The sequence below is a fragment of the Pseudomonas sp. B329 genome (assembly GCF_023127835.1).
GTDB classification, from domain to species: domain Bacteria; phylum Pseudomonadota; class Gammaproteobacteria; order Pseudomonadales; family Pseudomonadaceae; genus Aquipseudomonas; species Aquipseudomonas synxantha_A.
Genome location: NZ_SPKP01000042.1, coordinates 236,702 through 294,372 on the forward strand (window position 1 = coordinate 236,702; position 57,671 = coordinate 294,372).

42 protein-coding genes and 3 pseudogenes (2 of these 45 running past the window's edge) are annotated in these 57,671 nt (G+C 59.5%); 32 read left to right on the forward strand and 13 right to left on the reverse strand.

Annotated features, from left to right (window positions below; genetic code table 11):
• From E4P00_RS20115 to E4P00_RS20145, 7 genes are all read left to right on the forward strand, one after another.
• Positions 1–2,367, forward strand: partial view of a phage tail tape measure protein gene (locus E4P00_RS20115; RefSeq protein WP_248132661.1) — the 3' portion only. The gene continues 744 nt to the left of window position 1, outside the view; only the last 2,367 of its 3,111 coding nucleotides appear in the window; its start codon lies off the left edge, out of view; its stop codon occupies positions 2,365–2,367.
• A 9-nt stretch (positions 2,368–2,376) separates the two neighbouring features.
• On the forward strand, positions 2,377–3,222 hold the full coding sequence (locus E4P00_RS20120; protein ID WP_248132663.1) for a phage tail protein: 846 nt from the start codon (positions 2,377–2,379) through the stop codon (positions 3,220–3,222).
• Positions 3,197–3,403, forward strand: coding sequence for a tail protein X (locus E4P00_RS20125; RefSeq protein ID WP_056783389.1), 207 nt, complete (start codon positions 3,197–3,199; stop codon positions 3,401–3,403). Before E4P00_RS20120 ends, E4P00_RS20125 begins: the two co-directional genes overlap by 26 nt.
• A gap of 93 nt (positions 3,404–3,496) precedes the next feature.
• Positions 3,497–4,543 (forward strand): contractile injection system protein, VgrG/Pvc8 family, encoded by a 1,047-nt coding sequence (locus E4P00_RS20130; protein ID WP_059397058.1) that lies wholly within the window; start codon positions 3,497–3,499, stop codon positions 4,541–4,543.
• A gap of 47 nt (positions 4,544–4,590) precedes the next feature.
• Positions 4,591–5,154 carry a glycoside hydrolase family 19 protein gene (locus tag E4P00_RS20135; protein ID WP_122736804.1) on the forward strand — a complete coding sequence of 188 codons (564 nt, stop codon included), beginning with the start codon at positions 4,591–4,593 and terminating at the stop codon, positions 5,152–5,154.
• Positions 5,136–5,678, forward strand: coding sequence for a lysis system i-spanin subunit Rz (locus E4P00_RS20140; RefSeq protein WP_248132665.1), 543 nt, complete (start codon positions 5,136–5,138; stop codon positions 5,676–5,678). Before E4P00_RS20135 ends, E4P00_RS20140 begins: the two co-directional genes overlap by 19 nt.
• Before the next feature lie 149 nt (positions 5,679–5,827).
• Positions 5,828–6,622, forward strand: a complete 795-nt coding sequence (locus E4P00_RS20145; RefSeq protein ID WP_069557829.1) for a DNA adenine methylase — start codon at positions 5,828–5,830, stop codon at positions 6,620–6,622.
• Positions 6,623–7,509: 887 nt separating this feature from the next.
• Here the strand turns inward: E4P00_RS20145 and E4P00_RS20150 are convergent.
• Positions 7,510–8,205 (reverse strand): SOS response-associated peptidase family protein, encoded by a 696-nt coding sequence (locus tag E4P00_RS20150; protein WP_248132667.1) that lies wholly within the window; start codon positions 8,203–8,205, stop codon positions 7,510–7,512.
• 101 nt (positions 8,206–8,306) lie between these two features.
• Here E4P00_RS20150 and E4P00_RS20155 point away from each other — a divergent pair, with 101 nt between their 5' ends.
• Positions 8,307–8,732 carry a S24 family peptidase gene (locus E4P00_RS20155; RefSeq protein WP_248132670.1) on the forward strand — a complete coding sequence of 142 codons (426 nt, stop codon included), beginning with the start codon at positions 8,307–8,309 and terminating at the stop codon, positions 8,730–8,732.
• Complete coding sequence (umuC, locus tag E4P00_RS20160; RefSeq protein ID WP_248132672.1) at positions 8,725–10,002, forward strand: translesion error-prone DNA polymerase V subunit UmuC; 1,278 nt, start codon at positions 8,725–8,727, stop codon at positions 10,000–10,002. Before E4P00_RS20155 ends, umuC begins: the two co-directional genes overlap by 8 nt.
• Positions 10,003–10,096: 94 nt before the next feature.
• On the opposite strand, the gene E4P00_RS20165 is transcribed toward umuC, so the two are convergent.
• Positions 10,097–11,500, reverse strand: coding sequence for an RES domain-containing protein (locus E4P00_RS20165; protein WP_248132674.1), 1,404 nt, complete (start codon positions 11,498–11,500; stop codon positions 10,097–10,099).
• A gap of 404 nt (positions 11,501–11,904) precedes the next feature.
• The gene (locus E4P00_RS20170; protein WP_248132738.1) at positions 11,905–12,090 is read right to left on the reverse strand and encodes a hypothetical protein; all 186 of its coding nucleotides are present in this window, start codon (positions 12,088–12,090) and stop codon (positions 11,905–11,907) included.
• On the opposite strand from E4P00_RS20170, the gene E4P00_RS20175 reads away from it, so the two are divergent.
• Positions 12,004–12,210, forward strand: a complete 207-nt coding sequence (locus E4P00_RS20175; RefSeq protein ID WP_248132676.1) for a hypothetical protein — start codon at positions 12,004–12,006, stop codon at positions 12,208–12,210. The genes E4P00_RS20170 and E4P00_RS20175 overlap by 87 nt on opposite strands.
• A 598-nt stretch (positions 12,211–12,808) precedes the next feature.
• Here E4P00_RS20175 and E4P00_RS20180 read toward each other — a convergent pair.
• Positions 12,809–13,753 (reverse strand): DUF4435 domain-containing protein, encoded by a 945-nt coding sequence (locus tag E4P00_RS20180; RefSeq protein WP_248132678.1) that lies wholly within the window; start codon positions 13,751–13,753, stop codon positions 12,809–12,811.
• Positions 13,750–15,162, reverse strand: a complete 1,413-nt coding sequence (locus E4P00_RS20185) for an AAA family ATPase (RefSeq protein ID WP_248132680.1) — start codon at positions 15,160–15,162, stop codon at positions 13,750–13,752. Before E4P00_RS20185 ends, E4P00_RS20180 begins: the two co-directional genes overlap by 4 nt.
• Before the next feature lie 753 nt (positions 15,163–15,915).
• On the opposite strand from E4P00_RS20185, the pseudogene E4P00_RS20190 reads away from it, so the two are divergent.
• From E4P00_RS20190 to E4P00_RS20215, 6 genes and pseudogenes are all read left to right on the forward strand, one after another.
• Positions 15,916–16,023: pseudogene (locus E4P00_RS20190) on the forward strand (VOC family protein); the annotation flags it as partial.
• 181 nt (positions 16,024–16,204) lie between these two features.
• A complete protein-coding gene (locus tag E4P00_RS20195) occupies positions 16,205–16,459 on the forward strand; it encodes a hypothetical protein (protein WP_248132682.1) in 255 nt (84 codons plus the stop codon).
• A 731-nt stretch (positions 16,460–17,190) separates the two neighbouring features.
• Positions 17,191–17,508: a hypothetical protein gene (locus E4P00_RS20200; protein WP_248132734.1), complete on the forward strand. Its 318-nt coding sequence runs from the start codon at positions 17,191–17,193 to the stop codon at positions 17,506–17,508.
• 152 nt (positions 17,509–17,660) lie between these two features.
• Positions 17,661–18,401, forward strand: a complete 741-nt coding sequence (locus E4P00_RS20205) for a hypothetical protein (RefSeq protein WP_005789034.1) — start codon at positions 17,661–17,663, stop codon at positions 18,399–18,401.
• 132 nt (positions 18,402–18,533) lie between these two features.
• Positions 18,534–18,803: a hypothetical protein gene (locus E4P00_RS20210; RefSeq protein WP_050549417.1), complete on the forward strand. Its 270-nt coding sequence runs from the start codon at positions 18,534–18,536 to the stop codon at positions 18,801–18,803.
• Between the two features lie 135 nt (positions 18,804–18,938).
• The gene (locus E4P00_RS20215) at positions 18,939–21,056 is read left to right on the forward strand and encodes a TonB-dependent receptor (protein WP_248132684.1); all 2,118 of its coding nucleotides are present in this window, start codon (positions 18,939–18,941) and stop codon (positions 21,054–21,056) included.
• A 1-nt stretch (position 21,057) separates the two neighbouring features.
• Here the strand turns inward: E4P00_RS20215 and E4P00_RS20220 are convergent, their stop codons facing one another.
• Positions 21,058–22,875: a sigma-54-dependent Fis family transcriptional regulator gene (locus E4P00_RS20220; RefSeq protein ID WP_248132686.1), complete on the reverse strand. Its 1,818-nt coding sequence runs from the start codon at positions 22,873–22,875 to the stop codon at positions 21,058–21,060.
• Positions 22,876–23,241: 366 nt separating this feature from the next.
• Between E4P00_RS20220 and E4P00_RS20225 the strand changes: the two genes are divergently transcribed.
• From E4P00_RS20225 to E4P00_RS20275, 11 genes and pseudogenes are all read left to right on the forward strand, one after another.
• Complete coding sequence (locus E4P00_RS20225; protein ID WP_057703149.1) at positions 23,242–24,336, forward strand: ABC transporter ATP-binding protein; 1,095 nt, start codon at positions 23,242–23,244, stop codon at positions 24,334–24,336.
• Positions 24,336–25,433, forward strand: a complete 1,098-nt coding sequence (locus tag E4P00_RS20230) for an ABC transporter ATP-binding protein (protein ID WP_248132687.1) — start codon at positions 24,336–24,338, stop codon at positions 25,431–25,433. Before E4P00_RS20225 ends, E4P00_RS20230 begins: the two co-directional genes overlap by 1 nt.
• Complete coding sequence (locus tag E4P00_RS20235) at positions 25,430–26,296, forward strand: sugar ABC transporter permease (protein WP_005789024.1); 867 nt, start codon at positions 25,430–25,432, stop codon at positions 26,294–26,296. The genes E4P00_RS20230 and E4P00_RS20235 overlap by 4 nt, the downstream gene beginning before the upstream one ends.
• Before the next feature lie 10 nt (positions 26,297–26,306).
• Entirely contained in the window at positions 26,307–27,107 is an 801-nt protein-coding gene (locus E4P00_RS20240) for a carbohydrate ABC transporter permease (protein ID WP_003232361.1), read from the forward strand.
• 11 nt (positions 27,108–27,118) lie between these two features.
• Positions 27,119–27,391 (forward strand): DUF2160 domain-containing protein, encoded by a 273-nt coding sequence (locus tag E4P00_RS20245; protein ID WP_003192011.1) that lies wholly within the window; start codon positions 27,119–27,121, stop codon positions 27,389–27,391.
• A 32-nt stretch (positions 27,392–27,423) separates the two neighbouring features.
• Complete coding sequence (locus E4P00_RS20250) at positions 27,424–29,166, forward strand: ABC transporter substrate-binding protein (protein ID WP_216091611.1); 1,743 nt, start codon at positions 27,424–27,426, stop codon at positions 29,164–29,166.
• 148 nt (positions 29,167–29,314) lie between these two features.
• Positions 29,315–29,509, forward strand: a complete 195-nt coding sequence (locus E4P00_RS20255) for a stability determinant (protein ID WP_248132689.1) — start codon at positions 29,315–29,317, stop codon at positions 29,507–29,509.
• Positions 29,509–29,784 (forward strand): annotated as a pseudogene (locus E4P00_RS20260) (type II toxin-antitoxin system RelE/ParE family toxin). The gene E4P00_RS20255 and the pseudogene E4P00_RS20260 overlap by 1 nt, the downstream one beginning before the upstream one ends.
• A 186-nt stretch (positions 29,785–29,970) precedes the next feature.
• Positions 29,971–31,350, forward strand: coding sequence for an iron-containing redox enzyme family protein (locus E4P00_RS20265; RefSeq protein WP_248132691.1), 1,380 nt, complete (start codon positions 29,971–29,973; stop codon positions 31,348–31,350).
• Positions 31,351–31,361: 11 nt separating this feature from the next.
• On the forward strand, positions 31,362–32,306 hold the full coding sequence (locus tag E4P00_RS20270; protein ID WP_223019094.1) for a class I SAM-dependent methyltransferase: 945 nt from the start codon (positions 31,362–31,364) through the stop codon (positions 32,304–32,306).
• A gap of 6 nt (positions 32,307–32,312) precedes the next feature.
• Positions 32,313–33,431, forward strand: a complete 1,119-nt coding sequence (locus E4P00_RS20275; protein WP_248132693.1) for a carboxylate-amine ligase — start codon at positions 32,313–32,315, stop codon at positions 33,429–33,431.
• 29 nt (positions 33,432–33,460) lie between these two features.
• Here the strand turns inward: E4P00_RS20275 and E4P00_RS20280 are convergent, their stop codons facing one another.
• Positions 33,461–33,892: a hypothetical protein gene (locus E4P00_RS20280; RefSeq protein WP_248132695.1), complete on the reverse strand. Its 432-nt coding sequence runs from the start codon at positions 33,890–33,892 to the stop codon at positions 33,461–33,463.
• Positions 33,893–33,984: 92 nt separating this feature from the next.
• Entirely contained in the window at positions 33,985–34,773 is a 789-nt protein-coding gene (locus tag E4P00_RS20285; RefSeq protein WP_248132697.1) for a helix-turn-helix transcriptional regulator, read from the reverse strand.
• 85 nt (positions 34,774–34,858) lie between these two features.
• Here E4P00_RS20285 and E4P00_RS20290 point away from each other — a divergent pair, with 85 nt between their 5' ends.
• The 3 genes from E4P00_RS20290 to E4P00_RS20300 all read left to right on the forward strand — a co-directional run bounded on the left by E4P00_RS20290 (position 34,859) and on the right by E4P00_RS20300 (position 37,600).
• Complete coding sequence (locus E4P00_RS20290; protein WP_032880734.1) at positions 34,859–35,857, forward strand: bile acid:sodium symporter family protein; 999 nt, start codon at positions 34,859–34,861, stop codon at positions 35,855–35,857.
• Between the two features lie 86 nt (positions 35,858–35,943).
• Positions 35,944–36,306, forward strand: coding sequence for a type 1 fimbrial protein (locus tag E4P00_RS20295; RefSeq protein WP_216091604.1), 363 nt, complete (start codon positions 35,944–35,946; stop codon positions 36,304–36,306).
• Between the two features lie 112 nt (positions 36,307–36,418).
• On the forward strand, positions 36,419–37,600 hold the full coding sequence (locus E4P00_RS20300; protein ID WP_078821570.1) for a sugar transporter: 1,182 nt from the start codon (positions 36,419–36,421) through the stop codon (positions 37,598–37,600).
• A 124-nt stretch (positions 37,601–37,724) separates the two neighbouring features.
• Here E4P00_RS20300 and E4P00_RS20305 read toward each other — a convergent pair whose 3' ends face one another.
• The 5 genes and pseudogenes from E4P00_RS20305 to E4P00_RS20325 form a co-directional block, all read right to left on the reverse strand.
• Positions 37,725–38,924, reverse strand: coding sequence for an NAD(P)/FAD-dependent oxidoreductase (locus E4P00_RS20305; protein ID WP_248132699.1), 1,200 nt, complete (start codon positions 38,922–38,924; stop codon positions 37,725–37,727).
• A gap of 112 nt (positions 38,925–39,036) precedes the next feature.
• A complete protein-coding gene (locus E4P00_RS20310) occupies positions 39,037–40,032 on the reverse strand; it encodes a helix-turn-helix domain-containing protein (protein ID WP_078821568.1) in 996 nt (331 codons plus the stop codon).
• Between the two features lie 44 nt (positions 40,033–40,076).
• Positions 40,077–40,160: pseudogene (locus tag E4P00_RS20315) on the reverse strand (hypothetical protein); the annotation flags it as partial.
• A gap of 65 nt (positions 40,161–40,225) precedes the next feature.
• A complete protein-coding gene (locus tag E4P00_RS20320; RefSeq protein WP_248132701.1) occupies positions 40,226–41,170 on the reverse strand; it encodes an aliphatic sulfonate ABC transporter substrate-binding protein in 945 nt (314 codons plus the stop codon).
• Between the two features lie 214 nt (positions 41,171–41,384).
• The gene (locus E4P00_RS20325) at positions 41,385–41,648 is read right to left on the reverse strand and encodes a DUF3077 domain-containing protein (protein WP_248132703.1); all 264 of its coding nucleotides are present in this window, start codon (positions 41,646–41,648) and stop codon (positions 41,385–41,387) included.
• 628 nt (positions 41,649–42,276) lie between these two features.
• Between E4P00_RS20325 and E4P00_RS20330 the strand changes: the two genes are divergently transcribed.
• Together E4P00_RS20330 and E4P00_RS20335 are read left to right on the forward strand one after the other, a co-directional pair.
• On the forward strand, positions 42,277–55,194 hold the full coding sequence (locus E4P00_RS20330) for a non-ribosomal peptide synthetase (RefSeq protein ID WP_248132705.1): 12,918 nt from the start codon (positions 42,277–42,279) through the stop codon (positions 55,192–55,194).
• Positions 55,191–57,671: the 5' portion of a non-ribosomal peptide synthetase gene (locus tag E4P00_RS20335; protein WP_248132707.1), read on the forward strand. The gene runs 8,847 nt beyond the window's last position; 2,481 of the gene's 11,328 nt are visible here — the first part of the coding sequence; its start codon is at positions 55,191–55,193; its stop codon lies off the right edge, out of view. Before E4P00_RS20330 ends, E4P00_RS20335 begins: the two co-directional genes overlap by 4 nt.

Sequence of the window (57,671 nt, forward strand, 5' to 3'; positions counted from 1 at the left end):
GAAGCAATTGCCTACCAAGGGCAGGCCGGTAGCTTTGAAGCGGCCGACATGGCCAAGTGGTTTCCTGAGCTGTTGGCGAACATGGGTAGCCTCGGCATTACCGGCATGGATGCGGTTACACAGTTGGGTGCCATGCTGCAAGTGCAGATGAAATCTGCCGGCGGCGCCGATGAGGCGGCAAACAATCTCAAGAACTGGATGGGCAAAATCGGTTCTGGCGACACCGTCAAGGCGTATGCAAAGGCGGGCATTGACTACAAAGGGTCGATGCAGACCGGTTTGCAAAACGGTATGTCCACCCTTGAAACCAGTATGTCGCTGGCGCAGAAGTACATTCAGGCCACGGATCCAAAGCGCGCGGCGGCGATGGCTGAGGCGACGGCGAAGATCAGCAAGGAGTCGGACCCGGAGAAAGCCAAGGCCATGATGGCCTCGCTGGAGGAGTCACTGCGCACCGGTGACCTGTTCGCTGACATGCAGGTAAAGGCTGCGCTTTCTGCCTATATGCAGAACAAGGCGCTGTACAGCCAGCTTAAAAACGATTCGCGCGATGCAACGGGCATTCTCGACAAGAACCTCAGCGAACGACGTGAGGCGTCGTCGCAGAAGTGGGCCGAAATGGCCCAGTCAATGGATGACGCCATGCGCAGCGTCGGGGACGCCCTGCGCCCGGTCACAGATACCGTGGCGCAAGGACTGACCAAAGTCACCAGGGGCATTACCTCGCTGTCTGACAGCGCGCCAGGTGTGGTGACGGCTATCGCGGCGGTCGGGGGAGGGTTTGTCGCGCTCAAGGGGCTGCTCAGTTCGTTCAAAATCGCTAGAGGTTTGCTCAACGTCGCGCGGGGATCGTTGGGTGGCAAATCCGGCGAAGTGCAAAAGGTCTTTGTGACCAACTCCAAGGATGGCGCTGGGGGAGTCGGAAAGGGCGGCGAGGCGAAAGGTAAGGCCGGCAAGGCCCTGTCGTTAGTTGAGACTGGGCTCAAGGCAGTAGCCGCTCTCAAGGGTGAATCGGTTGATGGTGAGGGAAAGGATGAGAGTAAGACCGGTAAGTTAGACATCGTCGCTACTGGCCTCAAAGTGGTTTCGCTGGCTAAAGAAGCGGTATCTGGCGATGACAGCGCGGGAGGTGACGATGCTGCGTCGAATGGCGACGGCGTCCAAAAGGTCTTCGTCGTTAACTTGAATGCCATGGGGACCCCTGGGGGGCCAGGTGAAGCCCGCCGACGTGGGCGCGGTTCAAGACGTAATATGCCGCGACGTCGGCCGACCTCGCTGCGTGCTCGGATGCCGGCTCCGCGTCCACCGGCACCACGGCCTGCAGCACCGACTCCGCGTACTCCGGTGCCACGGCCTGCAGCACTGGCTCCGCGTCCGGTGCTGCCACTGCCTGCAGCACCGGCTCCGCGTCCGCCGCTGCCACGGCCAGCAGCACTGGTCCCGCGCCCGGCGGTGCCACTGCCTGCAGCGCCGGCTCCGCGTCCGCCGCTGCCTCGGCCGGCAGTACTGGTCCCGCGTCCGCCGGTGCCACTGCCTGCCGCACCGGTTCCGCGTCCACCGCTGCCACGGCCTGCGGTACCGGTACCACGTCCGCCTATTCCACCAGTCTCTATTTCAAGCGGGGCGATAGCGAAACTGGGCGGGGTTGTGCAAGCGGTCGGTAAGATCGGTAAAGCCGCCAAGGCAATACCTGGTGGCTCGCTCATCGAGGCCGGCGCCATGGCCTTTGACACCTATGAGAATGCTAAGACCAAGGACGAAAAGGCCGAGGGTTATGGCGCTGCCGCTGGCAATCTCGCCGGCACCATGGCCGGTGCTGCTGCAGGAGCGGCTATTGGCTCGGTGGTGCCTATCATCGGCACCGCTATTGGTGGGCTGGTAGGCGCTTACTTAGGCAGCATGGGTGGTTCGGCGCTGGGCGGTGCTGCAGGTAAGTCGTGGTTCGGAGGGGAGGACGAAAAGCCCGCGCCGCCGGTAACGCCTTTGTTGATGGCGCCTCGACCGGGCCCAGCCATTCCAAGCTTGGCCGCCATGGGCAAGTCATTCAACCGGGCAGACGGTTCGGGTGCATTGCTGATGGCGCCTGCACCGCAAGCGCCAATCCTGGGTGATGTAGCACGGTCTCTAGCGGTGTCGGGTCCGACCAAGCCGGCGGCTGTAGCGATCCAGCCCAAAGAGCCGGAAAAGCCTGTCCCGACCAAAGTGGAACAGCAGTTTCAGTATTCGCTGAACATGCCGGTTAACGTGCAGGGGGATGTGAAAGACCCGCAACGCCTGGCGCAAGACCTCATGCCGCACATGCGGCTAATGATGGCTGATGCGGCGAAACAAAACGCCGCAAAGCTGTACGACGAACCGCACCTGTAAGGAGGGCCTATGGCTTATATGGAACAGATGCAGTCGGGCTTCAAGTACCTGGTTGACGCCGGGGAGGCTGGTAGACGTAGTGCTGAGGGCATGCTTGGGCCCGTCAACGGTGCAATAAGGGAGATAGCGGGTGCAGCGGCCGAGCTGGATAATATCCCGTTCGTGGGACCTGCTGTCGGTGCCAAGCTCCAGCGGGTGATGCGCGGCGTGGATGCGGCACAGGCCAAGGCCGGCCAGGTGCTGGCTGTGTACAGCCGTGCGACACGGGGCGCCGCCGAAGTGCAGGAGCGAATGGGGGCGTTGAAGGAGCAGGCGGGAAAAGCTGCGACGGCGATCAACAAGGTCGCCGGAAAGGTTAATCCCTCGTTGGCAAACATCGTGCCCACCAGCGCATTTGCCGTGGATGCCACGCCGGCACCCGAAGCGGTGAAGCCATTTCCGCACCTGCTGATCATCCAGCCCAGGGATCCTAAAATTCAGCCGTACTACTTCAACTTGGATACAGCGGCCTTCGACGAATTGAGTCGCTCGACCGAATTCCGCTGGGCTTCACAGGAGCGGCTATCGCGGCGCCCGGCGCAGCAGGCCGTGGGCATGGGCGAAGAAAAGCTCACACTCAAAGGTACGATTTATCCCGGCTTCAAGGGGGGCCTCAAGCAGCTTGACACGTTACGCACCATCGGTGGGCGGCTGCAACCGCTCACTCTGACCACGGGTTATGGCGAGGTGATTGGCACCTGGTGTCTGAAGTCGATCAACGAGGAGCAGGGCGCGCTGCTGCACGGCGGTATTCCGCGTAAACAAGTATTCACTCTGGAGTTCACGCGCTATGGCGACGACATGCAGAACGTCTGACGGGGACATGCTCGATGCCATATGCAATAACGTTTATGGGCACTTGAACGGCAGCGTTGAGGCCGTGCTGGATGCCAATCAGGGCTTGGCAGACGAGCCCCAGCCTTTCCGCGCTGGTGTGGTGATTCTGCTGCCGGATCTGCCAGCCCCGACCGAGGAAGGGATTAGCTTGTGGGACTGACTCCGAACGGCACAGCCTGCAGCCCGTTGCGTTAAGCGAAAAGAAACTTTGTATTCAGCCCGCCCTGTGCGGGTTTTTCTTTGGAAAAAAACCATGACCCCCACTTTTCGTATCGTTGCCGACGGTGCCGATATTACGTCCAAGATCAATGATCGACTGTTGTTGCTTAGGACTTCTGACAAGCCGGGTATGGAGTCCGACGAGTTTGAATTGCGTATCGATGACCGGGACGGCCAGGTGCAGTTGCCCCGACGCGGTAGCTCAATCGAAATTTATCTGGGTTATGCCGAAACGTCATTGATGCGCCTAGGACTTTACGCGGTCGACACGGTAGAAGTTTCCGGCCCGCCGGACACGATTGTGATCAAGGGTAAAGCCAGCGATATGCGCGGCAGTGGTAAGACCATCCGCAGCGGAAGCTGGGAGGACGCGCCGTTGTCGAAAATCGTGGCCGACATCGCGGCTCGAAATGGCTGGCAGGCAGGCTGTCCGGTGGCGACGAAGGTCGCTCGGGTGGATCAGCTCAACGAGTCCGACTTTAATTTCATCACGCGGCTGGCTAAGCAATACGACTGCACGGCCAAGGTCGCAGATGGCAAGTTGTTGGTGATGCCGCGCCAGGGAGGGCAGACAGCCAGTGGCAAAACGGTCGGGGCGATCACGTTGACCCGCAGCGATCTCAGTCGCTGGCAGTTCAGCTTGGGGGATCGCAATTCGCACAAAGCCGTGGCGACTAAGCATCAGAACAAAAAGGACGGCAAGTTGGCGGTGGTCACCATCGACAACGATGACGCCCCAGACGGCTTGCCGGCGGTGCACACGGATCGGCATATCTATCCGAACAAGACTGCTGCTGAATCAGCAGCCAAGGCAAGGTTGGCGGCATTCAATCGATCGACCGCCGACGTGCGTTTCGAGATGCCTGGCAGGACTGACATTTTTGCCGAGCGACTGATCAACGCCCAGGGCTTCAAGGTCGGGCTGGATGGCGAATACCTGGCGGATTCAGTGGAGCAGGTGTTTACCCAATCTGGCTGGTCGACCACGGTCGAGTGCAATGCCGGCAAGAAAGGCAAATCCAAGGGTAAGAAAAAGAAGGAAACGAAGCCGCTCAAGGTCGTGAGCGTCGAGAAGCTGTAATGCAATCCACCGCCGCCTGAGTGCGGTATTTTTTGTCCGGAGTTTTTATGTCCATCACTGAACAACAGCTACAACGCATCATGCCAAACGCCCGCCGCCAAGCGGGCGTTTTTGTATCTGCCCTGAACGCCGCAATGGCGCATCGGCAGATCAATACACCGAAACGCCAGGCCGCTTTCCTGGCGCAGCTTGGTCACGAGTCTGGTCAACTGCAGTACGTCCGCGAGCTGGGCGGGGATCAATACCTGAGTAAATACGATACCGGCACTCTGGCTGCCAAGCTTGGTAATACGCCAGCTGCAGATGGTGATGGTCAGCGCTATCGCGGCCGAGGGTTGATCCAGGTGACCGGGCACGATAACTACCTGCGCTGCAGCCTGGCACTGTTCGGCGATGAGCGATTGTTGCGCACCCCCGAGCTGCTCGAGCAGCCGCAATGGGCGGCAGAGTCGGCGGCGTGGTTCTGGTCTGTAAACGGGCTGAATGCGCTCGCGGATCAGGACCAGTTCAACACCATCACTCGCCGGATCAACGGCGGCCTTAATGGTCTGGAGGATCGGCTGCAGTTGTGGGCTAGGGCGAGGGCCGTGTTATGCGTCTCTTCGATCTAATCCCCGCGCAGTTCCGTATCGCCGCTATCAGCTTGCTGTTAGTGGTGGTGGTCGCAGGATCTGCAGCATTGGCCTGGACTGCTCAGGACTGGCGTTATGGCCGCGTGCTGGAGCGGCAAGCCCGGCTGCAGGCGGACACCCTCAACGAAATATCCCAGGCTTCTGCTGCTCTGCAGCGTACCGAGCAGGACAAGCGCCTTGCCCTGGAGCTCCGCCTGCAGAACATAGACAAAACCCACTACAAGGAATTGACCGATGAGCAAATCAAGCAGGTTCGTCTGCGTGACCGCCTGGCTACTGCTGATCTGCGGCTGTCAGTCGTACTCGCCGCCACCGAAAGCACCGGCAGCTGTTCAGTGCCAACCACCACCGCCACCGGCCGCGTGGTTCATGGCCCCACAAGAGCCCAACTTGACCCAGCGCATGCTCAACGAATTATCGGAATCACCGATGCCGGCGACCGAGCATTGATCGCCCTGCGGGCCTGTCAGGCTTACGCAAAAGAAGTTTCTACACCGAAATAAAAGGAGCAGCCGGGCAGGATGCGTCAACATCCAACCCGGCCACCTTCCCCGCAGATCGTCCCTGCAAGTCCAGCCAAGGCTCCTGCTTCGTGCACAAAGCGGAGCGAGCCTAGCACTGTTTATTCATACAGCAAAGGTCTTGCTTTTTTATGTCTACACCCATCATCCCTTGGATGGGCGGCAAGCGCCGCCTGGCCGACCGCCTCATCCCGCTTTTTCCGCCACACGAATGCTACGTTGAAGTCTTTGCCGGCGGCGCCGCGCTCTACTTCATGCGTCCCCAGGCAGCGCCTGTTGAAGTGCTTAACGACATCAACGGCGACCTGGTGACGCTGTACCGCGTCGTGCAGAACCACCTGGAAGAATTCGTCCGCCAGTTCAAATGGGCGCTCAGTTCTCGCCAAGTATTCGAGTGGCAGAAGATGACCCGCCCGGAAACCCTCACCGACATCCAGCGCGCCGCCCGATTCTTTTACCTGCAGCACCATGCCTTTGCCGGCAAAGTGACGGGACAGACGTTCGGCACTGCAACGACCGGCCCGGCCATCAACCTGCTGCGGATCGAGGAAAACCTGTCCGCCGCATGGCAGCGTCTTTCCGGCACGTATGTCGAAAACCTTGGATGGCTGGAATGCGCCGAACGCTACGACCGACCGCATACCTTCCATTACATGGACCCGCCTTACTGGCAGACCGCCGGCTATGGTGTCGACTTCCCTTTCGAAAATTACGAGCGGATGGCCGAGTTCATGCGGCGTTGCAAAGGCAAGGTGATGGTTAGCATCAACGATCACCCTGATATCCGGCGAGTGTTTGAAGGTTTCCATTTTGAAACGGTGGATATCCGCTACAGCACCACAAACCAGCGGCAAGGCTCATCAGGTCTCAGCGGAGAATTGGTCATCATGAACTGGCAACCAGATTCTCTGGGATCACTTTTTTAAACTCATGCAGCCGGGTATCCATAACCCAAGCAACTAATATTCTAGGACTTAAAAATCTCCCAAGCCTTCCGCAGAGCGTCAAAAACGTTGGTGAGCGCAATTAGTAAAGCGATCCATTTCATGATGTTTTCTCTGTGAAGAAATTCGAGCCTTCAGGGGCCGACATACAGTTTGCGAAAATCAATGAGGCTACGTAGGAGCTATGGCGCAAATCTACTTGTTGTTGGTTGCCAGAAGATTTGGGTTTGTGCCAAGTCCTTTTTAGGCTAGTACGCGGCTGGCTTTTAAGTCAATGCTTGTTGCTAATTTTTTTGCGGGCGTAGTTGGGGAAGTTACGCCCACTTACGCACGTCCTTAGGGTCGATGCCCTGTAGTGGCCGTTTTTGTTGGGGTTGGTCCCGTGGGCATTGTCATGCCCTCCGCTAGCGGTGCTTTAGCGGTCTAGCGACAGCATCATGCGTTTTAACGTTTTAACGCTTTAACGCTTTAACGCTTTAACGCTTTAACGCTTTAACGCTTTAACGTTTTGACGTATCCAAGGTACATAGGTACATAGGTACATAGGTACGTAGGTACAAAGGTACAAAGGTACAAAGGTACAAAAGGGCATCGTAGTGATCGACGAAGTAACGAAATAACGAACTAACGAAGTTAAGAGGTGATGAAGTTATGAGGTTATGAAGTAACGAAATGACGAAATGACGAAATGACGAAATGACGAAATGACGAAATGATGAGGTGGCGAAGTAACCATAACGAAATAGCGAGTGAGTAATGCTTCGTTAAAACCAACTGAGGGGGGATCCTTCCAGGTTGCTCGTTTTGAGCACAACCTCCAGAATTTTAGCAGCTAAAATCCCCTCGAGCCGTTTTGCTGGTGCGGCATCCTATTCCCCATCAGACGGGAGAATTAAAGAGGCTCCTTGATTCAGGGGGTTACCGACTGCTTTGCCGACTGAATACCACTCAAAGTCATCCACAGGCTGGCAACATTCCTTTGCTATTTCCTCGGCCCGGGCCGGAGTGAGGTCGGGGTCGATCCATTCCCTGGCGTGCTCAGGTGTCAGCACCAACGGCTTGCGGTCGTGGATGTCCACCATGCCCTGATCACTGGCGGCGGTGATGATAACGAACCCATCGCCGTCGTGGGGATCCAGGCCAGGATGAACTTGGGCAAGTGCACCAAAGAACATGGGTTTCTGACTCTTCAGGCGAATGAAGTAGGGCTGCTTTCTTTTTGGATCGTCAGGGTCTTTGACCCACTCATACCATCCTTCACTCGGCACCAGGGCTCGGCCATTCAGCCAAAGTTGCTTGAAGAACTTTCCCGTGGTGACCGTCTCTACGCGTGCGTTAATCGGATCGGGGCGTTTGCCCTTGGCCCAGAAAGGCGCCCATCCCCATTTGACTGCATCGATATGCAGCCCATCCTCTGCGGCGTGCAGCAACTGAACCCTTGTCGACGGAGCGACGTTGTAGCGATCAATTGGCTGAGCGTCATAACCGCTGAACAGCTCTATTTGGGGGCTCAATTCTTCAATGAAGATTGCCATCCCTTCGTACTGCACAAATCGTCCGCACATACGCCCTTCTCCGTCTGTCGAAATCCCCTACAGAAAAATTGACCGCAAGCGTCCTACAAAGTTAACTGTACATTCGTACAGTATCTGTAAAAGGCCGCATCATGAGCTTCACCATTCTAGGTCCTATCGCTGAGGCAGGCGCGAAGCTGCCTATGTGTTCGTTCCAGGTTCCGGCTGGCTTTCCTTCGCCAGCAGCGGATCACATTGAGCAGCACATCTCATTGGATGAGGTCCTGAATATCCGCGCACCGCATGTGTACCTGGTAGCCATCACTGGGGAAAGCATGCAGGGGATTGGTATCTTCGAAGGTGATCTCGCGGTGGTGGATCGTGCCATTGAGCCGACGCACGGGCATGTGGTGGTTGCTCTGCTGAACAATGAGCCCGTCTGCAAGCGCCTATGTAAGCGCGGCCGGGAGGTTGTCCTTCTGTCAGAAAATCCTAAATACCCGGCGCGGTACGTTCTCGAAGGTGACGAGCTGTCAATCTGGGGTGTGATCACCAGCACAGTGCGCAGCCATGTCTAAGCAGCAACCGACCTTTGCGCTTGTTGACTGCAACAGTTTCTATGCCAGCTGCGAGCGAGTATTCCGGCCGGACTTGGCGAAGGTGCCGATCGTGGTGCTGAGCAATAACGACGGCTGTGTCATCGCGCGCAGCTACGACGCGAAGCCGTTCATCAAGATGGGCGAGCCGTATTTTCAGATCAAGCACAAGCTCAAGCAACACGGCATTGTCGCGTTCTCCTCCAACTATGCGCTGTACGGCGACATAAGCGAACGCGTGATGAGCCTGATCGAGTCATTGGTTCCGGCAGTTGAGGTTTACAGCATTGATGAGGCCTTCGCCGATCTGACCGGTGTCGGTGGTTTGGATGCCTTAGGCCGGCAAATCCGCGCCCAGGTACTTCGCTGCACCGGCATACCTGTAGGTGTTGGCATCGCTCATACAAAGACCCTGGCGAAGCTGGCAAACCATACCGCGAAGCGCCTGCAATCGCAGACCGGTGGTGTGGTCAATATCACCGACCCGGCTAAGCGGGACTGGGTGCTGCGTAATACGGACGTGGCGGAGGTGTGGGGCGTTGGCAGAAAGATGAAACTTCACCTCGATACAATGGGCATAAAGTCTGCAATGGACTTGGCTAAGGCGGACCCGGGGACGCTCCGCAAGAAGTTCAGTGTTGTGATCGAGAAGACGGCCAGGGAACTGGGCGGCACGCGTTGCCTGGAGCTGGACGAGCCTGATCCCCCAAAGCAGGAGATCTGCTGCAGTCGTATGTTCGGCCAACGGTTGACGGAACTGCCGCCTATTAAAGAGGCGGTGGCCACTTACATGATGCGTGCTTCTGAAAAGCTCCGCGCTCAGAACTCGCTGTGCAAGAAGGTGCGCGTGAGCATCCGTACCGGCATGTTCAATCCTGAAGAGGCGAAGTACGCCAACGGGGTAGTGGTTGATATGCCGTATCCCACTGACGACGTGCGCCTTCTCACCCAGGCGGCTATTGGCGCACTTGAACGCATATTTCGGCCAGGCTTCAAGTACAGCAAGGCTGAGGTGATGTTGCTAAATTTGTGCCAGCACGGGGAATATACCGATGATCTGTTCGCAATGTCTCAGCCGGCAGAAGCGACTCGCGTGATGACGGTTCTAGACCAGATCAATATACGGTGGGGTAGGGGGACACTTCGCTCGGCTAGTGTTCCGCTAGCCCCTCACTGGGGCATGCGTCGTGAGTTGATGAGTCAAAGCTACACCACTAAGCTTGATCAGCTTTGGTGCGTAGCCTGTAAGTAACGACAGCTTGTGGCCGATTGCTGCCTGTCGCAATAGGTTGCAATTGACCCAGGCTGACGGTGACGGCAGGGAGCAATCGACCGACAATAAATTTTTAGAAGTCGTCGTCACTGAATGGCGATTTTACATATGACCTCGAAACATCGACCCTCACCGTCACGTTTTGAGCTTTCGCTTTCACTTCTACCGCTTTGATGGCGTGAACTTGCAATGTTTGCAAGTCGAGTTTCAGACAAGGCTCTCGGTGCTTGGCATGGATCAGGCTCCAGTCGTAGGTATTCGGAAAAGGGTAAATGAAATCAGCTATTTCAGTTGGGGAGGCCGGCTGGTCGATTTGGAGGGTATACCAAGGGTATTCAGCTCCGGTGTCTGGATCATAGTCCACCACTTGAGCACTGAATTTCGTGGATGGCGGAAAACTCAGCGATTCCACTCGCGCCGCCTTGTGAAACAAAACGACGTTAACTCCGACTCCATCCTGTACAGATGGGAAGATGATGCCGTCTACGTTGGGTTTTTGGAGCGATGCCAGATAGTCGGCCACAGCTTGGGTAATCAGATACTCGTGATCCTGTTCGTTTGGCATCACCGGGAGTACTAAGCGTTTACTGAGAGTTTGCAGAAAGTAGTGACGCTCTAACTCTTTTGCATAGCGAGGGTCGAAAATGCTCCCTTCACAGCGAAGGCCTTCTAGGGCACGGAGATCAATCAAATTGATTGGACGAATAATATCGAATTTTGCCGTTACTACATTGCTGCCGACTACAGGTCGGATTTCAGCTAACGCAGCCTCTATTTCCAGAGCACCGTAGAAAACTGCGATTCCAGATGAGTTCATCCGGCCCGCTTTAGCTAGTCGCCCTGGAGGTGGTCCGAGTTCCTCGACAGGCTTCAGCAGGGCGCTTTGTAATGAATAGGCTGAGAAGAACTCCCGCGCGCGATAAAGTGCAGAAATTTCCTTGCCAGGGCCTGCTGTGACGAGGGCCAGCCCCTTGGTGCGAGAGCGCGTTTTGTCCAAACCGGCGAAGACTGAGTTGAGGATCGTCAATGCTTCGTGATTGAAGAGCCTGCTCTCATGCTTAAGTGCGTGTTCGAGTCGGGACCACAACTCATCCCAATCTCCAGAGGAAACTTTCTTCCGTCTGTAGTAGGAATCAAATGCGAACTCGCCTTCATCATAAGAGTCGCTGGGGTCATATTGATCGTGTTTTTCGTTTAGGATCTCCAGTATGTCGGATGCGATGCTTTCTTCACATCCCACTACATCTGCTATCACATCGAGGACGGGGTCTCCCTCACGCTCCCAGTCATAATCAATCTCACGGTCCCGTTGCATAGCGTACTCGAAGGCAGTCGGCTCATCGGCCGTACGCTCGTAGTGGCCTTCGAAAGCCTCTTCGACACGAAGCGCGAGTTTTTCAACGTCAATGCATGGAGCATTGATTTCATCACAGTAGGAGCACTCACCGGCAGTCTCGTCTCCGATCTGCTTCTGCAAAAAGTCCTCGCCTATGCAAGCCACACAAACCCTTTTCGGTTCGTCATCGTGAACTTTGAGACCCCCCATTCCAACCCCCTTCAGAGCAGATAGATTCCGCTCAACAGTATTCGATCCCGAGCGGGCTCACTACAGTCTATCGTACGGCATAACTTAGGCGGTGTGGATCCGCAGCGAGTTAATTCTCTGATCGTAAGTAGGCTCAGACTGTCCGCTATGGGTCGTAAAGAGCTACCGGCAGATCCGATCCTAGCCGAAAGCTGCTTGTCAGAAGGTTATGGATTGCCTGCCATTGGGTTATGTAATGCGATCGTGACTATGGTCCCTGCTGAGGATTGGATGGATTAGAAATTGCTACGAGGGCAGGGCTTCGATACCTCCTGATCAAGCTAGCTGCGGCTGTTTCAAAGCGGGATGTCTAATCGACCATCAGACAGATGAATTGCATCCTCTATGATGAGTTTAGGATCTAAACTCCAGTATTTACTGTCCGGGTAGAGGCGATGAAAATCCTGAGGGAGTTGATTGAGGCAGGCGACCCGCTGGTCCAGCAAGCGGTTGAAGCGCTTCGCCAATACCATGCTGCTCAAAGCGCAGGCGCTCCTGCTAAAGATATAGAACGGTTGCGCTGTAATGCTGAGTCGCTGTTCCAGGCAGTTAACGAGTACCAGAGGTGTTCCTTAGGCGGCCTCCCTTCCACGAGACATTGAACATAAGCAGTCGTAATCGTGGGGCAAAATTGGGGCAAACCATACGCCAATCAATGCCATGCCATGCCCATTATGCATTTATGCAACCTGTCATAAGTGAGCTTCAGAGCCCGCAAACACGGGCCTGTCGCCTGAAATCCCTCGCATACTCCTACACAATCGGGGTGTGCTTTGTCAGACACGTTAGGATCGTAGCTTCGCAAAACCTTGCTTAATGTGCACGGGGTTGTCACCGATCAGGAATATAACGCAACGTACGTTATAACCAGCGTCACTCGAACCTTGCTATATGCTTTGGAGTGCCAACTCATCAGTGCCGCTTCAAGCGCGAGATGATTTTTGTACATCTCTCTAGCAGATCTGGTAGTGAGTCTTTCCATTGCATGTGCGATTTTCTATTGAAAAAAGATAAGAATAGCATTGGATCGCTACAATGGAGCTTGCATAGAAAATATCAACGAGCGATCGGTTAGCACCTCTAATACGGCCGGTATTCGAATAACGGCAAATAGCTTAGGAAAGCACTCGCCGTTATTTGCAAAGAAATTTAATAAGCAAATAGGATGCTCATTTACTACGCACTTGCCGCTTCTTGTGATTAAGCATTTTGTATAACCTCTGAGGTAGTGTGAACAGGTTTACCTAGTTCTAAGGTGAATTTTCGCAAACACTCTGGTACCGGAGATAGTATTGCCAAGGTTCGTAAGATGTCGCTTTTTGGGTTGAATTTTATAGGAGCCTTTTTACCAAAAAACCGAGGGTTTATAGCACATCTATCATCTTTCAATTTGTGAAGGAGTTCAATATAGGTTCCTAGAACAAATTTTCCTCGCCAGTCCTTTAAAGGTGTGAATTTTCTGAATTCGGAGATGTCATTTGGTATCGTGTTTGGGTCGATCTCTTCAGGCCATCCAATCAAGTTTAGATGGTGGTTGTTTTGGTTGATGGTTATGGAGTCGAGATTGATGTTGATATATTTTGTTATTTGATTTTCAATCGATGATAGTCGAATGTTGTTGTTTCGAGCGTAATATATTATTTTATTTGCTTCTCTCATGAGAGACTGGAACTCAACCATTCTCTGATTAAACATCAAGATGATTCCAGGAATGCTGCCCTCGTCCTCGGTTTTAACGCATTGATAATCGGACATGAGTAGTTCCGGGAGGATGGAGTCGTCATATAAGTTGTTTTCTATCGAGTATCCGTCTGTGCAATAAGTATTGGCGCTCGGTGCGTGCGACTTGTAACCGTCATAGTCTCTATCTATAAAATAGGCAACGTAGGTGGATTTTGCATCGTTCCTTTTTGATAATAGTTCGCGCAAGCCTAAAACCTGATCCTTGCCCTTAACAATTAACGGTTGGTATTTAAAGTTTTCACGAACTTTTTTTATGATGGTGTCATAATAAGGATAATCATCCCAGCCTTCAAATACACAGATGAAGTCGTCACTCGCGTTACTTCTTAGTAAAATATACTGTTGCAACGCGATGTAGGGTGTTTGCCTTGCGGCCCTAAGGTTGTCGACTGCAGTTGTCATAGCCAGCCTCGCTTTATAATCAGTGAGTCTGCGTAGATGTCTAGTTCATTGTCGAACACGAACGGCGAATGCGTAATAGCTACCAGCTGCGCGCAAGATGGGGATTCCAAGATATCTATTAGCAGCCTTTTTTGCCAAGGTATCGCAAGGGAAAGCTCAGGTTCGTCTATTAAAATTATGTATTTTTTGTTTTTTTGCAAATAGAGTTTTGCAAATATAGCAACAATTTGTTTTTCGCCAGAAGACAGGTTGTTGAGGTCTAATATTTGTTCGTTTATATTATTTCTTATTAATACTTCCAGCTCTAACTTGTCAAAAATAAATTCTTTTTCAGATCGGGATTCTGGCGAGAATGAGGATTGCCAGTAACTGTTTACTACGTTCACAAAGCTTTCTATAAGTTGTTCTTGTTCCTGTGTGCTGCCGTATATTGATATTATTCGATGTATATGTGTTCGGAGCCCGTCGTAACTCGGTTGGTTTATATCTTTAGAATATATAAGATCATAGATTCTAGCCTCGGTTTCTCCTCCCGCATGCCCAAGTCTAGCTAGAACAAGGTTCAGTTGTGACTTGAAGTCGTAGTCATTGTCGTCAATAGGGGCTGGTCGTTTAGTTGAAGGTACCAGAAGCTCTTCTAGTGACTGAGCGCTTAAAGTTGAATATGAATCAAATGTAATTGATTTAATATTTTCTTTGAATTCTTCAAGCTTTTTTGCTACGTCGTTCATGCCAAACCAGATCAACTGTGCATCTTCTTGCTCTTCATCATAATCAAAGACAAAATGATCCGGTTCTTTATCTTTTTGTAACTCAAATTCCGCCTCAATTCTACGGAATGTAGGAAGATATAAAACTGAAAAACCTTCGAGCGCGAGTTCTATTTCTTCCGTAAATATATGTGAAGCTTCATTCACATAGGACTGAGTGAGAAGAATGCTATAAAGGTCTTGTAGTTCCTGGCGGCCAATATGGGAGTTGTAATATGTGTCGCCAAATACTTCGGTCTCTGCAAATTCATCTAAACTTAAATTTTTTGTGATGATGTAGTTGAGATTTTTTCTGAGTTTTTTTTCACTTAGTCCTAGGGTCTTTAGTTCGTTAATTGCTCTAATAACTTTTGATTGAGTCTTTGGAAAAATTTCATATTTGTTTATTTCTACTTCGGCCCTATGTTTAAATTTTATTTTTATCTTTTTAAAGTCTATAGGCATTAACTTTACTAAATTTAAAGTCAATACTGCATATAAAGCGTTAAGAAGTGTAGTTTTCCCTGTTCCGTTTTCTGCTGCAATAATTTTAACGCAGTGCTCGGTTTCTAAACGCAATGTTTTATATCCGTTTACACCTGATAGCTCAAACCATTCAATTATTGGCGGTAATACTGGAATAGCAGATAGTTTTGGCAAGATAATTTCCCTATTTTCGTTTCGCGATATCAAGCTGACTGAGATTATCTCAGCTTGAGTCGAGTTGTTGTTTCGAACGCTGTTCCGGCCGAAATGGTATTAGGAGGCAATATGCCATCCGATGCAAGTGGTTAGGGTAACCTTCGAGACGGCTGCAGAGCTTGACTTATGATTAATGAGATTCATTACGAAAGGTAGGCCTTTCGCATTCCCCTGTTAAAGGCACTGTCGGACGATGAGGGCATAAGCTAGCAGGGTTCTGGCGCAGCAATGGGCGAGGAAAGCAGTTCCCTAACTCATTATCATCCCCTTGTAGATCACGGCTTCCAGTAACACAGCATTGGAAAGGTTAAGGAACCCCTTACCTGCTAGAGGTGCGGATTTTAGAGGGTTTCTCTAACGGTCTTGAAAACCGGCGAACGTTAATAGCGTTCCCAGGGTTCGAATCCCTGGTTTCCCGCCAAGATTTACACAAAAGCCTCGCGATTGCGGGGCTTTTGCGTTTTCGGGTTTTGGATAGGCAGAAGCTCTAAAGCCTGATCGTTTCCGCATCATTTCTGGCGGTTTCCGCAACCTATTGCTTACCCCGGTCAGCGCGTAGGCTTCATACTCTCCTCGGAACGACGGTAAACCGCTACGTCGGTAGATCGTCGCTGCTTCAAACAGTTCGACAACGCAATTGCTCAATCAGTCTTGCAGCCAGGGCGCACAGATCACGCCGAGCCGCTCCCACTTTACTGGTACTCCATCCATGCTGGATGCCTATTAAGCCGGGAGATTCTCTCTTTTCCTGGAGGCAAAAGGTTTCACTTCATTGACCCGGATGGTTATGAGTTGGCGGTCTGGAGTGCGCAGGCATAAACCTTTGCCAGTCCAGTCCCGAGCTGGGTTTTTTGCATCCAGCCCTCTCAGTGCTACAGTCCCGCCAGACTAAAAAGGGAATGACATGCGGATTTTGATAGTGGCCGCCGCGGTGGCGATGCTAGCGGGGTGTATGGCGCCAACGATGAACGAGGCTCGCCAATAGGGACCATACAAAGTCTTGACCTCGAAGAAGTCCGACGCAGCGCTGGCTAAATGTGTTCATTACGAATGGCAAAACCAGCCTATCTTCGGGGGTACTCCTGGCGCAACGCTTCAGCCAGGACGCGATAATGGATATACGGTCTTTACAGAAGGCTCCCAATATTTCGTCGATATTCAGCCTCAAGGGGCCGGCTCGGTGGCCAAATATTATGTGGTGGTTGGCAACTGGATCGCCAACAAAAGACTGGCGGCACTGCAAAGCTGTCTTTAAACGATCCGCCATTTACTCAAGGCTCGTTTCGGCGGGCTTTTTTTCCAGAGAAAATCTCATGGCAGTACTCGCCATCAATTACCAGCCCATGACTACGATTATGCTCATGGGCACCTTACCTATTCCAGTGCATCGGAACCTATAGGCGCGTCATCCAAGGCTCTTTCGTCTTGCTCTGATCGAATAATCAAGATGTGTTTCGGTGCAGTGATTCCTAGGGACACAGTGTCGCCTTCAGCCTTGATCACTTTGATTTGGATTTCGTCGCCGATGTATAGGCGTTTATTGGGTGTTCTGGTGACAACTAGCAATGGGTATCCTTTCTGGTTAGCTCCTTGAATATATGGGATTAATTGCATGAAATCAGCGCTAAAGATGTAAGACCTTTCTTATTTTTCCAGCGAAAATCCTTATTTAATTTTTCTCTCACTAACCGGGAGGGGCTCTGCTTTTACCGTTCAATATCGGCATTCGATCATTGTGAATGGCGGCACGGTCCCTCTATGATCAGCTCGCACTCACCAAAGAGGCGCTGAGCCTCGACCCCCTTTGAAGGATATGAGCGTGGACAAGTACTTCGATAATTCAGGTCTTTTCAAAAGCATTTCGTATCAAGCCAACGCCTCCCTAGATGTCAGCGTCGCTGGCTGGGAGCTGAAAAACACTGCGCTGAATACGAAGGAGTTTTTGATATGTCCAAAGAACTACTCGGAGTTTTTGCTCTAGGGTTGATGGTGATCGGGGAGTTTTGTGCAATCTACAGCGAGGTGGTAACCGCCAGGCTGGCCCACACTGGTAGCGGCTCCTGGACGGCGTTTGTGCTGTCTGTCGTGGTGATGTGTTTTGCCGGGCTTTGCCTGCTGGGCGCTTATTGGCTGGGGTACAAGGCGGTGGGTGATATCTGGATTGTCACCGTGGTTTCGGTCACGTCCTTGTTGCTGCTTGAGCCTGTGGTGGTTTGGTCGCTGTTTCATGAAGCGCCTGGGCGCGGCGCGTTGGTCGGGTTTTGCCTGGGCGCCTTGGGGATGCTTGCCACGATAGTGCTTTAGCGCATCCGGCCATCAAGTGCCGGGTCAGATCAGCGCCTGTAGTCCCATGCTTATCTGACCCGCACCGCTGCACTTTTTTCCATTTTGCTGATCTACCCCTGTCCCGGCCACTCGACTCCCGCACGTGGCCCACAGAATCAGACCCGGTGCCGATGGATCGAACGTCAACTGTTTTTACCTCTCTATGGCCGCTGTTGCTGGCTGCGCTGCTCGCGCTCTGCGCAGTGGGTTGCAGCCAGCAACAAGGCCGCGATATCGCCAGGCAATTCAGCGATGGCAAGCCCGATGAGTTCTTCCAGACCAGTGTCGATCGCATGGCCACCCTGGGGATGCGCGACAACCTGCAAAGCCTCTATCTGCTGATGAGCAAGCTTTACCTGCGCAACCCCAGCCAGTGGCGTCAGTCGGGCTATCCGGATGCGGTGAGCGCCGCGCGGGTCATTCGCCAGGCCATCGAAAACCGTCAACCCTTGCCCGCACTGGGAGACCGGCGTGATCTGGCCGCCCTGAGCTACTCCCTGAGCCCCGACTTTCGTGGCGACCGTGTCGGCGCGTTTATCTACGCGATTGGCAGTATGCTCGTGACCGCCCACGGCGGGCGTACGCAGTTTTATGTGACCGACTCGATCAACCCGCAGTTTGTCAGCAATGCGGCGCGCAATATCGAAAAGGCCACCTGGCTGCTCAGCCAGCGCCAGGATGCCAACGGTGTATTGCTGTTGTTCTCCAATGAAATATCGGAGGAGGGCAGTAACCTCAGTTTTGCCGTTGAGTTTGGCAAGATCGTTGCGCGCCTGGACCTGCTTACCCAAATCCTCGATGAGCGTTACCGACGCATTGGCCTCAATTACGCGCAAAGTTTATTGCTGATGAACTTCCTGCCGGTGCAGTGAGGCGCATCCATCGAACAATCAGTGGGGTGTTTCCCTTTCTGCTGTAGGAAGGTGCCTATCTTGCCTCTCGCTGCTTGAAACGCTTGCCTGCGAGCAATAGCCTCGGATTTTTCTTAAACACGAGGCCCTCCCTTGGGTAAACGAAAAACGGTTTGGCCCACGGATCGCGAAATACGTTTGCGGTTTATCCTGTTCGCGGTCATCGACGCCGCGACTGCTCAGGGCGTCTCTGCCGAGTTGCTGTTGCCGGCGCACACGCTGCTGCGCAACTCACCCTCGCAAGCCCAGTTGCTTGATGCCCTGGACGAGATTCTGGCTACCGATGAAATGTACGGTTTCCGCTTTGCGCCGGGTTCCGATGCGGATGATCTGATGCGGGAATTGGCGAAGCCGGACGGCTGAAACCTGTCTGGTACTGTTTTGCCAGCGCCATGGTTCGTCAATAAGGCGTGACCTGACGGGCGTGCCTGCCTTCCCATCACTGTTCGCGTGGTGGGCCTGGCCTGCCGCGTTCCGTAATTCCAAGGACCCGCCCCAATGCTGCTGCGCCAACCGCCCTTTCTTTTTGCCGCCCTGACTCTCAGCTCGCTGGTACAGGCCGAAGGCCTGCAATTGGCGCCAGTCGAAGTCACCACCACTGAAGCCAGTGCCGGCGAAATTGCCCAGGCACAGCTACAGCGCGTGCCCGGCGGCAGCAATTACATCGATATGAGTAGCGTGCAACAGGGGCGGGTGAGCAGTAACGAGGATGTGTTCAAGTACCAGGCCGGGGTGTACGCCAAGGCGGCGAATAACGAAGGCGTGAAGCTGTCCATTCGCGGTTCTGGCCTGAATCGCAGCCCGGGCGCCCATGCCTCCGGCCTGTATGAAATGTTCGACGGTCTGCCGCTCACGGGCCCGGGCGGTACACCTTATGAACTCAAGGACCCGTTGTGGCAAAGCCGCGTGGAAGTGCTGCGGGGCGCCAATGGCTTCGATCAGGGCGCGTTGGCCCTGGGTGGTTCGGTCAATTACGTAACCCACACCGGCTACGACGCGCCCAAACTGAAGGTGCGCTATGAAGTCGGTAGCCGCGGCTATGCCCAGCGGGAGGTCAGTTCCGGCCAGGTGCTGGGGGATGCCGATTACTACATCAGCCTCACCGATTCCGAGTCCGACGGCTACCAGCACCAGAGCGCCGGGACCGGCAAGGGCATCGCCGCCAACTTTGGCTACCGCTTCAACCCGGACCTGGAAACGCGCTTCTACCTGCGCTACCGCGAAACCACCAACGATTCCCCCGGCAAGCTCAAGCGCTACCAGATCAGCCATGACCCGCGTGCCGCCAACAGCCTCAACGCCGCCCGCGATTCAAAACGCCTGCAACCGGGCTCTACCTGGATCGCCAACAAGACCACCTTGCAACTGGACGACAACGCCCGAGTGGAAGTCGGGCTGGCCTATCACGACTACCCGATGGATCTGCGCGAGGGCACCAACCGCCTCAAGGTCGCCTACACCGATATCAGCGGCACCCTGAACTACATCCGTCAGGACAGCCTGTTCGGCCATGCCAGCAAAACCACCGTCGGCCTGCGTACCACCCAGGCGATGCCCAATAATGGCGCGTCGGAATATGTCCGCATCCCTGCAGGCAACACCGCCATTTATTCCCCCGGCACCAAGACCCGCGATTACAGCTACCTGGGCTCCGACACCGTGCTGCATGTAGGCAATGAGCTGGAACTGCTGGAGGATCTGTGGCTCACCACCGGCCTTGCCGCGATCTACACCCGCCGCGAAACCCAGGTGACTTACCCCGATGGCCAGGCGCCGCTCAGTCAACATGACTGGGACTACGCACCGCGCATCGGTCTGCGTTACGACTTCACCCCGCAATTGCAGGTATACGCCAACCTGAGCCGCTCGGTAGAACCGCCGCACGCCTGGTCGATGATCTGGGGTTCCAACAAATACTTCGGTCCGGGCAGCGGCGCGGCTACGGGGCTACAGCGCGAAGGTGTGAAGTTACGCAATCAGACCGCCACCACCCTGGAAATCGGCGGGCGCGGCGAAGCGTGGCTCGGCCAGTGGGACCTGGCCCTCTACCGCTCTGAAGTACGCCACGAACTGCTTTCCGTGGAAACCCAGGCCCAGACTGCCAACAGCAGCGCGATCATCGCCGAATCCAACGCCAGCCCCACCGTGCACCAGGGCGTGGAACTGAGCCTGCTCAGCCCGTTATGGGACGGCGGCCGCAACGGCAAGCTCGACCTGCGCCAGGCCTATACCTTCAGCGACTTCCACTACCGTGACGATGACCGTTTCGGCGAAAACACCTTGCCCGGCATCCCCAAGCATTACTATCAGGCGCAGGTGCGCTACAGCCACCCGACGGGTTTCTACACCAGCCTCAACACCGAACATGCCTCGCGGGTAGCGGTGGACTACGCCAACTCTTACTACGCCGCGGCCTACACCACCCTCGGCGCCACGTTCGGCTATGACGCGCCCAAGCAAGACTGGCAAGCCTGGGTCGATCTGCGCAACCTGACCAACCGTCGCTATGCCAATACCGTTACGCCGGGGTACGACGACAAAGGCATGGACGCAGCACGTTCTACCCCTGCCGATGGGCGTGGTATCTACACCGGCGTGTCGTGGAGCTGGCGTTAAATCAACCTTCGTGCTGGCGCAGGCGCTTGTACAGGGTATTGCGGCTCACTCCCAACTCCCGCGCCAGGTGGGAAATATTGCCGCCCACGGCTCGCAGGCGTTGGTTGAGGTCAAGATTTTCATCCAGGCGCTCGCAGGTGGGCAGCGGCGCCGTTTGCTTCAAATCGGTAAAAAAATCATCGGGCAGATGTTCTGCGCGGATCGGCTGCTCCTCGGCCATCGCCAGCGCCACCTGTAACACGCTGCTCACCTGACGCAAATTGCCCGGCCACGGATGTTGCTCGAATAACCCCAGCACCTCGGCACTCAGCCCGGCCCACTGGTTCGGCTCGCGATGTTGCTGCCACAGTTGCTGGAATAACGCTTGCTTGTCGGTGCGCTCGCGCAATGGCGGCAACTCCAGGGTCAGGCCACCGATGCGGTAGTACAAATCCTCGCGAAAGCGCCCGGCCTGCACCAGCTCGCGCAGTGCGCGGTTGGTCGCCGAGATGATGCGCAAATCCACCGGGAACGCCTCACTGCTGCCCACCGGTTGCACACAGCGCTCCTGCAACACCCGCAACAGGCGCGTCTGGGTCGGCAACGGCATATCACCGATCTCGTCGAGAAACAGCGTGCCCTTGTCCGCCTTGCGAATCAGGCCAATGCTGCCTTTCTGATTGGCGCCGGTGAAGGCGCCTTTTTCGTAGCCGAACAGTTCCGATTCCACCAGCTCAGCCGGAATCGCCGCACAGTTCACAGCGATCAATGCCTGTCGGCTGCGCGAGCTGGCCTGATGCAGGGCTTTGACGAACACCTCTTTGCCCACCCCAGTCTCGCCGTGAATCAGCAATGGAATGTCCTTTTCCAGCAGGCGTTCGGCCTGGCGCACCGCTTTCTCCATGCGCACATCGCCAAAATGCAGGGTCTTGAGGTTGATCGCGGTCGGCGCGGGCGGCGGCGGTTGGCTGAACACTCGGGCCTGCACTGGCATCTGCCTGGGTCGCTTCAACAGGCACTGGAAGCGGTTGCGCCCAGCCGCCTGCAACGCAAACGGCAACCCTTCGGGCTGGTTGAGCAACTCCAGCAGCGACACCTTGAACAGACTGTCGATCATCACCCGCGACAGGCTGATGCCCAGCAGGTTATCCGCACGCCGATTGGCTGATAGTACCTGGCCGCTTTCATCAAAGATCAGCAGGCCGGCCCACTGGCTGTCGAGGTTGCTCAAGCCGGTGTTGAAGGTCAGTTGGAAATGTTCGCCACGGAACAGGTTGAGGATCAGCCGGTTTTCCACGGTCTGACTCATCATCTTGACCATGCCCAGGGTATGGGAGGGCGGCAGGTAGCTGTCGCTGGACACATCCAGCACCGCGATGATTTCGCGCTGGGCGTCGAAAATAGGCGCCGCGGAACCGGTCATGAAACGGTTGGCCTTGAGGAAGTGTTCATCGTGCTCGATATGCACGGCCTGGGCGCAGGCCAGCGCGGTGCCGATGGCATTGGTGCCGCTGGCACGTTCCATCCAGCTGGCGCCGGGGCTGAAGCCACGGGCCAGCTTGGGTTCGATAAACCGCTGGGTGCCCCACGACGTCAGGACCTGGCCCTGATTGTCAGCCAGCATGATCAGGCAGTTGGAGTTGCTGAGGATGTTTTCATAGTAGGGCAGTACCTCCTGGTGCGTGGTCTGCACCAGTGAATGCTGGCTTTCCAGGAGTTGACTGATGCCTTCGGCGGGTAGTTGGTCAAAGCTTGGCGTGCTCTGGTGGTCCAGGCCGAAGGCGCGGCAACGGCGCCAGGATTCCTGGATAAGGGTGTCGTGTGCCAGTGGTTCGGCCATGGTGCGACCTTCATTTTTATTGTTATTGGATGTGCACATTCAACCATTGAAATGAGTTCAAGTGTGGGAGGGGCGGTGCGACGATTCGACTTGCTCCCGATAGCGGTGTGTCAGTCAGCATTTTTTCACTGACACACCGCTATCGGGAGCAAGCCCCTTCCCACATTTTTATCTTGTGTTGGTCATGAGAGTGTTGTTCAGAACTGTTCATTGTCAACCCCGAAAGTGTTCAGTTGTTCAGCCACTTTGTTCACTCCTGAACATCACCATTAACCCATTCCCTTACGCATCAAGCGCTTGCAGTTTTGGCACGAAACTCGCTCTGACACCTGGCCAGATTCATTCCAATAATAAAAAGGTCGTGTCATGTCATTGACCCTGGAACATGTCTCCCGCGTTGTCGACGGCCAAACCTGGATCGACGACGCCAACCTGCGTTTTGAAGCCGGCTCTTTCAACGTCTTGCTCGGTCGCACCCTGTCCGGCAAAACCAGTCTGATGCGCCTGATGGCCGGTCTGGACAAGCCCGACAGCGGCCGCATCCTGATGAACGGTGTAGACGTTACGCAAAAGCCGGTACGCCTGCGCAATGTGTCGATGGTCTACCAGCAGTTCATCAACTATCCCACCATGACCGTATTCGAGAACATCGCCTCGCCGTTGCGCCAGGCCGGTGTGTCCAACGAGCTGATCCAGAGCAAGGTGCTGGAAACCGCCAGGATGCTGCGCATCGAGAAGTTCCTGCAACGCCACCCGCTGGAACTGTCCGGTGGCCAGCAGCAGCGCACCGCCATGGCCCGCGCCCTGGTCAAAGACGCCGAACTGATTCTGTTCGATGAGCCCCTGGTGAACCTGGACTACAAACTGCGCGAAGAGCTGCGTCAGGAAATGCGCGAACTGTTCAAAGCGCGCCACACCATCGCCATTTACGCTACCACCGAACCCAACGAGGCCCTGGCCCTGGGTGGCACCACCACCATTCTTCACGAAGGCCGGGTGATCCAGAGCGGCAAGGCCGCCGAGGTCTATCACCAGCCGCAAACCGTTCTGGCCGCTGAGCTGTTCTCCGAACCGCCGATCAATCTGATGCCAGGGCGCATCAGCGGCAACGAAGTGAGCTTCGCCAATTTCGTGCATTTCCCACTCAACGTCGACCTGCGCCCCATCGGCGAGGGCGAGTTCCGTTTCGGCGTGCGTCCCAGCCATATCAGCCTGGTACCGAGCAATGACGATGACCTGGAGCTGGCGGTGACCGTGGAAGTCGCCGAGATCAGCGGCTCGGAAACCTTCCTGCATGTGCGCAGCGAGCACTTCCTGCTGGTGCTGCACTTGCCGGGGGTGCATGAGTACGATGTGGACGCGCCGATCCGCGTGTATATCCCCACCCATAAACTGTTTGTGTTCGATGGACAGGGCCGTTTGGTCCAGGCCCCCGGGCGCCGTGTCGCGAGGGTTGCCTGATGGCCGAGATCCATTTGCGTAACCTTGCCCATAGCTATAGCCCCGCGCCAAAAGGGCCTGAGGACTACGCCATTCGGGAAATGAACCATGTGTGGGAGCAGGGCGGTGCCTACGCGTTGCTCGGGCCGTCGGGCTGCGGCAAATCCACGCTGCTCAATATCATCTCCGGCCTGCTCAGCCCCTCTGAGGGCCAGGTGCTGTTCGATACCCAGGTGGTCAACGACCTCACGCCGGAGAAACGCAATATCGCCCAGGTGTTCCAGTTTCCGGTGGTGTACGACACCATGACGGTGTTCGACAACCTGGCCTTCCCGCTGCGAAACCAGGGCATGGCCGAAGCGAAAATCCACAGCAAGGTGCAGGAAATCGCCGAAGTCCTCGACCTGCAAACCCTGCTGAGCAAAAAAGCCCGCAACCTCACCGCCGACGAAAAACAGAAAGTCTCCATGGGCCGTGGCCTGGTGCGCGATGACGTATCGGCGATCCTGTTCGACGAGCCGCTGACGGTGATCGACCCGCACCTGAAATGGAAACTGCGGCGCAAGCTCAAGCAGATCCATGAGCAGTTCAATATCACCATGGTCTACGTCACCCACGACCAACTGGAAGCCTCCACCTTCGCCGACAAGATCGCGGTGATGTACGGCGGGCAGATCGTGCAGTTCGGCACCCCGCGTGAATTGTTCGAGCGCCCGAGCCATACCTTTGTCGGTTATTTCATCGGCAGCCCCGGGATGAATCTGATTGAGGTGCAGGCCAGGGGTGGTGGTGTGGGGTTTGCCAATACCTTTCTGCCGCTGTCGGAGGCGTTGCAGCAACGGATCAACGCGACCGACTGCAAAAAACTCCAGGTTGGCATTCGCCCGGAATTTATCCATGTATGGGATGACCACAACCCTGACGCCCTGCAAGCCGACGTCACGCATGTGGAGGACTTGGGCACCTACAAGATCATGACCCTCAACCTCGACGGCGCCACGCTCAAAGTGCGCCTGGCCGAAGACAAGCCGGTACCGGAGGGCAGGGCGTCCATCAGCTTCCCCGCGCAATGGCTGATGCTTTATGCCGACGATTACCTGCTGGAGGTGGCGCCATGAACAAGGTGCAGAACAACAAGGCCTGGTGGCTGGTGTTGCCGGTGTTCCTGCTGGTGGCGTTCAGTGCGGTGATCCCGATGATGACCGTGGTCAATTACTCGGTGCAGGATATTTTCGACCAGTCCAGCCGCTACTTCGTCGGGGCCGACTGGTACAAGCAGGTGCTGCTCGATCCACGTTTGCATGACTCGTTGCTGCGCCAGTTCATCTATTCGGCCTGCGTGCTGCTGATTGAAATCCCGCTGGGCATCGCCATCGCCTTGACCATGCCGACCAAAGGACGCTGGTCATCACTGGTGCTGATTATCCTCGCCATTCCGCTGCTGATTCCATGGAACGTGGTCGGCACCATCTGGCAGATCTTTGGCCGTGCCGACATCGGCCTGCTGGGTTCGACCCTCAACGCCATGGGCATCAGCTACAACTATGCGGCCAACACCATGGACGCCTGGGTCACCGTGCTGGTGATGGATGTGTGGCACTGGACCTCGTTGGTGGCGCTGCTGTGCTACTCGGGTTTAAGGGCCATTCCGGATGTCTACTACCAGGCCGCGCGGATTGATCGTGCATCGGCCTGGGCAGTGTTCCGACATATCCAGTTGCCGAAGATGAAAAGCGTGCTGTTGATCGCGGTGATGCTGCGCTTCATGGACAGTTTCATGATCTACACCGAGCCTTTCGTACTCACGGGGGGCGGCCCGGGGAACGCCACCACCTTCTTGAGTCAGACGCTCACCCAGATGGCCGTAGGCCAATTCGACCTGGGCCCGGCAGCGGCGTTTTCGCTGGTGTATTTCCTGATCATCCTGTTGGTGTCCTGGTTGTTCTACACCGCCATGACCCATTCCGACGCCAACCGCTGAGGCCGCCAACATGAGCAAGCGCAAGCTTATTCCGTTACTGATTTATATCCTGTTCCTGCTGGTGCCGATCTACTGGCTGTTGAACATGTCGTTCAAGAGCAACACCGAAATCCTCGGCGGCCTGACCCTGTTTCCCCAGGATTTCACCCTGGCCAACTACAAAGTGATCTTCACCGACCCGAGCTGGTACACCGGCTACCTCAACTCGCTTTACTACGTAAGCCTGAACACGGTGATCTCTCTGAGCGTGGCGCTGCCGGCAGCCTATGCGTTCTCGCGCTACCGCTTCCTGGGTGACAAGCACCTGTTCTTCTGGCTGCTGACCAACCGCATGGCGCCGCCGGCGGTGTTTCTGCTGCCGTTTTTCCAGCTGTATTCCTCCATCGGCCTGTTCGATACGCACATCGCCGTGGCCCTGGCTCACTGCCTGTTCAACGTGCCGTTGGCGGTGTGGATCCTTGAAGGCTTCATGTCCGGCGTGCCCAAGGAAATCGACGAAACCGCCTACATCGATGGCTATAGTTTTCCCAAGTTCTTCGTGAAGATTTTTATCCCGCTGATCGGCTCCGGCATTGGGGTGACTGCGTTTTTCTGCTTTATGTTTTCCTGGGTCGAACTGCTGCTGGCGCGCACGCTGACTTCGGTCAACGCCAAGCCCATCGCGGCGGTAATGACCCGCACGGTCTCTGCGTCGGGTATTGATTGGGGGGTACTGGCGGCAGCGGGGGTATTGACTATCCTCCCGGGCATGTTGGTGATCTGGTTTGTTCGCAACCACGTGGCCAAGGGCTTTGCCCTGGGCCGGGTCTAGAGGAATCGATGATGGAATGGATGGCCTGGACCACCCCCACTGCGCTGTTCTTTGGCGGCATCGCCCTGATTCTGGCGGGCATGACCACCTGGGAACTGCGTTCGCCGAGCATTCCTCGGCGCGGGTTGCTGCCGATCAGCACCACCCGTGGTGATCGCTTGTTTATCGGTCTTCTCGGCAGCGCCTACCTGCATTTGCTGGTCATCGGCGTTACCGACTGGAGCATCTGGGTGGCGTCCGCGCTCTCCCTGTTATGGCTGTTGAGTGTGATGCGTTGGGGCTAATGCCCTTATGAATAAACAACCAGGAGGTCTCTATGTTGAATAAAAACAATAAGCTGCGACATAGCATTTCATTGGCCGCCGTACTGGCCCTCAGCGGTTTGAGCGCTTCGGCCTGGGCCGATGCGTATGAAGATGCCGCGAAAAAATGGATCGGCAGCGAGTTCAAGCCCTCGACCCTCACCGAAGCCCAACAGCTTGAGGAATTGAAGTGGTTTATCAAGGCGTCGGAGCCCTTCCGTGGGATGAAGATCAACGTGGTGTCGGAAACCCTCACCACCCACGAGTACGAATCCAAGGTACTGGCCAAGGCGTTCAGTGAAATCACCGGCATCAAGCTGACCCACGACCTGCTACAGGAAGGCGACGTGGTGGAGAAGCTGCAAACCCAGATGCAGTCCGACAAGAATATCTATGACGGCTGGGTCAATGACTCGGACCTGATCGGTACGCACTTTCGCTACGGCAAGACCGAGTCCATCACCGACCTGATGGCCAACGAAGGCAAGGACTTTACCTCGCCGACCCTGGACCTCAAGGACTTTATCGGCCTGTCCTTCACCACCGCGCCGGACGGCAAGATCTATCAGTTGCCCGACCAGCAGTTCGCCAACCTCTACTGGTTCCGCGCCGACTGGTTCGAACGCCCGGAGCTGAAAGCCAAGTTCAAGGAAAAATACGGCTACGACCTCGGCGTCCCGGTGAACTGGTCGGCCTATGAAGACATCGCCAAATTCTTCAGCGAAGACGTCAAGGAAATCGACGGCAAGCGCGTCTACGGGCACATGGACTACGGCAAGAAAGACCCGTCCCTGGGCTGGCGCTTCACCGATGCGTGGTTCTCCATGGCCGGCGGCGGTGACAAGGGCTTGCCCAACGGCTTGCCGGTGGACGAGTGGGGCATTCGTGTGGAGGACTGCCACCCGGTGGGCTCCAGCGTGACCCGCGGCGGCGACACCAACGGCCCGGCGGCGGTGTTCGCCACACAAAAATATGTGGATTGGATGAAAGCCTACGCGCCGCCGGAAGCGGCGGGCATGACCTTCTCCGAATCCGGCCCGGTGCCGTCCCAGGGCAACATTGCCCAGCAGATCTTCTGGTACACCGCGTTTACCGCCGACATGGTCAAGCCGGGCTTGCCGGTGGTGAATGCCGACGGTACGCCGAAATGGCGCATGGCGCCGTCGCCGGTCGGGCCGTACTGGGAAAAGGGCATGAAGAAGGGCTATCAGGACGTAGGCTCCTGGACCTTCCTCAAGTCCACGCCTGAGAAACAGAAACTCGCGGCCTGGCTGTACGCGCAGTTCGTGACCTCCAAAACCGTGTCGCTGAAGAAGACCATCGTTGGCCTGACGCCGATTCGGGAGTCTGATATCAACTCCCAGGCCATGACCGACATGGCGCCCAAGCTCGGGGGCCTGGTGGAGTTCTACCGCAGCCCGGCGCGCACCGAGTGGTCGCCTACCGGCACCAACGTGCCGGACTACCCACGCCTGGCGCAACTGTGGTGGAGCAACATCGCCGCCGCCGCCAGCGGCGAGAAAACCCCGCAACAGGCGCTGGACAATCTGGCCAAGGAGCAGGACGCGATCATGACGCGCCTGGAACGCTCCAAGGTGCAACCGGTGTGCGGCCCGAAAATGAACCCCGAGCGTGACGCGCAATACTGGTTCGATCAGCCGGGCGCGCCGAAGCCGAAACTGGCAAACGAGAAGCCCAAGGGCGAAACCGTGAACTACAACGATCTGCTTAAACAGTGGGAGGCGGCGCGCAAGTAACAGAGCTAAGTGAGTACGACGCAACGGCACGTTTACGTGCCGTTTTGTTTGAAGCTTGAAGTGCGACGCCCTGCATTTCATCCGGTGGTTCGAGACAGCCCGCCAGGTTGCGACTAAACTGCTGAGCATTCATACAGGAGGTTATCTGATGGGTGTTCAACTTTCCCCAATTGTTTCCGAGTTTGAAACCGAAGAGCAGGCGAGTAGTCATGATCTCTGGTTTCGTAAAAAAGTCGAAAAAAGCTTGGCCAACCCCGGCCCCGGTGTACCTCATGACGAGGTCATGGCACGAGTTGAGGCGATTATGCTGCAAGCAGAGCTTGAGCAGCGGACCAAAGCTTGATGTTGGCCGTTGTTTGGCTTGACGAAGCCATCGGCGACCTGATTGATATCGTGACTTTTATCGCAGCAGAAAGCCCCGGCGCTGCATGACGCATCAAGACCCGCCTGGAAGGCGCGCCTCTACCACTGGCTGAGCACCCCTATCTGTATCCGTGCGGCCGAGTGCCAGGTACTCGTGAGGTGGTTGTACATCCCAATTATGTGCTGGTGTATAGAGTGACTGCCGAGCGGATCGAAATAGTCAACGTATTGCACGCCAGGCAAGAATATCCCTGAGCCTCCCGCCTTCGTATTTCATCAGCGAGCGCCTTTACTGCGACCGCTTATCCCCCCCTTCATAACCTCATTTGAATTTTCCGCACGCCCCGACGCTCTGCATTCTAGAAGCGCGTGAAGTTGAGCGCTCTTGCGGGGCCACCTTGTGGAAGGCCCGTTGTAACGGACTTTGCGGAAACTGCCATCATGACACTCCTTACAGCGCTGTCGGGCCAGCCGGCCTCTCTCACCGACTCGGCCCAGGGCCGCCATCAACGGGTGTATCGACAGCTGTACGGCGAAACGCCAGACGCCGCCGAACTGGCGCGTGACTACCTGCAGGATCAATTGGCCCAGGTAGAGGAAACCGACTGCGACTTGCCTGAGTCGCCCGAACACCTGACGGCCTGGGTCGAACAGCGCTGCGCCGTTGTGGCCCAGGCCTATGCCGATTACCTTGAGCAGCGCCAGCAAGGCCGGCCACGGCGCTATTTTCACAACAAAGCCCACGCGTTGTATGTCCTGCAGCGTGTGGCGCCGATCAAACAGGTGGACGGCGCCTGGCTCTATGGCCTGCTGCACTATTGGCAAGACCAGCGCTTCGACGGCTTGCTCACTACCTATCTGGAGGAATTGGGCGACGGTGAAGCCGCGCAGAACCACGTGGTGATCTATCGCAAGTTGCTCAGCGACCACGATGCCGACAGCGAAGCCGGCCTTGAGGATGAGCACTACCTGCAAGGTGCGCTGCAACTGGCCCTGGGCCTGTGCGCCGACCAATTCCTGCCGGAAGTCATCGGCTATAACCTGGGCTACGAACAGTTGCCGCTGCACCTGCTGATCACCGCTTACGAACTCAGCGAACTGGGCATCGACCCCTATTACTTCACCCTCCACGTGACCATCGATAACGCCAGCAGCGGCCACGCCAGCAAGGCCGCGCAATCGGTGTTGGGCCTGCTGCCGCTGGGCGAGGGCAGGGCCGCGTTCTACCGCCGCGTCGCCGCTGGGTATCGCCTCAACGATCTTGGCCCGGGTACCACGGCTGTCATCCAGCAGTTCAACCTGCACGACGAAGTGGTCGCGATGCTTGAGCGCAAGCGCACCTTCGGCCAGCACATGCACTCGGACTACTGCCGCTTCGAAGGCAAGACCGTCAACCAATGGCTGGCCAAGCCGGGGCAGATCGGCGATTTCCTCACAGCCTTGCAGGACAAGGGCTGGATCAAGCGCAACCAGGACCCTGCCGACAGCCGTTTCTGGCAGTTGATCGAGGGGGCCGGCGCGGCGATGTTCGGGGTATTCAGCGCGGCGGAAAAACAGCTGCTGCATGACTGGATCGCCGGTGACTGGGCCAGCGGCCAGCGCGTGCCGCCGGTTCGACCGGGGCGCGGCAGTCGGCTTGCCCGCGAGCAGCAATGCCCGGCGGACCCCGACACCCAGGCCCTGGCCGATTCACTGTGGAACCTGCCCGACGAGCAACAGCTCAGTGCGCTGATCCCATGGATGTCAGCGCGGCGCCACAGCAGCCCCGCAGGCTTGTACGCCACCCGCCGCTTTATCCAACTGCGTGCGCGTTTGCGCTAAGGAATGTGCCTATGTCTGCCCAACAACTCGCTGATCGCGCCTTGCTGAACCTGGGCCGGGGGTTGAAGGAAAGCGGTTACCGCTTCATTACGCCGACGCCCTTGACCCATGAGCGCGTCTACCGGCGTTTGGCGACGCCGCTGGCGATGACGCTGCGCGACGTATTCGGCTGGTCGATGCCGTTCGACCACGACCTGCTGCCGGAGGCATTTCGCGAAGAGTTGCAGCAAGCCGATGTGATCGAAAAGCACGATGCCTTATGGCGCAGCACGGTGCGTTGGTCGAGCCTCGACGATCTGCTGTTCGCCCATTCGCCGTATCCCACGGTACAAGCGGATGCGGTGTTCTTCGGCCCCGACAGCTACCGTTTTGCCCAGGTGATCGAAGCGCATTTGCAGCAGCGTTTCGAACCGCTCAAGCGTGCGGTGGACATTGGCTGTGGCGCCGGTGTGGGTGCCTTGGTGGTTGCCCGGGCCAGGCATGACGCCCAGGTGCTGGCGGTGGACATCAACCCGCGTGCCCTGCGCCTGACCGCCGTGAATGCCGAGCTGGCCGGGTTGAATAATGTCAGCGTGTACCACAGTGACGTGCTGGCCAGCGTCGAAGGGCAGTTCGACCTGATCGTCGCCAACCCGCCGTACATGAATGATGACCGCCAGCGTGCCTATCGCCATGGTGGCGGGGCGTTGGGGGAGCAGTTGTCGGTGCGCATCGTCAGCGAGTCCCTCGCACGCCTGGCTCTGGGCGGCAGCCTGTTGCTGTATACCGGAGTGGCGATGGTGGCGGGTGGCGATCCTTTCCTTGACGCGGTCAAGCCGTTGCTGGGCAGTGATGCCTACGGCTGGACCTACCGCGAACTGGATCCTGATGTCTTCGGCGAGGAGCTGGAAAAACCTGGCTATGAACGTGTGGAGCGCATAGCGGTGGTTGCGCTCACCGTTACCCGACTGCGTTGACCCTTGATGCTCACTTTCGGCATCGAAGAAGAATACTTCATCACCGATCTGCACACTCGCCGGATGCTCGGCGAGCCTTCGGCAGCGGTGCTGGCGGCCTGTCGCGAGGCGATCGGCGCGGGCTTTGCGTATGAAATGTTCCAGGGCCAGATCGAGGTTGCGTCACCGGTATTCAGTGCCAGCGCTGAAGCCGCGGATTACCTGGCGACAGTGCGTCGCAAACTGGCGCAGCGCCTGGGTGAATTTGGCCTTGGCGTGGTGTGTGCCGGCAGCCATCCGTTGGCCGACTGGCGCGAACAGCGGCCTACTGACCAAGCCCATTTCCAGCAGTTGTTCGACGATATTCAGTATGTAGCGCGGCGCAGCGTGTTGTGCGGGCTGCATGTGCATGTGCAGGTGCCGCACACCCATGACCGCATCGCCGTGATGAACCAGGTGTCACCGTGGCTGCCGCTGCTGTTGCTGCTCAGTTGCTCCTCGCCATTGTGGGATGGCGCGCCCAGCGGCTTTATGAGCTACCGCCAGGCCGCTTGTGATGAATGGCCGCGCATGGGCGTGCCGGAACATTTCGCCGACTGGAACGAATACCTGCGCTACCTCGCGTTGCTGCATCGGATGGGTGCAATCAAGGCCGATGGCAACGGCTGGTGGGGCATCCGCCCGGCGGCGCGTTACCCAACCCTCGAACTGCGCATGACCGACGCCTGCCCGCGGTTGGCGGATGCCCTGGCCCTGGCCACGCTGTTTCGCGTCATGGTCACCCATGCCTGCGGCCTTGAGCGACCCGGCGCCGGGTTCTGTGCGCAAACGCGCTGGCTGCTCAAGGAAAATCGCTGGCAGGCCAAACGCTACGGCGCGGGCGGTCACTTTGCGTTGGACGACACAGGCGCCATGGGCAGCGCCGAACAGTGGTTGCACTGCGCGCGCCAGACGTTCGGTGCCACCGCAGAGGCCATGGGCGAGCCGCGGCTGTTCGATACGCTGCAAGCGCTGCTGCGGCGCGGCAACAGTGCCACCGAACAGTTACGTTGGTACGCCCAGGCCCGCGCCGACGGTGCCGATGAGGTGGGCAGCCTGGGCAGCGTGGTCGACCACTTGCTCGCTCAGAGTCGCGGCGACCATTGATGGGCTGCGCACAGGCGCCTTTTGATGTGTCAGGCCATGGCTTGCGGCTGAATACGCAACTCGCCGTCCACATCCTTGACCAAGCCACTGGCCACGAACAACGGCGCCAGGCGCTTGTGCAACTGCGGCTCGACAAACTCCTTGACCGTGTCCAGCACCAGCACGCCACTGAGCGGCAACTCGGCCTTGGTGTACGACAGCCATGCCTTTTTCAACGCCATCAACACATCGCTGCCCGCCGTCGAAGCGAAACGGCGATGCACTGGTTTGGCGTCGAAAGTGAAGGCGTGCTGGAACTCATAGCGGCTTTCGTCACCGCCACTGGCAGCGCAACGCACGCACGTGCAGGGGCCATCGCCGAAGGCGCTGCGCAGGTAGGCGTTGAAGTCCACCACGGGCTTGAGTGACAGGCGCTTATCGACCTCGAACAGGTCCCCGGTCATTTTTTCGTCAGTGTTCAACGTCCATTTCCTCGCAGTCGGTTGCTGTGTTTCAAAGCGCGGCACAATACCAGCCGAGCGTGGGTTTGGGGATTATTTGCGTCGTGGGAGGGTCAGCGGAAGAACTCACCGGGGGTGGAATCGAACTGCTGACGAAATGCATTGATAAACGCTGAGGTCGATTCATAGCCACACCCCAATGCCACATCCGTCACCCGCTCGCCTTCTTCCAGGGCGGGCAGGGCGCTCAACAGGCGCAGGCGCTGGCGCCACGCGCGGAACGTCAGCCCAGTGTCCTTGAGGAACAAGCGGCTGAGGGTCTTTTCGCTGACGCCCAGCCTGGGGCTCCAATCCCCCAGGGTGGTCTGCTGCTCGGGGTGCAGGTTCAAGCTGCGGTAAATCTGCCGCAGCCGCGGGTCATGGGGTAGCGGCAACATCAAATCCACCTGGGGGGCGGCTGCAAGTTGGTCGAGCAGCACCTGGGCCAGGCGCCCATCCGGCCCATCTTCGTCATATTCCACCGGCACCTGGCTGAAATTACGGATCAACTCGCGCAACAAACTGCTCACTTCCAGCACCTGACACCGTTCGGCCGCCCAGGCGGTGACGCTGCAATCGAGGTACAAGCTGCGCATTTCGGTATGGGGCGAACTGAACACCCGATGGGGCATGCCGGCCGGAATCCAGACGGCGCGCTGCGGGGGCGCGACGAAACGGCCGACGCTGGTGTGGATCTCCAGCACCCCGGAAATCGCGTAGGACAACTGCACCCACGGGTGGCTGTGCCGTCTTGTCAGCGCCCGGTTGGGCAAGGACTCGGTACGCCCATACACCGGCCGTGGCAGGCTGGAAAGCCCGGGCACACTGCGGCGCACGGTTTTTTCATGTCCTTTTGGCGGCATTTACTGGCTCATTGGCGTTAGTCGGTAAAGGATCGTTACGTTAGAGTCGCCGGGACGCTCTTGGCAACCCCTGGAAGATTTGCTTATGACCCGCCCGCGCTTTCTGCCCGACAACTTCACCCTGACCCTGATCGCCACAGTGATCCTTGCCTCCCTGCTGCCGGCCAGCGGCCAGACCGCCGTGGCCTTCGGCTGGGTGACCAACCTGGCCATCGCGCTGCTGTTTTTCCTGCACGGCGCCAAGCTGTCGCGCCAGGCCATCGTCGCCGGCGCCGGCCACTGGCGCCTGCATCTGTTGGTGTTCAGCCTGACCTTTGTGCTGTTCCCGTTGCTGGGCCTGGCGCTCAAGCCGGTGCTGTCGCCGCTGATCGGCACTGAGCTGTACATGGGCATGCTCTATCTGTGCGCGTTGCCGGCCACTGTGCAATCGGCGATTGCCTTCACGTCCCTGGCCCGCGGCAATATCCCGGCGGCGATTTGCAGTGCGGCGGCTTCCAGCCTGTTCGGTATCTTCCTGACCCCGCTGCTGGTGGCGCTGCTGCTAAACGTACACGGCGATGGCGGCTCCACCGTCGACGCGATCCTGAAGATCAGCGTGCAGTTGCTGCTGCCATTCATTGCCGGGCAAATCGCCCGCCGCTGGATCGGCGACTGGGTCGGGCGCAATAAATCCTGGCTGAAATTTGTCGACCAGGGCTCGATCCTGCTGGTGGTCTATGGCGCATTCAGCGAAGCGGTCAATGAGGGCATCTGGCACCAGATCCCTCTGTGGCAACTGGGCGGTCTGGTAGTTGCCTGCTGCGTATTGCTCGCGTTGGTGCTGGTAGCGTCCACGTTGTTGGGCAAGGCATTCGGTTTCAGCCAGGAAGACCGCATCACCATCCTGTTCTGCGGCTCGAAGAAAAGCCTGGCCACCGGCGTGCCCATGGCCCAGGTGTTGTTTGCCGGGGCGAGCATGGGCGTGTTGATCCTGCCGCTGATGCTGTTCCACCAGATCCAATTGATGGTGTGCGCGGCGTTGGCCCAGCGTTACGCCCAGCGACCGGAAAGCATCCCTGAGTTGATGGGGCAGGTGGATCCGTGATCCACCTCTAATTCCCAGGCAAATAAATTCAAGTGAACTGCCGCGCCGCCGACTAACCTCTTACTAACCCAAGAAGGAGTGTCGGTATGAACGTTAATCGTTTTTCGGCAGTGATAGGTCTTCTGTGCTTATGGGCAAGCACCTGTGGCGCGGCACAGACACTGGGGCAGGGCACCATCAGGTTCACTGGCGCCATCGTCGAGCCGGGGTGTGCGACAAATGCGCGCAGCGGGTCGGTGATGGAACTGCGCGGCTGTGCCAGGGCCAGTCGCGGCAGCCGCTTCGAGGTGCGCCATGTGGCGCCGGTGGCCAGCGTCAATGCGGCCCATGTGCGGCTGGTGGCAGACAGCGGCGAGGGGCGCTATTACGACCAGCGCTATCTGCTGGTAGACGCCGCCGGCAAGCCCATTGAGTCCGGCAACTACATCATTACCATGACGTCGCCATAAGCCATCGGGCGACGATCCGCATCAACAGCCGCGCGAGAAACCTATAGAATGCTCGGCGGCGGCGCTTGTCCTGGGTGGCCGCTTGATCATCGCCAGAGTACCCCGCCCGTCAATGAGCCTTTCAGCCGCAACCCCCCAAGCCAATTGGCAACCGGTCATCGCCCTGGCGCTGGCCGCGTTTGTGTTCAATACCACCGAATTCGTACCTGTCGGGTTGCTCAGCGCCATCGGTGCCAGCTTCGACATGCCCGTGGCCAGCGTCGGTCTGATGCTCACCATCTATGCGTGGATCGTGTCCCTGACCTCGCTGCCGGTGATGCTGCTGACCCGCAACGTCGAACGGCGCAAGCTGCTGATCGTATTGTTCGGTCTGTTTATCGCCAGCCATATTCTCTCTAGCGTGGCCACCAGCTTCGGTTTGCTGATGGTCAGTCGTGTCGGCATTGCCTTGGCCCACGCGCTGTTCTGGTCGATCACCGCCTCGCTGGCCGTAAGATTGGCGCCCGAAGGCAAGCAGGTGCAGGCCCTTGGCCTGTTGGCCACGGGCACGTCCCTGGCGATGGTGTTGGGCATTCCCTTAGGCCGCCTGCTCGGCGAGGCCATGGGCTGGCGCACTACCTTTCTGGTGATCGCCGCGTTCGCCGCGGCCCTGGTGTTCTGGCTGGCGCGCACCCTGCCGCCGTTGCCGAGCCAGAACTCCGGCTCCCTGCGTAGCCTGCCGCTGCTGTTCAAGCGCCCTGCACTGGTGGCGCTCTACGTGCTGACCGCGATGACCGTCACCGCGCAATTTACCGCTTACAGCTACATCGAACCCTTCGTCGAAGGCGTCGCCGGGCTGGGTGGCAGTGCGGTGACGTTGATCCTCTTGGTGTTCGGGGGGGCCGGCATTATCGGCTCGTTGTTGTTCAGCCTGGTGCACCGCTTCAACCCGCACCTGTTCGTGATCGGCGCAGTGTTCATCCTCGCTGCGTGCCTGGCGCTGATGCTGCCGTTGAGCGGCGCCGAGTCTTACCTGGTGGTGCTGAGCATTTTCTGGGGCATGGCAATCATGGGCTTTGGCCTGGCCATGCAGTCCAAAGTGCTGGTGCTTGCACCGGACGCTACCGACGTGGCCATGGCGATGTTCTCCGGTATCTACAACATTGGCATCGGTGGTGGCGCGTTGATGGGCAGTTGGGTCGGCAGCCACTTCGGCTTCGCCTGGATCGGCGCGGCGGGCGGGTTGCTGGCGGCGCTGGCGTTGGTGGGGTATTGCCTGGCGATTCGGCGGTTTGGGACGGGTGTGCCGAGCTGATCGACCAGTATCCAGCGGGTGACCACAGACTAAATGTGGGAGGAGGCTTGCTCCCGATGAGGGAGTGTCAGTCAACACATCAGTGACTGACTCACCGCCATCGGGAGCAAGCCCCCTCCCACACTTACGCCACCGGAATCAATGGATCCGCCGCCGCCAGCGCCACCGCTCGATCCGCCGCGGGTGGGTAGATCCACACGCTGTTGATCTGTTGCTTGAGCGCCTTGGCTTCCTGGCCCACCAGCTTAAGCTGACGGTCCCAGCCTTCGGTGTAGACCGCGCCCCAGGCGCCGAGGTCGAGGCAGGTCACGTATTTGGGTTGGCTGTAGGCCATTGGTGCCACACCGATCAAGTCGGCGGCGACGTTGTTACCGGCGTAGCGGCCCAGCGCGATGGCGTGCTGGCAGGACATGGCGGCGAAGTTGCCCAGGTCGTCGGTGGCGGCATAGGCCACGTCCCCGGCGGCGTAGACGGCAGGCTGACCCTTGACCCTGAGAGTGGCGTCCACGTGCAGGCGACCCTGAGGATCGCAGATACCATCGATCTGCTCGGTCAACGGGTTGGCGCGAAAACCAATGGTCCAGATCACGGTGCTGGACGCAATCCGCTGCCCATCCGCCAGAGTCACGCCGTCGGCGTCCACCGAGGCGACCGAGGTGTTCAGTACCCATTCAAGCCCAAGCGCCTGGCTGGCCTCGATGATCGCCGGGCGAATGCCATCCCCCATGGACGCCGCTATCTGCGGGCCCCGGTCTACCACCACCACGCGAATATCGGCAGCATCCCCCAGCGCCGCGCGCAGTCGAGCAGGCATTTCGGTGGCGGTCTCGATTCCGGTAAAACCACCGCCGGCGATGACCACGGTGTTGCGGGCCGGGCTGTCGGGCTGGTTTTTCAGGGCCTTGATATGCGCTTCAAGTCGCGTGGCGTCTTCGATCTGGTCCACGTCGAATACGTGCTGGATGCCGTCCATGCCCGGGCGATTCAAGCGGCTGCCGGCAGCAAGCACCAAGCGGTCGTAGCTGAGGGTGGCCGGGGCTTCCGCTGCGTTGCGGTAAGTCACTTGCCTGGCGTTGGCGTCGATGCTGTCGGCAGCGCCTTGTACAAAGGTCACGCCCACTGCGCTCAACAGCGGGCCGAGCGGCGCCTGCATGGCGTGCACGTCGGGCTCATAAAAACGTGGGCGAATACGCAGTTGCGCCTGCGGGGCGAGCAAGCTGATGTGCACATCGTTGCGGTCGTGTTTGTCCAGCAGGCGGGCCGCGCTCAGGGCGCTCCACACGCCACCGAAGCCGGCGCCAATGATGAGAATGTGTTGTTTCATGGGGTTGCTCCAGAGACCAGGTAAGCCGCAAGGCATTGCCGGATCACTGTAAAAGCCGTACGGCTTGTCAGAAAGGACAGATAACCCTGAATCACTGCCACTTTTAACCGGCCTAGCGAGAAAAGCGCTCGCGGTAGTCGCGAGGTGCGATGGCCAGATGCCGGTGGAAGGTGCAGCGCATACGCTCTTCGTCGCCGAACCCGCACAGCCGGGCGATCTGGTCGATGCTGCGTTGGGAATCTTCGAGCATCCGCCGCGCCGCTTCGATGCGAAACAATTCAATGGCCTTGGCCGGGGTGCGACCGGTTTTCTGTTTATAGACCCGGGCAAAGTTACGCGGGCTCATATGGCTTTGCGCAGCCAGGCGTTCCACGCTGAGGTCGCTGTCGCTTAGGTTGTCGCTGATCCACACGTGCAGGGCATCGAAGCCGGCGCTGTCGGCGGTTTGCGCTTGCAGCACCTGGCTGAACTGCGCCTGGCCGCCGGGGCGCTTGAGGAACACCACCAATTCGCGCGCCACTTGCAGCGCTACCTCGCGCCCGCAATCGGCTTCCACCAGTGCAAGGGCCAGGTCGATCCCGGCACTCACACCGGCGGAGGTCCATACCGTGCCTTGCTGCACGAATATCGCATCCACATCCACTTCGATGCTCGGGAAGCGTTGTCTGAGCAGCTCGCACATGGCCCAATGCGTCGCCGCGCGGCGCCCCTCAAGCAAGCCGGCCTGGGCCAGCAAAAAGGTGCCGCTGCATACCGAGGCAGTACGCCGAGCCTGGCCGGAGGCATTGCGCAGCCAGTCCACCAGCGCAGTGTTATCCGCCATGGCTTGCTCGATGGCGGGCGCACCGGGCACCACCAGCGTATCGATAGCGCCAGGGGCCAACTGTGCCAGCGCCACGGTGTCGACGCTCAAGCCTTCGGCGGTCGGCATCAGGCCACCCGCCAGGCTGGCGTTGTGTACAACGTAGCCGTGCAAACCGCGTTCGGCCATGGCCTTGGTCGCGGCCCAGAACACCGTTTGCGCGCCGGTCAGGTCGAGCAAGCCCATCTGAGGGTAAGCCAGGAACACCAGCGTGCGGGGTTGACCCAGCGGGTTGATAGCGGTCATGCGTCGGCCAGCAGCGTTTCCAGTTTCTCCTGACCCCGCGCAAACTGCAGACGGCTGATGGCTTCCAGGCCGCCGGTGTCGCAGACCACGGTGGTGAATTGCTTGAGTTGTTCGAGCTTGGACGTCATGAGCGGTGGCCTCCAGGAAAGTGGCAAGGACTGCTTTTGTACCACTTCCCGCACGCCTTGTTTACCTAGGGCTGCCAGGTCTGCACCGCCTTGGCATTTACCTCGTTGGGCAGCAGGCCAGCCTTGAAGAACGCATCGGCAATTTTCTGCTGCTCACCCAACTGTTCCAGCGTCACCGGCTGCACCTGATAGCTGCGGTGCGCGTTGGCGGCTTCCACCGTCGCAGCGTCCAGGTTACCCCATAACGGCCCGAGCACTGTTGCCGCCTCCTGCGGATGCGCTTTCACCCATTGGCCGGTTTTTTCCAGTTCTGCAAACACCACCCTCAGCACTTCAGGATGGGCCTTGGCGTAAGGCGTGCCGGTCAGGTAATAACGCTTGTAGCTGGCAAGCCCGGCACCGTCTGCCAGGGTGCGGGTCTGCAGTTGCCGCTGCACGCTGGTGAGGAAGGGCTCCCAGGTGACCCAGGCATCCACCTTGTTGTTTTCGAAGGCGGCGCGACCGTCAGCTGGCGAGAGGTACGCCGGCTGGATATCAGTGAACGCCAGGCCGGCCTTGTTCAGCGCGGCGATGAGTAAATAGTGGGCGCCGGCGGCCTTGGTTACCGCGATTTTCTTGCCTTTTAGGTCCGCCAATTGCTGGATCGGCGAGTCCTTGCGCACCACGATGGCCTGGGCCGCAGGCGAGGGCGCTTCCTGGGCAAAGTAGGTGAGTTGGGCCTCGGCTGCCTGGGCGAAGATCGGCACCGTGTCGGCGACGTCGGCGCTGATATCCACGTTGCCAACGTTCAGCGCCTCCAGCAATGGCAGGCCGCTGGGAAACTCATGCCAGCTGACGTCGATGTGGTTGGCGTTGAGGGCTTTTTCCAGGGTGCCCCGGGTTTTCAGCAGGGTGATCAGGGTCGAGGATTTCTGATAGCCGATGCGCAGGGTTTCCTGAGCGTCGGCGCTCACGGCGATGGAGAAAACCAGCAATCCTAATACAGCAGCAAGCGGGCGGCGGAGGGTCATGAGCGGCTCGATATTCAACGGAATGAGCCGAAGCATAAGGTTCTGAAAACCGGTTGATAAATACTCTTTCGATCTGAGCTTAAGGACACTTGAGGCATTGTCCGTTGACTGAATGTGCATCAACCAAATCGGGCCGTGAGCAATCATTCGTTGAGGCGACACAGGCCAAATGTGGGAGGGGGCTTGCTCCCGATGGCTGTGTGTCAGATATGGATTAATTGGCTGACCTGCCGCTATCGGGAGCAAGCCTCCTCCCACAAAAGTTATGGGATGTTGGTGGGTTTGGGTTGCAGGCAATCCAGTGCGCGGTGGAGCAGGCCATGTCGCGTTGGCTGCCTTTGAGGCCCTCGGCGGTTTCGGTGGCGGTGGTGGTGGCGCAGCGTAGCAGCGAGGAAATGCTGGCGATCGCGTCTTCGAAGCTCAGGTCTTCGTGGGCAACAAAAACGGGATAGGGTGGGTCGGGGACGACTTTGCTCATGGATGAAGCTCCTGCTTGGATTGGGAGCCATTCTTTTGCCGATCTCACACGTCAAAAGGTGGCAGCTATGTGCGGGGTGAGATACCGGAAAGCAGGACCCGGCCAGACCGAAGTCTGCCCGCACATAGCCGCCATAGACGGTTGTAGCGCATGGCGCCTGCAAATACACGGGATCTCACACCCGATCGCTGATATGCAGCGACGAAGCGAAGGCTAGCCAGCGGGTTGAGCAGGCGCAAGGCCGAAGGATTGTCTAGGAAACGTCCTGCAAATTAAAGGGATATGGATTGCTGGCCTTTAACAATGCATGTCAAACAGGCGACACAGGCCAAAATGTGGGAGGGAGCAAGCCCCCTCCCACAGGTGTGACTTGGGCGATCATCACCGCAGTACTGGCAAAACTCAGCTAGGTTGAAGAGCCGCGAGCAAACACGGGAACCCTCCCACCCGACACTTGTCCCCGCTTCCCATGTCACCCCCCACCGCGCAAATCCCTTAATTTTTCAAGCCTGCCGGAAGCCCCTCCAGGCCCCCGGCTGCGCCCGTTGTTTTTCAAGGGCGCCGCGCCTAGCGGCAAAACTGAATACGGACATTCTCTTAAACCGTGACTTATCAGGCAGGTTACCCCATGCAGTTCAGCGACTTACTGGCAGCGATCTCCACCCATGCGATCCGTCTGCAAACTGAAGAAGGCGACCTGATCGTCCTGGGCGATGACGAGGCGTTGGATGACGCGCTCTGGGATCAATTGATCGCGCATAAACCCCAGTTGCTGGCCCTGGTCGCCGAGCATGGCGGTGACTGGCTGAGCCCGGCTTATCGCATCACCCCGGACATGCTGGCGCTGGTCAACCTCGACCAGCCGGCCATCGACCGCATCGTCGCGTCCATCCCCGGCGGCGCGGCGAATGTGCAAGATATCTACCCCCTGGCGCCGCTCCAGGAAGGCATGCTTTACCACCATCTTTCTGCCGCGCAGGGCGACCCCTACGTGCTGCACGCGCAGTTTGTGTTCGACAGCCGTGCACGCCTGCAAGCCTTTGCCGAGGCGCTGCAATGGGTGATTGACCGCCACGATATCCTGCGCACCTGCATGGTGTGGGAGCGCCTCGACGAGCCGCTGCAAGTGGTGTGGCGCAAGGCGCAGCTGGCGTGTGAAGAAGCGCATTTTGATGGCGGCGACCGTCTCGCTCAATTGCTCGCGCGCTATGACGCCCGCGCCTATCGCATGGACCTTGGCCAGGCGCCGCTGCTGCGTCTGGTGTTCGCCGAGGACCCGGCCAACCAGCGTGTGGTGGCGATGCTGTTGTTCCACCACACCATTCTCGATCACACCGCCCTGGATGTGGTGCGCCATGAAATCCAGCTGTACTTGGCCGGTGAGCACGCGCAAGCGGGCACGCCGGTGGCGTTTCGCAGCTACATCGCCCAAGTGCGCCAGGGTGTGAGCGAACAGGCCCATGAGGCGTTCTTTCGCGACATGCTCGCCGATATCGATGAACCGACGCTGCCGTTCGGCCTGCAAGATGTGCAGGGCGATGGTCAGGGCATTGATGAAGCGCGCATTCCCGTCGATAGCGCCCTTGGTCGTCGCCTGCGCAGTGTGGCGCGGCCGTTGGGGGTGAGTGTGGCGAGCCTGATGCACCTGGCGTTGGCGCGGGTGTTGGGCGTGGTTTCCGGTCGCGAGGCGGTGGTGTTCGGCACCGTGATGCTCGGGCGCATGGGCGCAGGCGAGGGCGGTGAGCGGGCCTTGGGCATGTTCATCAACACCTTGCCGTTGCGGGTTGATGTTGGCGCGCAAAGCGTGCGCGCTGCGGTGCAAGTCACCCACGAGCGTCTTACGCGCCTGCTCGATCACGAACATGCGTCCCTGGCACTGGCCCAGCGCTGCAGCGGGGTGGCAGCACCCACACCGTTGTTCAGCGCGATCCTCAACTATCGCCATAGTGCGGCCACCGACATGGCCGCCGTGATCGAGGTTGCCGAAGGCATCCAGGTCCTGGGCGCCGAAGAGCGCACCAACTACCCGCTGACGGTCAACGTCGACGATCTGGGGCAAGACTTCGCGCTGACGGTGATGGTGGATGCGGCCATCGGTGCACAGCGGGTTGCCGGCTATCTGCACACCGCGCTGCAAAGCCTGGCCGACGCCCTTGAGCAGCGACCGGACAGGCCGCTCTGCGGCCTGAACATCCTGCCCGACGCTGAACGCCACGCCCTGCTGCATACCTTGAACCACAGCCCCACGCACTACGCCGATACCGCGTTGATCCACCAGCAAGTCGAAACCCACGCCGCCGCCCAGCCTGAAGCCATTGCCGTGCGCTTTGAGCAGCAGCGCCTCACCTATCGTCAACTCAACGAACGCGCCAACCAGGTCGCGCATGCACTGCTGGCCCAGGGCGTGGAGCCTGACAGCCGCGTGGCGATCTGCGTGGAGCGCGGCCCGCAGATGATCATCGGCCTGCTCGGTATCCTCAAGGCCGGTGCCGGCTACGTGCCGATAGACCCGGCTTACCCGCAGGAACGCATTGCCTACACCCTGGCCGACAGTCAACCGGTGGTTGTGCTGGTACAGGCCGGCACTCGTCACCGGGTAGGCGAACTGGCGCAGCTTGACCTCGACAGCCTGGGCCAGTTGCCCATCACCGATCCACGGCTGCACCTGAGCCCGGCCAATCTGGCCTATGTGATTTACACCTCCGGTTCCACCGGCCAACCCAAGGGGGTAATGATCGAGCACCGCCAGGTGGCGCGCCTGTTTAGTGCCACCCAACACTGGTTCGGGTTCAATCCGCACGATGTATGGGCACTGTTCCACTCCTTCGCATTCGATTTTTCTGTGTGGGAAATCTGGGGCGCGCTGATGCACGGCGGCCAGTTGCTGATCGTGCCGCAACTGGTCAGCCGCTCGCCGGATGAGTGCTACACGCTGCTCTGCGAGGCCGAAGTGAGCATCCTCAACCAGACGCCGAGCGCGTTCCGCCAATTGATCGCGGCCCAGGGTCACAGCACCCAGGCGCATTCGTTGCGGCAGGTGATCTTTGGCGGTGAGGCCCTTGAACCGGCCATGCTCAAGCCATGGTATGCGCGGGCGGTGAATGCCGGTACGCAGCTGGTAAACATGTACGGTATTACCGAAACCACCGTGCACGTGACCTATCGTGCGCTGGAGGCGGCGGATGCCCAACTGGTGGGCGTCAGCCCGATTGGCGTACGCATCCCCGACTTGCAGCTGTATGTGTTGGATGAACAACACGAGCCGTTGCCATACGGTGTGGTGGGCGAGCTGTACGTGGGCGGCGCCGGGGTGGCGCGCGGTTACCTGAACCGCGAGGCACTCAACGCCGAACGCTTTCTCGCGGACCCGGCCACGGGCCTGCGCATGTACAAGACCGGTGACCTCGGCCGCCTGCTGGCCGACGGCAGTGTCGAGTACCTGGGGCGTAACGATGACCAGGTCAAGATTCGCGGTTTCCGTATCGAGCTGGGCGAAATCCAGGCGCACCTGGCAACCGCCCACGGCGTGCGCGATGCGGTGGTGATCGCCCGTGAGGATGAGCCGGGTGACAAGCGCCTGGTGGCCTACGTGATCACCGAGGGTGAGCCCAGCGTTGCCGCCTTGCGCGATCACTTGCTGCAGAGCCTTGCCGAACATATGGTGCCCAGCGCCTTCGTGCGCCTGGAGGCATTCCCCCTGACCACCAACGGCAAGCTTGACCGCAAAGCCTTGCCGGCACCCGATGCCGAGGCGTTGGCCCGGCGCAGTTATGCCGCGCCCCAAGGTGCGGTGGAAAACGCCATTGCGATGATCTGGCAGGACCTGCTCAAGCTAGACCGGGTGGGGCGTGATGACAACTTCTTCGAGTTGGGTGGGCATTCGCTGCTGGCGGTCAAGCTGATCGAACGCATGCGCCAGGTAGAGCTGAGTGCCGATGTACGCGTGCTGTTCGGCCAGCCGACCCTGGCAGCCCTCGCAGCGGCGGTGGGCGGGCACCATGAGGTGCAGGTCCCGGCCAATCTGATTCAGGAACACAGTGAGCACATCACGCCGGACATGCTGCCCTTGGTCGAGCTGGACCAGGCGGCCATCGATCACATCCTCCAGGCCGTGCCCGGTGGCGTGGCCAACGTGCAGGATATCTACGCTCTCGCACCGTTGCAGGCCGGTATTCTCTACCACCACCTGGCAACCAGCGAGGGCGACCCCTACGTGTTGCAGGTGCAGTTGCGCTTTAACGACCAGGGCGCGGTGGATGGCTTTATTCAGGCGCTGCACAGTGTCATCGAACGCAACGATATCCTGCGCACTGCGATTCTCTGGGAGGGCCTGGAGGAACCGGTGCAAGTGGTGTTGCGCCAGGCGCCGCTGGCCGTTGAGCGCTTGGACACCCAGGGCGCCGATGCCCTGGCGCAGTTGCAACAGCGTTTCGACCCTCGCCACTACCGCCTGGACCTGTCTCGCGCTTCGCTGATGCGCCTGGCCTACGCTGAAGAGGCGGAAGGCTTGGTCGGCATCCTGCTGCTGCACCATATCCTGCTCGACCACACGGCGCTGCAAGTGCTGGTCGAAGAAATGAGCGCCAGCCTGCACGGCAACCGCGCGCAACTGCCTGACGCGGTGCAGTACCGCAACTACGTGGCTCAGGCGCGGCTGGGCCTGAGCCAGGCGCAGCACGAAGCCTTCTTCAGCCAGATGCTCGGCGATATCGACGAGCCCACCCTGGCCTTCGGCTTGCAGGATGTGAACGGCGACGGCAGCGGCATCCATGAGGCCCATCTGCCGCTGGAACCGGCCCTCAGCCTGGCCCTGCGCGAACAGGCGCGGCAACTGGGCGTCAGCACGGCGAGCCTGGTGCATCTGGCATGGGCCCAGGTGCTGGGCCAGGTGTCGGGCCAGCAGGACGTGGTGTTCGGGACGGTCTTGCTGGGGCGTATGCAGGGCGGCGAGGGCGCCGACCGCGCGCTGGGGATGTTCATCAATACCTTGCCGCTGCGGGTCAGCCTCGGCAGCGTCGGCGTGCAAGCCGGCGTACGCGCCACCCATGCGCGTCTGGCGCAGTTGCTCGCGCATGAACACGCCGCGCTGTCGCTGGCCCAGCGCTGCAGCGGCGTGCCGGGTTCGTTGCCGTTGTTCAGCACCTTGCTCAACTACCGGCACAGCGCACCCGATGACGCGCCGGGGGACAACCCCTTTGCCGCGTTCGGTATCCAGATCCTCAGCTCCGAAGAGCGCAGCAACTACCCGCTGGTACTCAACGTCGATGACCTGGGCACGGGGTTTGCCCTGACGGTGCAGGGTGTCGCCCATCTGGATGTGCAACGTGTGGGTGAGTACATGCTCACCGCGTTGCGCCATGTGGTGAGCGCGCTGCAACACGCGCCCACCACCGCCATGCACAAGGTGTCGATTGTGCCGCCCGCCGAGCGGCGCTTATTGCTTGAAGACTTCAATGCCAGCGCCCGGGAATACCCGTCGCAGCTCACCGTCGCTCAACTGTTCGAAGCCCAGGCACTGGCCCGGCCTGAAGCCGTGGCGGTGGTGCATGGCCCGCTGTCGCTGAGCTACCGTGACCTCAATCGCCGTGCCAATCGCCTGGCCCATCATTTGATTGGCCGTGGCGTGCGGCCAGGTGAGGCGGTGGCCCTGGCGCTGCCGCGCTCCATCGACCTGGTCGTCAGCCAGTTGGCGGTGCTCAAGTGTGCGGCGGTGTACGTACCGCTGGATGTCAACGCGCCGCTCGAACGTCGAACCTTCATGGTGCAGGACAGCGGCGCCCGCCAGGTGCTGGACAACCTTGCCGAACTGGACCTGGCCGACCTGCCGGCGGACAACCCGGGGCTGGCCCGGTCTGCGCAGGACGTGGCGTACATCATGTACACCTCCGGCTCCACCGGCCAGCCCAAGGGCGTGCTGGTGCCCCATCGCGGTATCACGCGCCTGGTCATCAATAATGGCTATGCCGACTTCAACGCCAGCGACCGCGTGGCCTTCGCCTCCAACCCGGCGTTCGATGCGAGCACCATGGATGTGTGGGGCGCATTGCTCAATGGTGGGCAAGTGCAGGTGATCGACCATGCCACCTTGCTCGACCCGTTGGCGTTCGGCGCCGAGCTTAAGGGCGCGACGGTGTTGTTCGTGACCACCGCACTGTTCAACCAGTACGTGCAATTGATCCCCGAGGCGTTGGCCGGTTTGCGCATCCTGCTGTGCGGCGGTGAGCGTGCTGACCCGGCGGCATTTCGCAGCCTGTTGGCGCGTGCACCGGCGCTGCGCCTGGTGCATTGCTACGGGCCGACCGAAACCACCACCTACGCCACCACCCACGAAGTGCGCGAGGTCGGTACGGATACCGACAGCGTGCCGGTGGGGCGGCCCATTTCCAATACACAGATCTATGTGCTCGATGCACAGATGCAACCGGTGCCGCTGGGCATCACCGGTGAAATCTGCATCGGCGGCGATGGCGTCGCCCTGGGCTATTTGAATCGCCCCGAGCTGACGGCTGAAAAGTTTGTGCAGGACCCCTTCAACCCGGGCGCCTTGCTGTACCGCACCGGCGACCTCGGGCGCTGGACGCAAGACGGCTTGCTCGAATGCCTGGGTCGCAACGACGACCAGGTGAAAATCCGTGGCTTTCGTATCGAGCTGGGTGAGATCGAGGCGCGCCTGGCCAGTTGCCCGGGCATCCAGGACGTCGCCGTGTTGGCCAGGGAAGATATGCCAGGTGAAAAGCGCCTGGTCGCCTACTTCACCTGGGCCGGGGCAGACCTGGGCATTGAGCTGGTCCACGCCTACCTGCAAGGGCAGTTGCCGGACTATATGCTGCCGTCGGCCTATATGCCGCTGGCCAGTCTGCCCCTGACCAACAATGGCAAGCTCGACCGCAAAGCCTTGCTGGCACCGGACCCGTCGGCCTTGCTCAGTCGTGGCTACGAAGCCCCGCAAGGCGAGGTGGAAACCCTACTGGCGCAGATCTGGCAAGACGTGCTCAAGCTCGAACGCGTCGGGCGTCACGATCATTTCTTCGAGTTGGGCGGGCATTCGCTGCTGGCGGTGAGCTTGATCGAACGTATGCGCCAAGTGGGCCTCAGTGCCGATGTGCGCGTGCTGTTCAACCAGCCGAGCCTGGCAGCGTTGGCGGCGGCGGTGGGCAGTGGTCGCGAAATCGTGGTGCCGGCCAATGGCATCCCGGCCGGTTGCACACAGATCACACCGTCCATGCTGAGCCTGGTGCAGCTCACTCCGGATGCCATCGAGCGTATCGTCGCCAGCGTGCCGGGTGGCGCGGAGAATGTGCAGGACATCTACCCGCTGGCGCCGTTGCAGGAAGGCATTCTCTACCACCACCTCAGCGCCGAACAGGGCGACCCGTACCTGCTGCAATCGCGCATGGCGTTCGACAATCTCGACCGCTTGCACGGGTTCATGGCGGCGCTGCAACAGGTGGTTGCCCGCCACGATATCCTGCGCACGGGCGTAGTCTGGGAGGGCCTGGACAGCCCGGTGCAAGTGGTGTGGCGCAAGGCGCAACTGGGGGTGCAGGAGGTTCATCTGGACCCGGCCGACGGCGGCATCATCGAACAACTGCACGCTCGCTTCGATGCCCGGCACTATCGGCTGGACATCACCCAGGCGCCGTTGCTGCGCATGGTCTATGCCCAGGACCCGACGCACAACCATGTTGCGGCGATCCTGCTGTTTCACCACCTGGCGCTGGACCACACAGCCATGGAGGTGGTCGGCCAGGAAATGCGCGCCTTCATGTTCAACCAGGCCCAGGACTTGCCCGCTGCCGCGCCATTTCGCAACTATGTGGCCCAGGCGCGCCTGGGTGTCAGTGTGGCCGAGCATGAGCAGTTCTTTTGCGACATGCTCGCCGATGTGGATGAACCAACCTTGCCGTTTGGTTTGCAGGATGTGCAGGGCGATGGCCGTGCCATCGAGGAGGCCGGGCTGCCATTGGACGCCGCGCTGGCGCAGCGGGTTCGCCAGCAGGCGCGACAGCTGGGTGTGAGCGCCGCGAGCCTGATGCACCTGGCCTGGGCCCAGGTCGTGGGGCTGGTGTCGGGCCGCGATGACGTGGTGTTCGGCACGGTGCTGATGGGCCGTATGCAAGCCGGTGAAGGTGCAGACCGCGCGCTGGGGATGTTTATCAACACCTTGCCGCTGCGGGTCGATGTTGCCGCCGGGGCGTCAGCGGCGGTCAAGGCCACCCATGCACGCCTGAGCGCTGTGCTCGGGCATGAACATGCCTCGCTGGCTCTGGCTCAGCGTTGCAGCGGTGTGCCCACCAGCACGCCATTGTTCAGTGCCTTGCTCAATTACCGTCACAGCAACCCCGCCGAGATGGCCCGTGACGGCCACGGCATCTGGGAGGGCGTGCGGCTGCTGGGTGGTGAGGAGCGCAGTAATTACCCATTGACCCTGAGCGTGGATGACCTGGGCGACGGCTTCGGGCTGAGCGTGCTGGCGGTGCCACAGATCGGTGCGCAACGCCTGTGCGACTACATGCACAACGCTGTGGCGCAGTTGCTCACAGCCTTGGAGTGCACGCCGGACACGGCACTCAATCGTTTGCCGATCCTGCCCGCGGCGGAGTGTGAAACCCTGCTGCGCGAATTCAATGCCACGGCCCAGGATTTCCCCCGTGGCCACACCGTGCACGGCGCATTTGAGGTACAGGCTGAGCGCCAACCCCACGCCATTGCCGTGCAGCAGGGCGGCGAGGCGCTGACCTATCAGCAGCTCAATCAGCGTGCCAACCAACTGGCCCATCACCTGTTGGCACTCGGCGTGCAACCGGATGACCGCGTGGCGCTGTGCTGCCGCCGTGGCCCGCAGATGCTGGTGGGGCTATTGGGCATTCTCAAGGCCGGCGCCGGCTATGTGCCGATTGACCCGGCGTATCCCGCCGAACGCATCGCTTATTTGTTGCAGGACAGCGCCCCGGTGGCAGTACTCGCTGAGGCCAGTACCCGTGACCTGCTGGGCACGATCACGCTGGTCGACTTGCATGACCCCGACTGGCAGCACCTGCCTGTCAACAATCCACAGCTGCCCGCACTGACGCCCGCGCACCTGGCCTACGTCATTTACACCTCAGGCTCTACCGGCCAGCCCAAAGGCGTGATGGTGGAACACCACAACGTGGAAAACCTCGTGCATTGGCACTCTGAAGCCTTTGGCCTGGCTGCTGCGAGTCACACCAGCAGCGTGGCCGGGTTTGGTTTTGACGCGATGGCCTGGGAAGTCTGGCCGGCCCTGTGCGTCGGTGCGACCCTGCACCTGCCGCCCGCCGAAGTGGGCAATGAAAACATTGATGAATTGCTGGCCTGGTGGCGGGCGCAGCCGCTGGACGTGAGCTTTTTGCCCACGCCGGTAGCCGAGTACGCGTTCAGCCAACATCTGCAACACCCCACCTTGCGCATCCTGCTGATTGGCGGCGATCGCCTGCGCCAGTTCACCCAGGAACGGCGCTTTGCCGTGATCAACAACTATGGCCCCACCGAGGCCACGGTGGTTGCCACCTCCGGTCGCGTGCGGGCCGGGCAGGCGTTGCATATTGGTCGACCCATCGCCAATGCCGGCAGCTATGTGCTGGATGCGCAGTTGCGCCCGGTGCCGGTCGGTGTGGCCGGTGAGCTGTATGTAGGCGGCAGCGGTGTGGCACGGGGTTACTTGAATCGCCCGGACTTGACTGCCGAACGCTTCCTGCAAAACCCGTTCAGCCCGGGGCGCATGTACCGCACCGGCGACCTGGTGCGCTGGTTGCCCGACGGCAATCTGGAGTATCTGGGCCGCAACGATGACCAGGTCAAACTGCGTGGTGTGCGGGTTGAGCTGGGCGAAATCGAAAGCCGCCTGGCCGCGCTGGACGGCATTCGCGAAGCGGTGGTGCTGGTGCGCGAAGGCCGGCTGCTGGCCTGGTTCACCGAGCAACGCGCACTCCCCATCGAGACCTTGCGCGCGCAATTGCAGGCCCAGCTTCCCGATGTGCTGGTGCCGGTCGCCTACATGCGCCTCGATGTGCTGCCCCTGACCGCCAACGGCAAGCTGGACCGCAAGGCACTGCCCGATCCCGATCAGGCCGCCGTGCTCAGCCGCGAGTACCAGGCCCCCCAGGGCGAGGTCGAAACCACCCTGGCGCGTATCTGGGCCGAGGTGCTGCAAGTGGAACAGGTGGGCCGTCATGACCATTTTTTCGAACTGGGCGGCCATTCATTGCTGGCCGTCAGCCTGATCGAGCGTATGCGCCAGGTTGGCCTCAGCGCCGACGTGCGCGTGCTGTTCAGCCAGCCCACCCTGGCCGCGCTGGCCGCTGCCGTTGGCAGTGGTCGCGAGGTGCAAGTGCCGGCCAACCGGATCAGTGCCGAGTGCCAACGTATCACCCCCGACATGCTGGCGCTGGTGACCCTCGACCAGTGTGCGATTGATCAGGTAGTCGCCCAGGTGCCAGGCGGCGCTGCCAACGTGCAGGACATCTACCCGCTGGCGCCGCTGCAGGAGGGCATTTTCTACCACTACCTCACGGCCGCGCAGGGCGACCCGTACCTGCTGCAATCGCACCTGGCGTTTGACAGTGTCGAGCGTCTGCAAGCTTTCGCGCAGGCGCTGCAACAGGTGATCGACCGCCATGACATTCTGCGCACCGGGGTGGTGTGGGAGGGGCTGGCGCAACCGTTGCAAGTGGTGTGGCGCAAGGCGGCGTTGAGCGTTCAGGAGCTGCATTTGCACGGAGACGTGCTTGCCGGCCTGCATGAGCGTTTCGATGCGCGGCATCATCGCCTGGATATCAGCCAGGCGCCGTTGATCCGCCTGATGTATGCCCAGGACCCGGCCAACCAACGCGTGGTGGCGGTGTTGCTCTACCACCATATCGCCCTGGACCATACCGCGTTCGACGTGGTGCTGCGGGAAATGCAGGGTTACCTGCTCGGCCAAGCCGCGCCAACCACCGCGCCGATGCCGTATCGCAACTATGTGGCCCAGGCGCGCCTGGGTGTCAGCGAGCAGGAGCACGAAGCCTTCTTCCGTCAAATGCTCGGCGATGTGGATGAACCGACGCTGCCATTCGGTTGGCAGGATGTACGCGGCGACGGCAGTGCGATTGAAGAACATACCCTGCAACTGGACAACTCACTGAACCGGCGCCTGCGCAGCCAGGCGCGGCTGTTGGGCGTCAGCGGCGCCAGTCTGTTTCATCTGGCCTGGGCGCAGGTGCTGGCCGCGGTATCGGCACGCCACACGGTGGTATTCGGTACCGTGCTGGTTGGCCGTCTGCAAGGTGGCGAGGGTGCTGATCGGGCCCTGGGCGTGTTTATCAATACCTTGCCGCTGCGCCTGGACATCAATGACCAGGGCGCCCGCGCCGCCGTGCGGACCACCCATGCGCGCCTCACGCAATTGCTCGGCCATGAGCACGCCTCGCTGGCCCTGGCCCAACGTTGCAGCGGCGTGGCGGCACCGGCGCCGTTGTTCAGTTCGATGCTCAACTATCGCCATCGCGGCGCCGCCACCCGTTCTGCGGACGCGCACTTGGCGTGGGAAGGTATGCAGACCCTGGTCAATGACGGGCGCACCAATTACCCGTTGACCCTGAACGTGGATGACTTGGGTGATGGTTACGCGTTCACGGCCTTGGCCCAGGTGGATGCGCAACGGCTCTGCGGTTATATGCACAACGCCTTGTCCGCGCTCGTCGAGGCCCTTGAGCAGGCACCCCAGCAGGCGATCAATCGCCTGTCGATCCTGGGACCAGAAGAGCGGCAACAGTTGCTGGTGCGATTCAATGCCACCGAGGTCAACTACAACCTCGACCAGACCCTGCACAGGATGTTCGAGGCCCAGGTTCTGCGCACGCCGCACGCCGTGGCGGTAAAGGCCGGCGAACAGCAACTGAGTTACCAACAGCTCAATGAGCACGCCAACCGCCTGGCCCATCACCTGCGTGAAAGGGGCGTGCAGCCGGACTCACGGGTAGGCATTTGCCTGGAGCGTGGCCTGGACATGGTGATCGGCCTGTTCGCCATCCTCAAGGCCGGTGGCGGTTATGTGCCGCTGGACCCGGCCTACCCGCAAGAACGCATCGCCTACATGCTGCAAGACAGCGCGCCGGTGGTGGTGCTGGCCCAAGCCGCCACTCGTGCCTTGCTGGGCGATGTGACCGTGATCGACCTCGACCACAGCACCTGGCACCAGCAGCCTTGCGTCAACCCGCAGGTCGCGGGCCTCACTGCCCGGCACACGGCCTACGTGATCTACACCTCCGGTTCCACCGGCCAGCCCAAAGGCGTGATCAATGAACACGCCGGGGTGGTCAACCGTCTGTTGTGGATGCAGGACGCCTATGGCCTCAAGGCCCACGACACGGTCTTGCAGAAAACCCCGTTCAGCTTCGACGTGTCGGTGTGGGAGTTCTTCTGGCCGCTGTTTACCGGCGCACGCCTGGTGATGGCGCGCCCGGGTGGGCACAAAGACCCTGCGTACCTGTGCGAAGTAATCGAGGCAGAAAACATCACCACCCTGCACTTTGTGCCGTCGATGCTTGACGTGTTTCTGGCCCATGGCGATGTGAGCCAGGCGGCCGGGTTGGTGCGCGTGATGTGCAGCGGCGAGGCGCTGCCGGGCAGCCTGGTGCGTCGGTTCAAGCAGCAGTTGCCGGGCATTGGTTTGTACAACTTATATGGCCCCACGGAAGCGGCGGTGGACGTGACGGCCTGGAACTGCGCCCGCCCGGACGTGCCGGACAACACCCCCATCGGCAAGCCGATTGCCAACACGCGCATGTACGTGCTGGACGGGCAGTTGCAGCCGGTGCCCCTGGGCGTGGTCGGTGAGCTGTTCATCGCTGGCGTGCAAGTGGCGCGGGGTTATCTGAACCGTGCGCAGCTGACCGCCGAGCGCTTCCTCGATGACCCGTTTGCGCCTGGCCGGATGTACCGCACCGGTGACCTGGGCCGCTACTTGCCGGACGGCAATATCGAATACCTGGGGCGCAACGATGACCAGGTGAAAATCCGTGGTCTGCGCATCGAGCTGGGGGAAATCCAGGCGCGGCTGATCGAGCATTCGGCGGTCAACGACGCGGTGGTGGTGGTTCGTGATGAGCGCCTGGTCGCCTATTACACTGGCCTGCCAAGCGACATCGACGGCCTGCGCGCCCAGCTGTTGCAGCACCTACCGGACTTTATGGTGCCCGCGCTGTTCGTGCACCTGCCCGTCATGCCCCTGAGCCCCAACGGCAAGCTCGACCGCAAAGCGTTACCCGCACCGGGTATGGACGCACTGACGGTGCGTGAGTACGAAGCTCCCGAAGGCGATACCGAAATCCTGCTGGCCCGGTTGTGGTCCGAGCTGCTCAAGGTGGAGCGGGTAGGTCGGCACGACAATTTCTTTGAACTGGGCGGGCACTCGCTGCTCGCTGTGAGCTTGATCGGACGCCTGCGCCAGGAAGGCATGGAAGCCGATGTGCGAGCGTTGTTCGAACAACCGACCCTGGCCGGCTACGCCGCAATGACCGAACGAATGGAGATCGTCCTGTGAACATCCTCGAGCTGCTGGCAACCCTGAAAACCAAGGACGTGCAACTGGCGCTCAAGGGCGAACAGTTGTCGGTGAACGGCAACCGGCAAGCCTTGAGCGACCCGGCAATATTGGCCGCCTTGCGCGAGCACAAACCGGCGCTGATCGAGCTGATCAAGGCCGGTGAGTACTCGGCTGCCAAGGTTGGCGAAGTGGCCGTACCGGCCAATGGCATTCCCGCCAACGCCGAGCGCATCACCCCCGACATGCTGACCCTCTCGACCCTGAGCCAGGACGAGATCGAGCGCATCATCGCCACCGTGCAGGGCGGTGTGGCGAATATCCAGGACATCTATCCGTTGGCGCCATTGCAGGAAGGCATTCTGTTTCACCATGCCAGCGCCGAGCAGGGCGACCCCTACGTGATGCAGTCGCAGTTCGCGTTTGACAGCCTGGAGCGCTTCGAGGCGTTTGCCCAGGCGCTGCAAAGCGTGATGGACCGCCACGACATTTTACGCACCGGGGTGGTCTGGGATGGCCTGGCGCAACCTTCGCAAGTGGTGTGGCGTCAGGCGCGCCTGCCGGTGCAAGCTTTGATGCTCGACCCGGCCGACGGCGATATCGCCGCACAGCTGCATGACCTATTCAATGCCCGTCATTATCGCCTCGACGTGACCCAGGCACCGTTGTTGCGCCTGGTACATGCTGAAGACCGGACCCACCAGCGCATCGTCGCTACCTTGCTGTTCCACCATATGGCGATGGATCACAGCGCCTTGGAAGTGGTATGCCATGAAATGCAGGCGTGTCTGTTGGGGCAGGGCGCGGCCCTCGGCCAGGCCGTACCGTTTCGCAACTACGTGGCACAGGCGCGGCTGGGCATCAGCGAGCAGGAGCATGAAAGTTTCTTCCGGCAGATGCTCGGCGATATCGTCGAGCCGACCTTGCCGTTCGGGCTGCAGGATGTGCAGGGCGATGCTCGCGCCATTGCCGAGGTCAGCCTGCCATTGGCGCCGCAGCTGGCGCAGCGTATACGCGTGCAGGCCCGGCAACTGGGGGTGAGCGCCGCCAGCCTGTTCCATCTGGGCTGGGCCCAGGTACTGGCGGTGTTGGCCGGCAAGGCGCAGGTGGTGTTCGGCACCGTGTTGATGGGGCGTATGCAAGGCAGCCATGCGACTGACCGCGCCTTGGGGATCTTCATCAACACCTTGCCGTTTCGTGTGGATATCGACGCCCAGGATGTACGCAGCGGGGTCAAGGCCACCCACGCACGTTTGACCACGCTGCTGCGCCATGAGCACGCGGCCCTGGCATTGGCCCAGCGTTGCAGCGGCGTGATCGCCCCGACGCCGCTGTTCAGTGCGCTGCTCAATTACCGTCACAGCGCTCCCGCCGCCAGTGCCGAGGCAGTGTCGGCCTGGCACGGCATTACCGCACTGCGCGCCGAGGAACGCACCAACTACCCGTTGACCCTGAGTGTGGACGACCTGGGCGAAGGCTTCGGCCTGAGTTTGCTGGCCAGCACCCAGGTCGATCCCCACCGCGTCTGCGCCTACCTGCACACCGCGCTGGAAAACCTGGTCACCGCGCTGGAGCACGCGCCGCACACTGCGCTTGAGCAACTTTCGGTAGTGCCCGCCGCCGAACAGCGCCTGCTGTTGCAACAGTTCAACGCCACTCAGGCAGTGTTCCCGCAAGGCACCACTTTGCACGGGCGTATCGAAGCCCAGGCTGCGCTCATGCCGGACGCCATCGCCGCCGTGCACGAAGGGCGGCAACTGACCTACGCTGAACTCAACCAGCAAGCCAACCTGCTGGCCCATCATCTGCTGGCGCTGGGGGTTCGGCCCGATGATCGCGTGGCCATTGTGGCGCGGCGTGGGCTCGACACCCTGGCTGGGCTGCTGGCGATCCTCAAGGCGGGTGCCGGTTATGTGCCGGTAGACCCGTCCCACCCGGCCGAGCGTTTGAGCTACTTGCTCAGCGACAGTGCCCCGGTGGCGGTGCTCACCCAACACGCGTTGCTGGCTCGTTTGCCCGAGCTCGAGGTGCCGGTGATCAACCTCGATCGCTTCACCTGGCAGCATCACTCGGCGAGCAACCCCAAGGTCGCTGTCGGCCCGACGAACCTCGCGTATGTGATCTACACCTCGGGTTCTACCGGCTTGCCCAAAGGTGTGATGGTGGAGCACCACACCGTCGCCAACCTGGTGGACTGGCATTGCAGCGCTTTTGACCTGCGCGCCGGGCGGCATACCGCCAGTGTTGCCGGTTTCGGCTTTGATGCGATGGCCTGGGAGGTCTGGCCGGCGCTGTGTGTGGGCGCCACCCTGCACCTGCCGCCGGCCCATGACGGTGCTGAAGATATCGACGCGCTGCTGGCCTGGTGGTGCGCACAGCCTTTGGACGTAAGCTTCCTGCCCACGCCGGTGGCCGAGTACGCGTTCAGCCAGACTATCGAGCACCCGACCTTGCGCACCCTGCTGGTCGGTGGCGAT

Excerpts from the sequence above, each read along its gene's own strand:
- E4P00_RS20120 (WP_248132663.1), top strand. The coding sequence starts at position 2,377 with ATGGCTTATATGGAACAGATGCAGTCGGGCTTCAAGTACCTGGTTGAC.
- E4P00_RS20125 (WP_056783389.1), top strand. The coding sequence starts at position 3,197 with ATGGCGACGACATGCAGAACGTCTGACGGGGACATGCTCGATGCCATA.
- E4P00_RS20130 (WP_059397058.1), top strand. The coding sequence starts at position 3,497 with ATGACCCCCACTTTTCGTATCGTTGCCGACGGTGCCGATATTACGTCC.
- E4P00_RS20135 (WP_122736804.1), top strand. The coding sequence starts at position 4,591 with ATGTCCATCACTGAACAACAGCTACAACGCATCATGCCAAACGCCCGC.
- E4P00_RS20140 (WP_248132665.1), top strand. The coding sequence starts at position 5,136 with ATGCGTCTCTTCGATCTAATCCCCGCGCAGTTCCGTATCGCCGCTATC.
- E4P00_RS20145 (WP_069557829.1), top strand. The coding sequence starts at position 5,828 with ATGTCTACACCCATCATCCCTTGGATGGGCGGCAAGCGCCGCCTGGCC.
- E4P00_RS20150 (WP_248132667.1), bottom strand. The coding sequence starts at position 8,205 with ATGTGCGGACGATTTGTGCAGTACGAAGGGATGGCAATCTTCATTGAA.
- E4P00_RS20155 (WP_248132670.1), top strand. The coding sequence starts at position 8,307 with ATGAGCTTCACCATTCTAGGTCCTATCGCTGAGGCAGGCGCGAAGCTG.
- umuC (WP_248132672.1), top strand. The coding sequence starts at position 8,725 with ATGTCTAAGCAGCAACCGACCTTTGCGCTTGTTGACTGCAACAGTTTC.
- E4P00_RS20175 (WP_248132676.1), top strand. The coding sequence starts at position 12,004 with ATGAAAATCCTGAGGGAGTTGATTGAGGCAGGCGACCCGCTGGTCCAG.
- E4P00_RS20180 (WP_248132678.1), bottom strand. The coding sequence starts at position 13,753 with ATGACAACTGCAGTCGACAACCTTAGGGCCGCAAGGCAAACACCCTAC.
- E4P00_RS20200 (WP_248132734.1), top strand. The coding sequence starts at position 17,191 with ATGGTGATCGGGGAGTTTTGTGCAATCTACAGCGAGGTGGTAACCGCC.
- E4P00_RS20205 (WP_005789034.1), top strand. The coding sequence starts at position 17,661 with ATGGATCGAACGTCAACTGTTTTTACCTCTCTATGGCCGCTGTTGCTG.
- E4P00_RS20215 (WP_248132684.1), top strand. The coding sequence starts at position 18,939 with ATGCTGCTGCGCCAACCGCCCTTTCTTTTTGCCGCCCTGACTCTCAGC.
- E4P00_RS20220 (WP_248132686.1), bottom strand. The coding sequence starts at position 22,875 with ATGGCCGAACCACTGGCACACGACACCCTTATCCAGGAATCCTGGCGC.
- E4P00_RS20225 (WP_057703149.1), top strand. The coding sequence starts at position 23,242 with ATGTCATTGACCCTGGAACATGTCTCCCGCGTTGTCGACGGCCAAACC.
- E4P00_RS20230 (WP_248132687.1), top strand. The coding sequence starts at position 24,336 with ATGGCCGAGATCCATTTGCGTAACCTTGCCCATAGCTATAGCCCCGCG.
- E4P00_RS20235 (WP_005789024.1), top strand. The coding sequence starts at position 25,430 with ATGAACAAGGTGCAGAACAACAAGGCCTGGTGGCTGGTGTTGCCGGTG.
- E4P00_RS20240 (WP_003232361.1), top strand. The coding sequence starts at position 26,307 with ATGAGCAAGCGCAAGCTTATTCCGTTACTGATTTATATCCTGTTCCTG.
- E4P00_RS20245 (WP_003192011.1), top strand. The coding sequence starts at position 27,119 with ATGGAATGGATGGCCTGGACCACCCCCACTGCGCTGTTCTTTGGCGGC.
- E4P00_RS20250 (WP_216091611.1), top strand. The coding sequence starts at position 27,424 with ATGTTGAATAAAAACAATAAGCTGCGACATAGCATTTCATTGGCCGCC.
- E4P00_RS20255 (WP_248132689.1), top strand. The coding sequence starts at position 29,315 with ATGGGTGTTCAACTTTCCCCAATTGTTTCCGAGTTTGAAACCGAAGAG.
- E4P00_RS20265 (WP_248132691.1), top strand. The coding sequence starts at position 29,971 with ATGACACTCCTTACAGCGCTGTCGGGCCAGCCGGCCTCTCTCACCGAC.
- E4P00_RS20270 (WP_223019094.1), top strand. The coding sequence starts at position 31,362 with ATGTCTGCCCAACAACTCGCTGATCGCGCCTTGCTGAACCTGGGCCGG.
- E4P00_RS20275 (WP_248132693.1), top strand. The coding sequence starts at position 32,313 with ATGCTCACTTTCGGCATCGAAGAAGAATACTTCATCACCGATCTGCAC.
- E4P00_RS20285 (WP_248132697.1), bottom strand. The coding sequence starts at position 34,773 with ATGCCGCCAAAAGGACATGAAAAAACCGTGCGCCGCAGTGTGCCCGGG.
- E4P00_RS20290 (WP_032880734.1), top strand. The coding sequence starts at position 34,859 with ATGACCCGCCCGCGCTTTCTGCCCGACAACTTCACCCTGACCCTGATC.
- E4P00_RS20295 (WP_216091604.1), top strand. The coding sequence starts at position 35,944 with ATGAACGTTAATCGTTTTTCGGCAGTGATAGGTCTTCTGTGCTTATGG.
- E4P00_RS20300 (WP_078821570.1), top strand. The coding sequence starts at position 36,419 with ATGAGCCTTTCAGCCGCAACCCCCCAAGCCAATTGGCAACCGGTCATC.
- E4P00_RS20305 (WP_248132699.1), bottom strand. The coding sequence starts at position 38,924 with ATGAAACAACACATTCTCATCATTGGCGCCGGCTTCGGTGGCGTGTGG.
- E4P00_RS20310 (WP_078821568.1), bottom strand. The coding sequence starts at position 40,032 with ATGACCGCTATCAACCCGCTGGGTCAACCCCGCACGCTGGTGTTCCTG.
- E4P00_RS20320 (WP_248132701.1), bottom strand. The coding sequence starts at position 41,170 with ATGACCCTCCGCCGCCCGCTTGCTGCTGTATTAGGATTGCTGGTTTTC.
- E4P00_RS20325 (WP_248132703.1), bottom strand. The coding sequence starts at position 41,648 with ATGAGCAAAGTCGTCCCCGACCCACCCTATCCCGTTTTTGTTGCCCAC.
- E4P00_RS20330 (WP_248132705.1), top strand. The coding sequence starts at position 42,277 with ATGCAGTTCAGCGACTTACTGGCAGCGATCTCCACCCATGCGATCCGT.